The organism is Methylobacterium platani, from assembly GCF_001653715.1.
GTDB lineage: Bacteria > Pseudomonadota > Alphaproteobacteria > Rhizobiales > Beijerinckiaceae > Methylobacterium > Methylobacterium platani.
Genome location: NZ_LWHQ01000047.1, coordinates 224,079 through 276,932, shown reverse-complemented (window position 1 = coordinate 276,932; position 52,854 = coordinate 224,079). Strand labels below are relative to the sequence as shown.

Here is a 52,854-nt window from a genome sequence, read left to right as displayed (position 1 = left end):
CAGAGGGGGGAGGGGGAAAGCGCGCGCTCCCTACAGCACCTTGTCGAGCGTCACCGGCAGCTTGCGCACCCGCTTGCCCGTGGCGTGCCAGATCGCGTTGACGATCGCCCCGGCGCTTCCCGTGACGCCGATCTCGCCCACTCCCTTGATGCCGAGCGGGTTGACGTGCGGGTCCTCCTCCTCGACCAGGATCGCCTCGAGCGAAGGCACGTCGGCATTCACCGGGACGTGGTACTCGGCGAGGTTGGCGTTCATCGGCCGGCCGGAGCGCGGGTCCATCACCGCCTGCTCGTGCAGGGCGAAGGAGACGCCCCAGATCATCCCGCCGTAATACTGGCTGCGCACCAGCCGCGGGTTGATGATCCGCCCGGCCGCGAAGGCGCCGACGAGGCGCGTCGCCCGGATCTGGCCGAGATCGGGATCGACCGTCACCTCGGCGAAGACCGCGCCGTGGGCGTGCATGGCGTAAGTCTCCCGCGCCGCGTCGGGCCCGGCCGCGCCCTTGCCCTCGACCGATTCGCGACCCGCCCGGGCCAGGATGTCGGTGAAGGCCTCCGACCGGCTCTCGTCGTCGCGCCGCGCGAGGCGGCCGCCGCGGGCGATCACCCCGGCATTGCCGGCGCCGTAGAGCGGCGAGCGGGAATCCTGCGTCGCCAACGCCGCCAGTTGCGCGATCGCGTCGGCCGCCGCCCCCTTGATCGCCGTGCCGGCGGTGGCGGTATGGGCCGAGCCGCCGGCGATGCCGCCGTTCGGCAGGTCCGAGGTGCCGATGCGGAAGTCGATCGCGTCGACGGCGAGGCCGAGTTCTTCCGCGGCGATCTGGGCGAGCGCGGTCCAGGCCCCCTGCCCCATGTCGATGGCGCCGATTCCGACCGACGCCTCGCCGCTCGCCTTCAGCACAGCCCGCGCCTCGGCCTGGAACATCAGCGCCGGGAAGGTGGCGGTCCCCACGCCCCAGCCGACCAGCAGCCCGTCGGCGTTGCGCATCTGCCCCGGGGCCAGGGGGCGCCTGCTCCAGCCGAACGCCTCAGCGCCTTGCGCGTAGCACGCGCGCAGGGCCTTCGAGGAGAACGGCTTGCCGGAGGCCGGCTCGGTCTCGGCGTAGTTGCGCAGGCGGAACTCCAGCGGGTCCATCCCGCAGGCCTCGGCCATCTCGTCGATGGCGCATTCCAGCGCCGCGCTGCCCGAGGCCTCGCCGGGCGCGCGCATGAAGAGCGGCGTGCCGGTATCGAGCCGCACCGCCCGGTGCCGGGTGGCGAGCGCCGGCGCGGCGTAGAGCGTGTGCGAGACGCCGCCGCTCGGCTCGATGAAGTCGTCGAAGGTGCTGGTCGCCGTGAGCGTCTCGTGGTCGAGGGCGGTCAGCCCACCATCCTCAGTGGCGCCGAGGCGCAGGGTCTGGCGGGTCGGGGCGCGATGGCCGACGGGGCCGAACATCTGCGGCCGGCTCATGACGAGCTTCACCGGCCGGCCGACGAGGCGGGCCGCCATGATGCCGAGCACCTGGGGACCGGCGATCATGCCCTTCGAGCCGAAGCCGCCGCCGAGGAACGGGCTGCGGATGTGGATGTCGGAGGGGGCGATGCCGAACAGGCCGGCGATCCGCCCCTGCGCCATGGCGAGCCCCTGCGAGGGCATGTCGAGGTCGAGCCGGTCGCCGTCCCAGGTCGCGACGACGGCGTGGGGCTCCATCGCGTTGTGGTACTGGGCCGGGGTCTCGTAAGTCGCCGCGATCGTCTTCGCCGCCGCGGCGAGGCCGGCGTCGACGTCGCCCTTCGCCATGTCGGCCGGATCGCCGACGCCGATCGCCGGCGGGGTGAAGGGCTCGGGCCCGTCGAGCCCGACCGCCGGAATCTCCTCCTCGTAGCGGGGGTTCAGGAGGGCGGCGCCCTCGGTCGCGGCCTCCAGGGTCTCGGCGATCACCACGGCGACCGGCTGGTTGGCGTAGCGGACGCGGTCGTCCTGCAGCAGGTCGAGCCGGAAGGTGAAGCCGTCGGTCTTCTCGTCCGGGTGGCGGGCGAGCGCCGGCCTGTTGCCCGGCGTCATCACCGCGACGACGCCGGGATGGCCTTCCGCCGCCGCGACGTCGAGGCGGGCGACCCGGCCGCGGGCGATGCGGCTCACCGCCATCACAGCGAAGAGCATCCCGGGCGGGTGGTGGTCGGCGGCGTAAGGCGCGGCGCCGGTCACCTTCAGGATCCCGTCCCGGCGGGTGAGCGGCTGGCCGATATTGGAGCCGTGGCGGATCGGGCGGGGAGCGGCATCAGACATGGGCGGCCTCCGGGGCGGGGGCGAAGGCGGAACCCGGCAGGGCCGGCAGGCGCTCCGGCGTGCCGGCCGCGGCGCGGGCGAGCGCCCGCACCACGAGGCGCCGGGCGAGCTCGATCTTGAAGGCGTTGTCGCCGGAGGGCTCGGCCCCGGCGAGCGCGGCGTCGGCCGCGTCCCGGAAGGCGGCGGCGTCGGGCGCGCGGCCGGCGAGCAGGCCTTCCGCCTCGCGGGCCCGCCAGGGCTTGAGCGCGACGCCGCCGAGGGCCAGCCGCGCCGCGGCGATGCGCCCGCCGTCGAGCCGCAGGGCCACGGCGGCCGAGACCACCGCGAAGGCGTAGGACGTGCGGTCGCGGACCTTGAGGTAGCGGCTGTGGCCGGCGAACCCCGACGCCTCCGGCGGCAGCACCAGGGCGGTGATCAGCTCGCCGGGCTCCAGCACCGTCTCGCGCTCCGGCGCGTCGCCGGGCAGGCGGTGGAAGGCCTCGAGCGGCACGGTGCGGGTGCCGGCGGGACCGGCGATCTCGACGCCCGCGTCGAGCGCCACCAGCGGCACGCAGAAATCCGACGGGTGGGTGGCGATGCAGGCCTCGCTCCAGCCGAGGATCGCGTGCAGCCGGGTCTCGCCGCCGCGCGCGTCGCAGCCGCTGCCGGGCTCGCGCTTGTTGCAGGCGCTGCCAGGGTCGGTGAAGTAGGGGCAGCGGGTGCGCTGCATCACGTTGCCGGCGGCCGTGGCGGCGTTGCGCAATTGCGCCGAGGCGCCGGAGAGGAGCGCTTCCGCCACCGCCGGATAGGCCCTGGCGAAGGCGGGATCGTGCGCGAGGTCGCTGTTGCGGACGAGCGCCCCGATGCGCAAGCCGCCGTCGTCCCGCCGCTCGATCCCCGCGAGGCCGGGCAGGCGGGTGATGTCGACGAGGCGGGTCGGGCGGGCGACGCCGCCCTTCATCAGGTCGAGGAGGTTGGTGCCGGCGGCGAGATAGGCGGCGCCGGGCTCGGCCGCCGCCGCGACCGCGCCGGCGACGTCGGTCGCGCGGACGTACTCGAACGGGATCATGCCGCCTCTCCCTGCCGGTTCGCGGGTTGCTGGCTCATGGCCTGCTGGGCCTCCAGCACCGCCTCGGTGATGCCGGCATAGGCGCCGCAGCGGCACAGGTTGCCGCTCATCGCCTCGCGCACCCGCTCGGGATCGGCGCCGGCCTGGGCCTCGCGGATCAGCCCGACCGCGCTCATGATCTGGCCCGGGGTGCAGAAGCCGCACTGGAACCCGTCATGGGCGATGAAGGCCTCCTGCACCGGGTGCAGGCGGTCGCCCTCGGCGAGCCCCTCGATGGTCAGGATCTCGGCCCCGTCGAGGCTGATGGCCAAGGCGAGGCAGGCATTGATCCGGCGCCCGTCGACCAGCACCGTGCAGGCGCCGCACTGGCCGCGGTCGCAGCCCTTCTTGGCGCCGGTGAGGTGCAGGCCCTCGCGCAGCAGGTCGAGCAGGGTCGTGCGCGGGTCCGGAAGCGGGATCGTGCGCTTCGTGCCGTTCACCGTCAGGACGATGTCGACGCTCATGCGGTGTGCTCCAGGCTAGATCGTGTCCAAACTAGCCCGGCCCGTCCGACCGCCCAGGTGCGGCGGCGTGCGGCAGCGCACATGTCGCAGCGAACCTTTTGCCGGCCCGCCTGTTGACGCTGCGAAACCGCCCAGCGGTCCCCCTCGACTGACAGGTACTACGATGAAGACTCGTCTCGCCCTCGCCGCGGCCCTGCTGACCGTCGCCGCCGCTCCCGCCTTCGCCCAGGGCGGCTCGCCCTACAACCGCTCCGGCTCGCAGGCCGGCGGCCCGCTGGCCGGCATGGAGCGCGCCTACGGCGCCCCGGGCGGCGCCCCGGCCGTCGACAGCACCGGCAGCGTCGTCGTCTACCCGCGCGATTCGCGCGGCATGATGGTCCGCGAAGTGCCCCCGGGCTACGCCCCGGCCGCCCCGTACGTCTACGGCCGCTGATCGAGCGAGGGCCCCGTTCCGCCCCGTTCGGGACCCTGCTCTCGCGAGCCGGCGAAGCCCGTCCCTGCGCAAGCGGGGGCGGGCTTCCGTTCATGGACCTCCCGCTTGCGGCATGACGGCTTGCCTCGCGTGCGAGCCCCTTGCCTCGCAGGCGAGCCCGGTGTGAACTCCCGCGGCCCCGCTTCCGCCGGATCCCGAGCCGCCCGCCGATGACCGCCCCTGCCCTCTCCGGACCGATCGTCCTCGCCCACGCCGCCTACCGCCTCGGCGACGCCTACGCGGCGAAGGGCGCCCCTCAGCCCTTCGTCGAGGTGCGCGACCTCCCGGCGCTGGAGGAGGCGGTCGCGGAGGCCGAGGTGCTGGTGGTCTCGGGGCTGTGGCGCCATTCCCTGCTGGAGCGGGCACCGCGCCTGCGCTTCATCCAGTCGGTCAGCGCCGGTACCGACCAGTTCCCGAAGGACGCGCTGCGCGAGCGCGGCATCCGGCTCGCCAGCGCGCAGGGCGGCAACGAGCGCGCGGTGGCCGAGCACGCGCTCGCGCTGATGCTCGGCCTCACCCGCCACCTGCCCGAGGCCCTGCGCAACCAGGCCGCCGCGACCTGGCGGCCGATGATCGCCGACCCGGCCCTGCGCGAGCGCGAGCTCGGCGGCCGGACGCTGCTGGTGGTCGGGCTCGGGCGCATCGGCACCCGCATCGCCCGCCTGGCCCGGGCCTTCGACATGCGGGTGATCGGCCTGCGCCGCCGGCCGCTCGAGCCCGGCGATCCGGTCGAGGCGATCTTCTCCCCCGACCGGCTGCACGAGGCCCTGGGGGAGGCCGACGTGGTGGCGCTGTCGTGCCCGCTGACGCCGCAGACCGAGGGGCTGATCGACGGGGCCGCGCTCGCGGCGATGCGCCCGGACGCGCTCCTGATCAACGTCGCCCGCGGCCGGGTGGTCGACCAGGATGCCCTGGCGCGGGCGCTCACGGAGGGCCGGATCGCCGGCGCCGGCCTCGACTGCTTTCACGACGAGCCGCTGCCGGCCGAGGCGCCGTTCTGGCGCATGCCGAACGTGATCGTCACGCCCCACAGCGCCGGGGAAACGGACCTCTACGAGGGCCGGGTGATCGACCTGCTGGTCGAGAATCTCGGCCGGTTGCGGCGGGGGGAGGAAGTGGTGAACCCGGTGGTGTGAGGGTTCGATCGAGGAGCATCCGCCTCTGCGTTACGTCGGCGCATTGACCCCGAGACAGCGGATCGTGCGCATCCCTCCTCGCCCCGCGGGCGGCAGGGCTGTCCGGGGAAAGAAATGGCGCGAGTTTTCCCCTCTCCCCAACGGATCCCGGGCTTGCCCGGGATCCGCGAGTGACGGACGAAGTCGGGCTTGCCCGACTTCGTTGCGGGGAGAGGGCTGCGTCTCCGTTCAGGAGACGCAGCAAGCGGAGGCGAAGCCGGAGCGAGGGTGAGGGGGTCTCGACGAGCGAGGCTCATCCGGAAACACCCCCTCACCCCCGCCCTTCGGGCTCCCTGAGCCCCTTCGGAGCTCAGGCCTCTCCCCGCCCGCGGGGAGAGGGGGAGTCCGCGCCTCTTTCCGGACACCGAACGGATCAGATCACGCCCGACAACCTCACCGGTCCAGCACCGCCCGGTCGTTCTTCGCCACGAGCGCCCGGAAATACGGGGTCAGGTCGCTCTCCGACAGGCCGAAGGCCTGGGCGAACTGCATGATGAGCTGCTGCTCGCCGGCTTCCGCCTCGCCGTCGGCCATGGCGCTGTCGATCATGTTGAGGATGATGCAGAGCCGCTGGTCCGGGCGCAGGCGCGGCGCCGCCTCGGCCAGGAACTGCGCCGGCTGGGTCGCGCGGACGTAGCGGACGGCGGAATCGAGGTGCTGGCGCGTCGTGTTGCGGCCGAGCACCGACATCAGGTGGCCGATCTCCTCCGGGTCGATCTCGCCGTCGGCGCCCATGCAGTAGATCAGCGAGACCGCGAGGCAGGTCCGCGGCGTCAGGTCGAGCGAGGTCTGCGACTTGAACAGGTTGAACATCGTCGGGGGCCCCTGGCCAATGCTTCGGCGGAATGCTGAAGTGATGCGTCCGCGGAGCCGTCGATTACCGCAACGCTGCGGCGGTGTCGATCACCCGCAGACCGGTCGAGCGCGAGTATTTTTCTTCCATGACGTCTTCACGTCGGCGGCCGCCGCTCCCATATAAGCGCTGCATTATTTTATATACGTTCCGGAACAGGATTTAATCCCCGATCTCTGCTTGAAAAAGACGGAGAGCCGCGAGGCGCCGCCCGGGACCGGCGCCGTTGCCCGCGACCGTTCCGGCACGGCCGTCGCGCCGCGCCCGTGCCGAGGACGCCAGCATAGCCCTCGGCGCGCCAGTGATTTTTCTCGACGATCGATGGGAACGAAGCGACATTTTCTCTCGCGTTGCGCCATCATAGCAAGTTCAACTCCAACTGTACGCTCATTTAAAATCTCATTTCATTGACTGATCTCGGCGCCGGCCGCATCGTAGCAGCATCGAGCACGGGGTCGCGACGCCCCGGCGGTGCACGCCCTCCTCCTCACCCCCGGATCGGATTCCCATGACGCGACTGCGCCTCGTCGGCTTCTCCGCCAACATCCAGCGGCCCTCGAAGACCCGCACCCTGGTCGAGGCGATCGCCGCCGAGGCCGCCGTGCGGCTGCCGGTCGAGGTGCGGATCTTCGACCTCGTCGATGCCGGCCCCGGCCTCGGGGCTGCGCTCACCCGCGACCAGCTCTCCCTGCCGGCCCGGCGCATCGTCGAGGCGGTGGAGGAGGCCGACGCGATCGTGGTCGGCACCCCCGTCTACAAGGGCGCCTATACGGGCCTGTTCAAGCACCTGTTCGACCTCGTCTCGCCCGAGTCCCTCGCCGGCAAGCCGGTGGCGCTGGCGGCCACCGGCGGCGGGGCGCGCCACGCGCTGGTGGTCGAGCACTCTTTACGCCCGCTCTTCGGCTTCTTCACCGCGCTCACGGTGCCGACGGCCGTCTACGCCTCGGACCCCGACTTTCGCGACGGCGGCCTCGATTCCGCGGCGATCCGCCAGCGGGTGACGGAGGCCGGCACCCAGCTCGCCGGCCTCGCCGGCGCCCGGGCGGCGGCGGCCGCTCCCCTCGCCCGCGTCGCCGGAGGCGCCCGGTGATCGACCGCCGCACGCTCCTTCGCCGCGGCGCTGGCCGGCGCCGCCCTGCCGGCCCGGGCCGCGGGCGGCGACACGCTCCGCATCGGCTACCAGAAGAACGGCATCCTGGTCGTCGCCAAGCAGCAGGGCGCGATCGAGGCGAAGCTGAAGCCGCTCGGCGTCGGCGTCGCCTGGGTCGAGTTCTCGTTCGGCCCGCCGCTCCTCGAGGCGATCAGCTTAGGGGCCATCGATCTCGGCCAGACCGGCGACGCGCCGCCGGTCTTCGCGCAAGCCGCGGGCGGCCCGATCGCCTACGTGGCGGCGCAGGAGGCCGCGGGCTCGGGCGCGGCGATCCTGGTGCCCAAGGACTCGCCCATCCGCACCCTGGCGGACCTCAAGGGCAAGCGCGTCGCCTTCGCCAAGGCCTCGAGCTCGCACAACCTCACCATCGCGGCCCTGGAGAAGGCGGGGCTGACCTACCGCGACATCGCGCCCGTCACCCTGGCGCCGGCCGACGCCGCGGCGGCCTTCGCCCGCGGCAGCGTCGATGCCTGGACGATCTGGGACCCCTATTTCGCCATCGCCGAGATGCAGCCGACGACCCGTGTGCTGGCGCTCGCCACCGACATCGCCAAGCCCAACAACTTCTTCCTCGCCCACAAGGCCGTCGCCGCCGAGCGCGGTCCGGTGCTCGACGCGGCGCTCGACGCGCTCGGGGGCGTGGCGCGCTGGTGCGAGGCCAACCGGGGCGAGGTGGCGGCGCTGCTCTCCAAGGGCACCGGCGTGCCGCTTGCCGCCACCCGCCGGGCGGTCGACCGCACCGACTACCTCATCGGCCCGATGACACCGAGCGCCATCGCCGAGCAGCAGCGCGTCGCCGACCGCTTCCACGCCCTCGGGCTGATCCCGCGCCCGATCCGGATCGCCGACGCGCTCCGCACGCCCGTGTCCCAGAACGGCTGACCCGCGATGCCCTCTCTCGCCCTCCCCTCCCCCACCGCCGCGGCGCAGCGCCTCGCCCCGTGGCTGCTGCCGGCCGCGATCCTCGTCGGCTGGCAGATCGCCGCCTCGGCCGGGCTGGTCTCGACCCGGCTGATGCCCGCCCCCCTCGACGTCGCCGCCGCCGGCTGGCGCCTGGCCGAGACCGGCGAGCTCTGGACCAATCTCGGCGTCAGCTTCCTGCGGGCGGCGGGCGGCTTCCTGATCGGCGGCGTCATCGGCTTTTCCCTCGGCCTCGCCAACGGGCTGTCGCGCCTCTCCGACCGGCTCACCGACACCACCGTGCAGATGATCCGCAACATCCCGCACCTGTCGCTGATCCCGCTGGTGATCCTGTGGTTCGGCATCGGCGAGGAGGCCAAGCTGTTCCTGGTGGCGCTCGGTGTGTTCTTCCCGATCTACGCCAACACCCTGCACGGCATCCGCTCGGTCGATCCGCAGCTCGTCGAGATGGGCCGGATCTACGGCATGTCGAAGCCCGAGCTGTTCTGGCGCGTGGTGCTGCCGGGCGCCCTGCCGTCGATCTTCGTGGGCCTGCGCTACGCGCTCGGCATCATGTGGCTGACGCTCATCGTCGCCGAGACGATCTCGGCCTCTTCGGGGCTCGGCTACATGGCGATGCAGGCGCGCGAGTTCATGCTGGTCGACGTCGTGGTGCTGGCGATCGTGATCTACGCGCTGCTCGGCAAGGTCGCCGACCTCGCGACCCGCCGGCTGGAACGCGCCTGCCTCGCCTGGAACCCGGCCTACCGCTCGGCCTGATCCTTCGCTCCCGCTTCCAGGACTTGTCATCATGATCGCCAGCACGCTCCGCCGGTTCGAGGGCTTCGCCCCCGCCACCCCCACCCGCCTGCGCCGCGAGGTCATCGACCGGGAGATCGCCCGCGACCGGACCGCCACCGGCCTCGGCATCACGCTGCGCGGCCTGTCGAAGTCGTTCGACGGCGGCCGGCCGGTGATCGACGGGCTCGACCTGCACGTCCCGGCCGGCCAGTTCGTCGCCGTGGTCGGGCGCTCGGGCTGCGGCAAGTCCACCCTGCTGCGGCTGATCCTCGGCCTCGAGACGCCGAGCGCCGGCCGGGTCGCGGTCGAGGGGGCCGAGGCCCCGCGCCGGATCATGTTCCAGGAGCCGCGGCTCCTGCCCTGGGCGCGGGTCCTCGACAACGTCGCGGTGGGCTTGAGCCGCGACGGCCCGGCGGCGCAGCGGCGCGAGCGCGCGGCGGCGGCGCTTCACGAGGTCGGCCTCGCCGAGAAGGCGGGGCAGTGGCCCTCCACCCTCTCGGGCGGCCAGCGCCAGCGCGTCGCGCTCGCCCGCGCCCTCGTCAGCCGCCCGGGTCTGCTCGCCCTCGACGAGCCCCTTGGGGCGCTGGATGCGCTCACCCGCATCGACATGCAGGCGATGATCGAGCGGATCTGGCGCGCGCAAGGCTTCACCGCCCTCCTCGTCACCCACGACGTCGCGGAGGCGGTGGCGCTGGCCGACCGCATCCTCGTCGTCGAGGCCGGCCGCATCGCGCTGGACGTCCCCGTCACGGTGCCCCGCCCGCGCCGGCGCGGCGACCCGGATCTGGCCGCCCTGGAGGGGCGCATCCTCGATCATCTGCTGGATGGGCGGATGTAACTCGCCCGACGAAACCGTCACTATCCGCGTCATACCGCATTCATCTGCACAATCACAGGATGAAAATCAGATAAAACATCATTCTGATCTGCAATCATACCAGTCAATCGCGGGATCCCCTCTCCAGGCGATGCCGGGCTTGCCCGGTATCGCTGCAAGGTGTGGGAGAGGGGTAGGGGTGAGGGTGGAGACGGTGCAGCAAGAAGGCTGAACTGTTCCGCTGCCAGAACGACGTTCAGCGCTTTATACGGAAACGTGTCACCCTCACCCCCTACCCCTCTCCCACACGGGAGAGGGGAGATGTGCTCTATCTTCATTCACGCAGATCAGGCGGAATTCATAAAATTTCATGAAGCCGGTGCCATCTCGTCTTGCTCCCCCGAGCAGACCGGCGCCCACCCCCTCACCGGAGTTTCCCCCATGACCGGCCAGACCGACGTCCTCTGGTTCCTGCCCACCCACGGCGACGGCCGCTACCTCGGCGCGCAGGACGGCGCCCGGGCCGTCACCCTGCCCTACCTGCGCCAGATCGCGCAGGCGGCGGACGAGCTCGGCTATTACGGCGTGCTGCTGCCGACCGGGCGCTCCTGCGAGGATTCCTGGGTCGTCGCCTCGGCGCTGGTGCCGCTGACGCAGCGCCTGCGCTTCCTGGTGGCGGTGCGGCCGGGCCTGCAGCTGCCCTCCACCGCCGCCCGCATGGCCGCGACCCTCGACCGGATCTCGGACGGGCGGCTGCTCATCAACGTGGTCACCGGCGGCGATCCGGTGGAGCTGCGCGGCGACGGCGTGTTCCTCGCCCATGACGAGCGCTACGCGGTGACCGACGAGTTCCTGCGGGTCTGGCGCGGCCTCCTCGCCGGCGAGACCGTGACCTACGAGGGCGAGCACCTGCGCCTGGAGGACGGCCGGCTGATCTTCCCGCCGGTGCAGAAACCCTATCCGCCGCTCTATTTCGGCGGCTCGTCGCCGGCCGGGATCGAGGTCGCGGCCGAGCATTGCGACGTCTACCTGACCTGGGGCGAGCCCCCGGCCGGCGTGGCGGAGAAGATCGCCCGGGCCCGCGAGGCGGCCGACAAGCGCGGAAAAACCTTCTCGTACGGCATCCGCCTCCACGTCATCGTGCGCGAGACCGAATCCGCGGCCTGGGAGGCGGCCGAGTCGCTGATCTCGCGCCTCGACGACGCCACCATCGCCAAGGCGCAGGCGACCCTGGCGCGCCAGGATTCCGTCGGCCAGAGCCGGATGATGCAGCTCCACGGCGGCCGGCGCGACAAGCTCGTGGTCTCGCCGAACCTCTGGGCCGGCGTCGGCCTGGTGCGGGGCGGCGCCGGCACCGCCCTCGTCGGCTCCCCCGACCAGGTCGCCGACCGGATGAAGGAGTACATCGATCTCGGCATCGACCGCTTCATCCTCTCCGGCTACCCGCACCTGGAGGAGGCCTACCGCTTCGCCGAGCTGGTCTTCCCCAAGCTCCCCTTGCGCAAAACCACCGGCACCGCGGCGACGGGTGCCCGCAACGACGGCCCGTTCGGCGAGGTGATCGCCAACGACATCGTGCCGGCGCGGGGGGTGTCGGCGCATTGAGAGAGTAGATTTTCCCTGAACTGCCCCGCCCCCTTTCCCGGACGACTGGAACGAAGTGGAAGGAGATCCGGGATCCAGCACGAAAAGCCGCGAAGCGTCTGCTTAATTGCAACGTTGCAAGAGGCGGAGCCGCTTCGCGGCACTCCTCCTCTGGATTCCGGATCTCCTTCCGCTATCGCTTCAGTCGTCCGGAAAAGGGATCGCGCGCGCCTCAGCCTCGATGGACCGGCCGTTGCGCGCGGCACGCATACGCAACGATTCTTCGACATGAGTATCGAGATTGCGGATCGTGAGTGTGGCCATGGCCGATTCGCGTAAGGGCAGTTTGGTCGTGTAGCGCAAGTGTCTGAGAATAGGCCGTGCCGCCCCTCACCGGAAATCCCGGCTCCCCACCCGCAGCGGCCGCGCCGCGCCCCGCGCATCCGCGCCCCCGCGCCGCGCCTCGTCCCCCCGCCCGCCATCGACCGCCAGCGGCTCGCCCACATCCTCCGCCACCCGTCCCAAGAGGTCCGAGCGGTCGATCAGGTGCTCGGCGACGAGGTGGATCACCTCGCCCTCGCGCTGCACCCGGCCGCGGGCGGCCATCAGGCCGGCCTGGAGGATCAGGGTGCGCTGGCGGGTGAAGAGCGACGGCCAGATGACGAGGTTGGCGGTCTCGGTCTCGTCCTCGAGCGTGATGAACATCACGCCCTTGGCCGAGCCCGGCTTCTGGCGCACCAGCACCAGCCCCGCCACCGTCACCCGGGCGCCGTCGCGCAGGCGGCGAAGGACCGCGCAGGCCGAGACGCCGTCGCGGGACAGGTCCGCCCGCAGGAAGGCGAGCGGGTGTCGGCCGAGGCTGAGACCCGAGGCCCGGTAATCCGCCACCACGGCGGCCCCCTCCCCGAGCGGTGCCAGCCGCACCGGCGGCTCGTCGAGTTCGGGGAGGGGTGCCGCCTCGCGCCGGTCGGCGGCCGCGAAGAGCGGCAGCGGCTCGGGGGCGAGCCCCCGGATCGCCCACAGGGCCTCGCGGCGATCGAGCCCGAGGCACGCGAAGGCATCCGCGGCGGCGAGGCTGCGCAGGCCCTTCAGCGAGAGTCCGGCCCGGCGCCACAGATCCTCGACCGAGCGGAACAGGTCGGCCTCGCGCACGGTGGCGATCCGGGCGCCGTCCCGGTTGGGAAGGCCGCGCACCAGCCGTAGCCCCAGGCGCACCGCGAGGCGCCCGTCGCCCGACGGCTCCAGGGTGCAGTCCCAGCGCGAGGCGTTGATGCCGATCGGCCGCACCTCGACGCCGTGGGCACGGGCATCGCGCACGATCTGGGCCGGGGCGTAGAAGCCCATCGGCTGGGCGTTGAGGAGCGCGCAGCAGAACACATCGGGATGCCGGCACTTCAGCCAGGACGAGGCGTAGGCGACGAGGGCGAAGGAGGCGGCGTGGCTCTCCGGGAAGCCGTAGGAGCCGAAACCCTCGAGCTGGCGGAAGGTGCGGGCGGCGAAATCCGGGTCGTAGCCGTTGGCGACCATGCCGCCGATCAGCTTCTCCTCGTAGAGGCCGATCGTGCCGTCGCCCTTGAAGGTCCCCATGGCGCGGCGCAGGCCGTCGGCTTGCGCCGCGGTGAAGCCGGCGGCGACGATCGCGACCTGCATCGCCTGCTCCTGGAACAGCGGCACGCCGAGGGTGCGCCCGAGCACACCCCTCAGGGCCTCGGTCGGGAAGGTGACGGGGTCGATCCCGCGGCGCCGGCGCAGGTAGGGATGGACCATGTCGCCCTGGATCGGGCCCGGCCGCACGATCGCGACCTCGATGGTGAGGTCGTAGAGGTTCTTCGGCTGCATCCGCGGCAGCATCGCCATCTGGGCCCGGCTCTCGATCTGGAACACCCCGACCGTGTCGGCGCGCCGGATCATCGCGTAGGTCTCGTCGTCGTCCTGCGGGATGTCGGCGATCTCCCGCGGCGGGCTGGTCTCCGGCTTATGCTCGGCGAGCAGCGTGAAGGCCCGGCGCAGGCAGCCGAGCATGCCGAGGCCGAGCACGTCGACCTTCATGAAGCGCAGGACCTCGATGTCGTCCTTGTCCCACTCGATGATCTGGCGGTCCTCCATCCGGGCCGGGACCACCGGGCAGAGCAGGTCGAGCCGGTCGAGGGTCAGGACGAAGCCGCCCGGGTGCTGGCCGAAATGGCGCGGCGTGCCGATCAGCGCCCGGCCGATCTCCAGCGTCAGCCGCAGGGACCGCTCGGACAGGTCGAGGCCGAGCGCCGTGGCCTCGCGCTCGCCGACGCCGTCGCGCGACCAGCCCCAGACCAGGCGGGCGAGCGCCCCGGTGACGTCCTCGGGCACCCCCAGCACCTTGCCGACCTCCCGCACCGCGCCGCGGGCGCCGTAGCGGATCACCGTGGCGGTGAGGGCGGCGCGGTCGCGGCCGTAGGTGGCGTAGATCCACTGGATCACCTCCTCCCGGCGCTCGTGCTCGAAATCGACGTCGATGTCCGGCGGCTCGTCGCGGTTCTCGTTGATGAAGCGGGCAAAGAGCAGGCCCTGCGCCACCGGGTCGATGGCGGTGATGCCGAGGCACCAGCAGATCGCCGAGTTCGCCGCCGAGCCGCGGCCCTGGCACAGGATGCCCTGGCTCCTCGCGTAGCGGACGATCGCCTCGACGGTGAGGAAGTACGGCGCGTATTCCTTCCTGGCGACGAGGGCGAGCTCGTCCCCGAGCTGCCGGCGCACCGCCTCCGGCACGCCTTCCGGGTAGCGCCGCGCCGCCCCCTCCCAGGTCATCGCGGCCAGCCGCACCTGCGCCGGCCGGCCGTCCTCCCCGCCCTCGTCCGGGTAGGTGTAGGTCAGCTCGTCGAGGGAGAAGCGGCACGCCTCGGCGATCGCGGCGGCGCGGGCGAGCGCCTCCGGGTGGCGGGCGAACAGGCGCGCGGTCTCGTCCGGCTCGTGCAGGTGGCGCCCGGCATGGCGCTCGCGGGCGAACCCCGCCGCCGCGATGGTGGTCTTCAGGCGGATGCAGGTGACCACGTCCTGCACCATCCGGCGCTCGGGCACGTGGTAGAGCACGTCGCCCAGCGCGACGGTCGGCACCCGGGCGGCGCGGGCGAGCGTCGCGATGCCGTCCAGCCGCAGGTGGTCGTTGACGCCGAAGCGCCGCGACAGGCCGCAGGACAGGTCCCTCCCGAAGATCGCCTTCAGGGCGCGCAGGCGCTCGGGGAGCGCGTCGTCCGGCCGGTCGGCCGGCAGCACCGCGAGCAGGCCCCGGCTCCATTCGGCGACGTCGGCGATTGCCAGGTGGCAACCGCCGTGGGGCGCCCGCTCGCGCGAGCGGCCGATCGTGAGGAGCCGGCAGAGCCTGCCATAGGCCTCCCGGTCGGTGGGGTAGACGAGCAGGCTCCAGCCTTCCGTGAGGTCGAGCCGGCAGCCGACGATCAGGCGGCAGCCGGTGGTGCGCGCCGCCGCATGGGCCCGCACCATCCCGGCGAGCGAGTTGCGGTCGGTGACGGCGAGCGCCCGGATGCCCAGGAGCGCGGCGGCCGAGAAGAGCTCCTCCGGCGAGGAGGCGCCGCGCAGGAACGAGTAGTGGGTGGTGACCTGGAGCTCGACGGTCATGGGGAGACCCATGGGGCGAACCGGCCCATCACGCCTCCCCCAGACCGTGCAGCCACCAGCGCGCGCCCGCGGCCGTCAGGGAATCGCGAAACAGCCAGTAGCGGGCGCCGGTCTCGTCCTCGACCCGGTAATAGTCGCGGGAGGCCGCGACCTCGTCCTCGGCGAGCCACCATTCGCCGAAGATCCGCTCCGGCCCGTCGGCGCGGGCCACAAGGCGGCGGGTGCCGCGCCAGGTGAAGGCGGAGGGCGGCGCGTCGGGGAGCGCCGCCAGCACCGCGACCGGCTCCGGCACGGGCAGCAGCCGGCCGGGCCGCGGCAGGTCGGCGGGCCAGGTCACACCGGTGGCCGGGCTCAAGGGGGCGACCCGGCGCACCGCCCGCTCGGGCCACTCGCTCTCGACCGGGGCCCGGCGGAACACCCGGCCCGGCCCGAGGCGCAGCACCAGCCGGTCGACGAGCTCCGCCATCGCGTCCGGGTCCGGCTCCTCGCCGTTCGCGGCGAGCTGGCGCGCCTCCAGGCGCTCGACGGAGGGCGCGGCGAGGTGCGCCTCGTCGAGGCCGTGGCCGGGATCGATGGTCGCCAGACGCTCCGAGAGCAGGCGGGCGAGGTGGCGCGGATCGCGGCTCGGCCGGGCGGTGCCGACGCTGACCGACTGGTCGAGCCCGTCGACGCGGCGGAACACCAGGTCGAGCCGGCGCGCGCCGAGGCCGTGCCGGGTCAGGTCCTCGGCGAGCATCGCGGTCAGCCGTCCGGTCACCCGGGCGAGCGTCTCGGGCGCGCCGATCGGCTCCGCGAAGGCGAGGCGCACGGCGTGGGCCACCGGCGGCGCCAGGGTGGCGAGCGGTTCGGGGGCGTGGCCGAACGCCTGGTCGAGGCGGCGGGCGGGCGCCTCGCCGAAGCGCAGGCGCAAGGGGCCGCGGGGCTGGTCCGCGAGATGGGCGACCCGGGTGAGGCCGAGCTGACCCAAGGCCGAGACGGTCTCCCGGTCGAGGCGCAAGGCCCAGAGCGGCAGGTCGAGGAGGGCGGCGCGCTGGCCGCCCGGCGGCAGCACGGTCTCAGGCGACAGGCAGCGGGCGGCCGCCCAGGCGGCGCCGGGCGTGTCGGCGAGCGCCGCCCGGACCCGATAGCCGGCCCGGCCGAGGCGGCGGCGCAAGGCCGCCAGCAGGGCCGCCTCGCCGCCATGCAGGTGGGCCGCCCCCGCGACGTCGATCCAGATCCCGTCCGGCGGGTCGGCGGCGACGAGGGGAGCATAAGCCAGGCACCAGGCCGCGAGGCGCGACAGCGCCGCGGCGTCGCCCTCCGGGTCGGCGGCGATCAGGTGCAGGCCCGGCACCATCGCCTGCGCCTGCGTCAGCGCCAGGCCGGGGCGCAGGCGCCGGAGGCGGGCGGCGCGGTCGACGGCGCCGAGCACCCGGCGCGGGCCCTCCTGCGCCACGGCGACCAAGGGCTCATCCGGCGGCGGCCCGCCGTGCCGGCGCCGCCACAGGTCGGTCGGCCAGCTCGGCAGGAACACGCAGACGACCCTTCGCATCGGGAGCCTCGAGGAGCCAGGTGCGGGGCTCGGCGCCCCGGGCGCGCAGGAGCGCCACGGTCCACCGGGCCCGCGACAGGCCCGGCACGGGAAGAGCGGCGGAGGGCGCCGCGGTGACGCCCCAGCGGGTCGCGGCGGCGTTGGGCTCCGGGACCGTGTCGCGCAGGCGGCGGATCACCAGGGCGAGGCCCCCGCTGCCCTCGGCGGCGAGCTGGAGCCGGCGCGACGGGGTGAGCCCGAGCCGGGCGGTCTCGCCGACCACCGCCGCGAGGCCGCGATGGCGCAGGCCCTCCTCCATGGTGGGCAAGACCTCGGTCTCGCGCCGGGTCTCGGCGTAGAGCACCCGGTCGGGGTGGAGGCCGACCGCGGCGAGGCCGGGAGCGAACAGGTCGCGCCCGGGCAGGCACCACAGCACCGGCCCCGAGAGGCGGGCGAGGATCGCGGCGACGAACAGGGCCGCCAGCGCGCCCTCCCCGTCCACCGGCCCCGCCGCCAGGACCTCGTGCACCGCGCCGAGGCGCAGGCCCCCGCCCGGCAGATGCGCATCGAGGGGCGCGACGCCGAACGGCAGGACCGGACGGTCCGCCCCCTCGGGCGCCAGCCCGCCGATCCGCTCGCGCAACGCCGCGAGCTGCCGTTCCCGCTCGGCCTGCCGCATCTCATGCCCATCACCGAACCGCAACAACAACTCGTTCTTGTTTTGTTCGGTTTCACGGGAGTGTCAATCGGGGCTGTGGACGAGCGCACCGTCAGAGCCTGCCAAAACCGCCGGCCTGTTGACGGCAACGGGGACAGCCGGGCCGGCGCGGCCGGGAAAGCCCGCCGGTGCAAGGGGATCGGGCGGGGGCGCGGTGCGGGCCGCAGGCGGGCACAGCCGTTGGACAACCCGCGCGAAGCCGCCAGGAGCGTTGCTGAGCTGGATTCGAGGCCGGCCGGTGCCGTACAACAGTGTCGGGGCGGAACGGGCCTCCACGGGCCTCCTGGCGGAGAATCCGGGGTTTCCGGTTCGCGCCCCGCCTCACGGCCTCCGGGCCCGCGAATCCGGCGCCGTCCGGAGGGGGTGGTTCGGGCTCGCACGGCACGCCGACTTGCCTACGCGGCGCCATCCGCGATTCACACAGCTTTCCAAGCTGTTAATCGGGGGCCTGCGCCGAGTAACCTACGCCTCCACGCCGAGTCGCCTTCGCCGACCCCCCGATTCCGCGCAGACCTGCCTACGGACATGCGCCGAGTTGCCTACGCGACCGCGCAGACCTGCCTACGCGAACCGGACCTAAACCCTTGCAGCGTCTCGGAAAATCGCGACCCCATATAATACCCATATAGCTCTACGGATTCAGACTCGGAATCTAGATTCTGAATCTCTCATAAAAAGGCTTTTCGGGATCAGGAGTTAGGGGCCTTTCGGGGCAAACGGCGTGGCTACGGCCCCCTTTGCGGCCTTCGGCCGGGCCTCGAGCCCCCTCCCCTCCCGCTTCGTGAGGCTTGCCTCCCCCGCTCCGCGAGTCTCGGGCAGCCGACGCCCGAGTCGGAGACTCGCGGCGCCTGAGTCCTCGCCCGACAAAGCCCAGATCAGCCCTGGTCGTTTCCACGGGGAAGAGTCGAGGCGAGGCTTGAGTCGGGGGAACCGACTCGCCTGTACGCCGGCTGATGATTCGCCGTCCCGATGCGGGACTCTTCCTCGACTCTCCGGCCCCGATCGGCGCCCTTCAATACTTTGCGGTGACTCCCGGGCTCCGGCGCCCGAACGGTTACCGTCGGGCTGACCGGGCACGGCGAAGCGTAGGCAATTCGGCGTGGAGTCGGTCACGTCCCGTAGGCAGGTCTGCGTGGGAGTGAACTGGAAAAAACCGTGGAGTCTCAACGGCGAAGCGGGAGATTCGGGCGGGCGGGCGGGCAGCCGGCGGCGTAGGCGAGTCGGCGTGGCCGGGCGCGCTGCGGGCGGCCGGGGAGCGTAGGCAACTCGGCGTGGCTCGGTGGCGATGATGCGGGGCCGCGAACCGGTCGGACAGGACGTTCGGGGCGATCATCTCTGGATGAGGCGAGGGTTTACGGGCTTTGGATCCTCGATCGACCGACAGATCCAGTGATACAAGAAGTATTGTTAGAGAATTTTCACGTCATTTTATATGGAATTCAGCCGATTGACCGGCCAAATGGTTCTGTTGATCGCGAATAGACCATCTCCGTCATCCCGGGGCGGCGTAGCGGAAGCCGGGATCCCCCTCCGCTGCCGATACAGGGTGAGGCGGAAGCCTGATCGCCCATCCTGCGGGATCAGCGGTGATGGATCCGGGTTTCCAGCAACGGCGAACCCCGGGATGACGTGGCGTGTCGAAGAGAAGCGGTAACAGGAAAACCATATCGCGTGCAGGCGGACGGATACTTACGAAGATATTCGTGACGAACGGATCATGTCGATATATTGTAGATTTGTCAGAATGTGTTATTTTAAATCAAGCGACATTGAATCATCAGCCTGTCAAACAGGACATTGCCGGAAGCAGTATGAAATATCCCAACCGGCAACCTCATCCTGAGGTGAGATGATCGGATATCCCCGATCGTCAAAATCCTTCAGACAGGGAAAACCGCCCGAACAGGCTCGAGGTGCCAGCCGTTTTCAGGATGGGGCCGAGGATCGAAAAACATCGTCCATGGCCTTCACGGTCCGGAACGGACGGTCCGTGACCGGAGATGCAGCCGACGAAAAGAAAACAATCCTATATCCAGTCGTACCAAGCATGGCGGCGTCGCAGCCGCCCGCATGCGTTCCGCTGCCCGCCCCCTCCCCTCGTAGGGAAGTCGGCGGAATCAAGCCCTTGCCCGGGCTCGCTTATTCGCGAGCGCCGCCTTCGGGGGCACCAGCAGGTCCTTCGGATCGGAGGGGAGCAGCTGCATGCCGCCGTCGTCGAGGGTCAGGCGCAGGCGCGGAAACACCTCGGTGAGGTGGGCGACGTCCTTGCGGAATTCCTGGCGGAACGAGCGGATCGAGCCGTTCTCGCTGCCGAACTGCTTGTAGAGGTTGTCCCAGGTCAGGCGCAAAGGCCGCTCGAGCCGCGACAGCCGGTAGCCGACCCAGAACAGCAGGTCGAGCTTGCGCGCCGAGCCGGCGAAGGCGCGGGCGGCCCGGATGTCGACCGGCAGGGCGTGCTGGATCAGGTTGTCGTAGAACTCGCGGTGGAAGGTGATGGTCGAGGACCAGAGCAGGCCCTGGTCCGGGTGGTTGTGCAGCGGCAGCCACACGTCCATCTGCCGGAACGGCGGCACGTTGAGGGTCGAGGCGCGGGTGCCGTCCCACAGGCCGATCTGCATCGAGCAGGCGGCGAGGCGGTTGAGCTGCTCCTTGAACTGCTTGAGCGTGCCGCGCTCGCCGCCGGTGACCGGGAAGCCCATGTCGCGGATGAAGCCCGACATGCTCTGCGCCACCTCGACCTTGGGGCTGCGCTGGCGCACGGCCTCCGTGCAGAGATGCAGCAGGAGGAGCCGCGCCTTCGGGCCGTAGGGCAGCCCCTGCATCTCCATCTCGCCGGTCGACGGGTTGATGAGCCGGCCGGCATTGATCGCGAGGGTGTTGCGGCCGTATTCGCGCGAGACGTTGGTGACGCCCTTCGGCTCGCGATACGGCAGGCCGCAGAGCGCCAGCACCGAGTGGATGTGCTGGATGTTCTCGGGGGCCGCCGGTTCGTTCTCGATCACCTCGCGGACCATGTCGCGGCGCCGCGCGTTGCGCGGCAGCCGGGCGCGCTCGGCCTCGGCCTCGGCCTTGAGCACCACCAGCTTCTCGCGCGCCTCGATCTCGGCGTCGCGCTTGGCCTGGCTGGCGCGTACGAAGGCGAGCGTCGCCTTGTAGGCGACGCTGCCCCGCGCCTTCTCGACGATCTCGACGAGGTCGTCGTCGCGCACGCCCTCGACCGGCTCGAGGGTGGGTTGCGGCGGGTTCGTCATCTCCACCAAAGGGCTCCGCACGGGGACGCGGGCCGGCCCGGCGCGCGTCGTGACTCTGTTTGGTGGAGTCCTAACGCGCGAAACCCGAATCGGCAGAGTCGAGTCCGGTCGATTCCCGAAGCAGAGTGCCAGATTCCTGTGAATCTGTGTGTCTAACCGGCGAGTCTTCGTCCCGCCGGCCCAGGTAGGGACCGAACCTTAATCGGTCTCGTCGCGGGTCTTCGACTCGGCGAACGCGGCGTAGAGCTGTGGAAGACTCTGGATAAGATAGGCGGCGAAGTCCGGTTCGAGCCGGTCGTCGATGGTGAGCTGGGTCCGCTGCGGGTCGCGCTCGATCCGCACCACCGGCCGTCCGCCGAGATTGGTCCAGACGGCCGGCGCAGGGGCCGGCCGCGGCGCCGGCGCGGTCAGGCCGGAGAGCAGCCGGGCGAAGCGGTCGTCGGAGGATAGCTGCGAGAAGTCGGGTGCCGCCAGGATGCGGGTTGCCGCCTCCCCTGCCCCGTCCCGGCCCAGCGCCTCGACGAGCGCGGTCCAGCGCGGCCGCCCGGCCTTGGGCGCCGGGCCGATCGCCGCCACGATGGCGTCCGGCACCGCCCGGCCGATGCCGATCAGGCGCGACAGCTGGGTCTTCTCCACCGCGAGCGCCGCCATGATGGTGGCGCGGTCGAAGCCGCGATCCTCCAGCGCGATCGCGAACAGCGCCCGCTCGATGTAGCTGAGATCGGCCCGGGCCGAGTTCTCCTGGCCCTGCGCCACGACGAGGTCCTCGTCGGTCAGCGTCTTGACCACCGCCCGCACCGGCCGGCCGAGCTCGGCCACGGCGCGCAGGCGGCGATGGCCGTATGCGACCTGGTAGCGGCCCGGTTCGGTCGGGTGCGGCCGCACCAGGATCGGCACCTGCTGGCCGCGCTCGCGGATCAGCGCCACGAAGGCGGCGTGCTCCTGCGGATCGCCCGACAGCCGGTCCTTGACGAAGGAACCGTCGATCAGCGCCGGCTCGATCTCCACCACCCGGTCGCCGGAGGCGACCATGGCGCGGGCCTCCGCCGCCGCGCTGGCGATGCGCCCGAGGCTGCGCCCCATCGCGCCGACGGCGCCGGAGCGCACCAGCGGACGCGGCGCCTCGGGGAGAGCGTCCGCCGGTTCGACCGGGTTGCCAGCTGGCAACTCGGGGGGCGGCTCGTGCGAGCGGGCGCCGAGCGCGGCGCGGAGGGCGTCCTTGCGCTTCATGCCGGCACGCGCCCCCAGGCGCGGTGCATCAGGGCCTCGATCTCGCCGTTCACCCCGTCGAGCGCCTCGATCGCCCGGTCGTAGGTGGCGCGGGTGAAGCTCTCGCGGCCGATCTCGTACAGGGTCTGCTTCGACAGCCCGGCATCGGAGACGGCAGTGGATTTCAGCATCAGGTGGGTCAGCACCCGCTCGCGGAACAGCGAGCGCATAAAGCCGACCATCTGGGTCTGCGGCGCGTCGGAGGGCTCGTAGCGGGTCACGACGTAGCGCAGGAAGTCGTAATCGAGGTCGGCGCCCGCCTCCTGCACGACCCCGAGCAGGTCGGAGGCCATCAGCAGGAACTGGCACATCGACATCACGTCGAGCATCTGCGGATGCACCGTCACCAGCATGGCGGTGGCAGCGCAGAGCGCGCCGAGCGTCAGGAAGCCGAGCTGCGGCGGGCAGTCGAGGATCATCACGTCGTAATCGTCGGCGACGCTGCCGAGCGCCGTGGCGATGCGGCCGAAGAACGGCTCGGCGTTGCGGTCGGCGAGCACGCGCGGGGTATCGTGCTCGAACTCCATCAGCTCGAGGTTGCCGGGCACGAGGTCGAGGCCCGGGAAGTAGGTCTTGCGCACCACCTCGGCGAGGGGCTTCTGCTCGTCGTCGTGGCGGATCGCGGCGTAGAGGGTCTGGTTGGGGCCGACGTCGAATTCCGGCTGGTAGCCGTGCAGCGCGGTCAGCGAGGCTTGCGGGTCGAGGTCGACGGCGAGCACCCGGTAGCCGCGCAAGGCCAGGTACTGGGCGAGGTGGGCCGCCGTGGTGGTCTTGCCCGACCCGCCCTTGAAGTTGACGACGGCGAGCACCTGGCAATGCTCAGTCCCGGTGCGATGCGGGACGTAGCCCTTCGCCTTCGGGCCGTCGTCGAGCAGGTGGCGCAACTCGTTGATCTGCCCGAGCGTGTAGGAGCGCCGGCCGCCCGGGCCGATCTCCGGCTGCGGGCCCTTGCTGGCCAGCGAGAGCTGGCGCAGGTAGCCGTCCGCCACCCCGATCAGCTTCGCCGCCTCGCCAGAGGAGAACGAGCGCAGCAGCTTGTGCGAGGCCGGCGGGAAGAGCGTGCGGCGGAGCGCGTTCAGCTCGTTCGACAGGGCGCCGCCGTCATCGGCGATGATCCGGGTGATCGAGGGTCGGGCGGAGGCTGCGGCTCTCGCCTGCTCCTGCGGCTGATCGGGCATTTACGGCTCTTGAGCGCATCACGGATAAATTCCGTAAGACGATGCCAGCGTGGCCGTCGGGAGGCAAACGGTTTTTGGTTAACGACGATTAACCATCGGGTCCCGGGCTCGGCGTTGCCAGCTGGCAACCGTCACGCTCGCGTTCGGCGAAGCCACCGGGACGGACCGCTCCGCCGGATCCGGGCGGACGGGTTCCGGGCAGCAGGTTGCCAGGTGGCAACAGGATCCGAAGGAGCGCCCTCCGCGCGGCCGCCCCGCGCCGATGCACGATCTTCGCGATGGTCCCCGCCGCACCGATCGCCTAGGAATCCGGTCAACCGGCAGCGGAGACGACGCGATGGCAATCCTGGAGACGGTCGCGGACCTGGAGCGCGTCTACGGCGCGTTCGGGGCGGTCGGCGAAGCCTCGACCGCGAAGGTGACCGACCACATCACGCCGCATTACCGGCGCTTCATCGACGCCGCGCCCTTCGCGGCCCTGGCGACGAGCGGCCCGGAGGGGCTCGATTGCTCGCCGCGCGGCGACCGCCCGGGCTTCGTGCGCGTCGCCGATCCGCGCACGCTGCTCCTGCCCGACCGCCGCGGCAACAACCGGATCGACAGCCTGCGCAACGTCGTGCGCGATCCGCGGGTCGGGCTGATGTTCCTGATCCCCGGCATCGGCAACGCGCTGCGGGTCAACGGTCGCGCGGCGATCGAGGACGATGCGGACCTGTGCGCCTCCTTCGCGGTCGAGGGCAAGGCGCCCCGCACCGTGATGGTGATCCGGGTCGGCGAGGTCTACTTCCAATGCGCCCGCGCACTGATCCGCTCCGGCCTGTGGCGGGCCGAGGCCCAGGTCGACCCGGGGACGCTGCCGACCCCCGGGCAGATCCTGGCCGAACTCAGCGACGGCCGCGTCGGCGGCGAGACCTACGACGGCACCTGGGCCGAGCGGGCGCGGCAGACGATGTGGTGACGGATCACGCCGCGAGGCAGGCCGCGCCGGCGGCGATCGCCAGGCAGGCGGCGGCCCGGTGCGGGCTGAGCCGCTCCTTGAGGAAGACCCGGCCGATGAGCGCGGCGTAGACCACGCTGGTCTCGCGCAACGCCGAGACCACGCCCATCGCGCCGGAGCGCATCGCCCAGATGACGATGCCGTAGGCCAGGATCGAGACCACGCCGCCGGCGAGCGCCATCGCGGTCTCGCGGCCGGTATAGGCGGGCGGCCGTCCGCGCAGCACGAGGAAGAGCGGCGGCATCGTCACGCTCCACAGCAGGAACATGGCGTTGGCATAAGCGAGGCTGTCGCCCGCGAGCCGGACGCCGATCCCGTCCACCACCGTGTAGGCGCCGATCAGGACGCCGGTGGTCAGCGCCGCCGGCAGGGTGCCGGCCCGCAGCGCCCGGCCCTGGAAGGCCAGCGACACGATCCCGCCCGAGACCAGCGCGATCCCGAACGCGGAGACGGGGGTGACCGCCTCGTGCGCGAAGGCCATCGCGCCGAGGGAGACGAGGACCGGCGAGGAGCCGCGGGAGATCGGGTAGGTCTGGCCGAGATCGCCGGTGCGGTAGGTTCGCACCAGGGACAGGTTGTAGCCGGCATGGATCAGCGCCGAGGCGATCACGTAGGGGAGGCTCGCCGCGTTCGGCCAGGGCAGGACCAAGGCCGCCGCCCCGGTGACGAGGGCCACCGCGATCATCATCAGGGTCATCGACCACAGCCGGTCGCTGCCGCCACGCAGGACCGCGTTCCAGCCGGCATGGAGGATCGCCGCCCCGGTCACGGCGGCGAAGAGAAGGGGGGTCATGCGGGCGTCCCGGACGGGGAGGGGGCATCACGGACCGCCTCGCGGCCCGTCTCGATCCCGGGTCAGGGTGCCTCTTGCGATCCGCCCCGACAAACCATTTGTTCAGGATGAATCCGGCAGGAAAACTCACCTGACCGCGAGGTCCCCCCGCATGCGGCGCGCCCTGCCTCCCCTGAACGCCCTGCGCGCCTTCGAGGCGGCGGCCCGCCTCGGCAGCTTCAAGGCGGCGGCCGACGAGCTCGGGGTGACGCACGGCGCCGTCAGCCAGCAGGTACGCCTGCTCGAGGAGTGGCTGCGGGTGAAGGCGTTCGAGCGCCACAACCGGCGCGTCGTCCTCACGCCCGCCGCCCGCGCCTACCTCGCCGAGATCGGCCCGGCCCTCGACCGGATCGCCGCCGCGACGGCGCAGTACGGCCACGATGCGGGGAGCGTGCTGCGGGTCAACGCGCCCGCGACCTTCGCCCTGCGCTGGCTGGTGCCGCGGCTGGCACGCTTCCACGCCGCCCATCCCGCGCTCCGGGTCCGGCTCGAGACCTCGAACCAGCCCCTCGAAGCCCTGGCCTCGCCCGGCGACGTCGTCATCCGGGGCGGGCCGGATTCCTTCTACGGCACCACGGTACGGCCGTTCCTGTCCGAGGAGCGGCTGCCGGTCTGCAGCCCCGGCCTCCGCGACCGGCTCCCGCTGCGGGACCCGGACGACCTGCGGCACCACACGCTGCTGCACACGGCGAGCCTGCCGCGGCTGTGGGACGACTGGCTCGCCGCGGCGGGCGCGGCCGGGCTCGAACCCGCCGCGGGCCTGACCCTCGACCATTTCTACCTGACGCTCCAGGCCGCCCTCGACGGGATCGGGCTGGCCATGGGACCGACGGCGCTGATCGCCGACGACCTCGCCCGGGGCCGCCTCGTCGCGCCGTTCGCGGGGCCGCGCCTGCCGGCCCGGCGCTACTGCGCCTACGTGCGCGAGGGGCGGGAGACGGAGGAGCCGGTCGCGGCGTTCCTGTCCTGGATCGCCGGGGAGGGGGCCGGGTGAGGGCGGTGCGAGGACGGGGAATCGACCGCGACCGGTCGCCGGGGCGTCGCCCATCCCCGGCCCGCGACCACGCACCGCCCGGGGACCCGGTGGCCGGACCGAAGGCGTTGCCGCTACACTCCTGCGGATGCAGAAGACCTTCACCGCCGAGCGCGAGGACCGCCCTGGCCCGGACTGGCTCGCGCGCTTCCGGGAGGGGCGGGAGGAGGCCGCGCGGTGGTATCTCGGGGACGGGGCGCCCACTCTGCCCTCCGCCGCCGAGTGCCGCGCCGCCCTCCTGCGCCACATGCCCGAGCTCGTCCCGCATTACGACGCGGCCTGCGGGATGGTCGGGGACGACGACCTCGCGCACCGCATCCTCAGCCACTACCGCCCGGCCGCGCACCGGCAGGGCTGCAGCCAGGCGGTCTGGCTGGGCGAGGACGGCCCGGCGCTGGTGCGCAACTACGATTTTCCGCTCCACGTCATCACCGGTCGCATCGAGCTCACGGCGTGGTCGGGCCGGCGGGTGATCGGCATGGGGCAGCGGCCCTGGGGCGGCTGCCTCGACGGGATGAACGACGACGGGCTGGTGGCCAGCTGCACGCTCGGCGGCATCGCCCGGCGGGGCGAGGGCTTCGCCATCATCATGATGCTGCGCTACGTGCTGGAGACCTGCGGCTCGGTCGCCGAGGCGGTCGAGGCGTTGCGCGGCCTGCCGCCGGTGCAGCTCCACAACGTCACGCTCCTCGACCGGACCGGCGCGCACGCCACGGTCTTCCTCGGCCCGCGGCGCGAGGCGGCGGTGACCTCGAACAGGACCTGCACCAACCACCAGGAGCGGGCCTCGCCCGCCTCCGGCTCGGCCTTGCGCCAGCGCGTGCTCGACGACGCCCTGGACGATCCGTCGACCACCCTGGACACACTGACGGCGCGGTTCTTCGCGCCGCCGCTCCATTCGCGCAAGGCCGCCTTCACCACGGCCTACACGGCGGTGTACCGGCCGGCGGCGGGCCGGGTCGACTACCTCTGGCCCGGCCGGCGCTGGAGCCAGAGCTTCGCGCGGTTCGCGGCCGGCACCTACACCCACGATTACGGTGCACTCGAACCGTCCGCCTGAAGCCCGTCAGCCCGGCTCCCCGTTCCGCGCCACCTGCGGCAGCACCTGCCCGGGCGGGCCCGAGGCGACGATCCGGCCGCCCTCCAGCACGTGCACGGTGTCGGCCCCCGCGAGGCTGCTGAGGCGGTGGGCGATCATGATCAGCGTGCGGGTGCCGGCCAGCCCCTGCACCGCCCGCATCACCACGCCCTCGGTCTCGTCGTCGAGGGCGGAGGTCGCCTCGTCGAACACGATCACGTCGGGGTCGTGGTAGAGCGCCCGGGCGATGCCGATGCGCTGGCGCTGGCCGCCCGAGAGCCGGGCGCCGCGCTCGCCGACGCGGGTGGCGTAGCCCTCCGGCAGGCCGGCGACGAAGTCGTGCGCGCCGGCGAGTCGCGCCGCCCGCTCCACGGCTGCGTCGTCGATCGCGTCGAGCCCGAAGGCGACGTTCTCGGCGACGGTGCCGTCGATCAGGAAGATGTCCTGCGGCACGTAGCCGATGCGGTTCTGCCAGGCCGGCAGGGTGGCGGGATCGAGGGCGACGCCGTCGACCGCGATGCGGCCGGTTGTGGGCTGGAGGAAGCCGAGGATCAGGCCGATCAGGGTCGACTTGCCCGAGCCGGTGCGGCCGACGAGGCCGACCGTGGCGTGGGCGGGGATCGCCAGGGTGATGCCCTCGAGCGCCGGGCGGCCGGGCTCGTAGTCGAACCCGACGCCGTCGAGGCGGATGGCGTCCCGGAACGGCAGCCGCCCGGGGCCGCGGGGGGGGAGGGGACGCTCGCCGTCGAGGCCGTCGACCACGAGCCGCACCGCCGGCAGGTAGAAGCGCAGCAGGGACAGCGCGTTGAACACGTTCTGGAACGCCGGCAGCATCCGGTAGCCCGCGAAGGCGAACAGGCCGAGCAGCGGCAGGATGCCGGCGGTGTCGAGCCCCTGCGAGAGGGCGAACAGCACCACCACGATGACGCCGCCGAAGGCCAGCGCCTCGATGACGAAGCGCGGCAGCTGCCCGGTGAGCAGGCTCTCGGCGCTGGCCTGCGCGTAGGCGCGGGCCGGCGCCTCGAACCGGCTCGCGAAGCGGTCCGCCCGGCCGTAGAGCTTCAGCTCGGTCAGGCCGCCGAGGGTCTCGTGCACCACCCGGAAGCGGGCCTCGTTGCCGGCCACGGCCCGCGCGCCGATGCGGGCGAGCCGCGCCCGCACCAGCAGGAAGATGCCGACATAGAGCCCGCCGAAGCCGGCGCCGAGGATCAGCGCCAGGCGCGGCGAAACGACGAGCAGGAACGCGATGACGGCGAGCGCCGAGGTCGCCCGCGAGGCGATGACGGTGGCCGGCGTCAGCACCCCGACGACGAGGCGGTCGGTCTCGCTCAGGATCGTCTTGGCGAGCTCGGCGCTGTTGGCGGTGGCGAAGAACAGCCGCTCGCGGTCGATGGTGCGGAACAGGAGGCGGCGGGCGAAGCCGTAGCCGACGGCGTGGCTGAAGCGCAGCTGGACGTAGGTGAGCCCGGCATTGACGCAGGAGGTGACGAGGATCGCCGTGAGCGCGCCGAGCCCGACGACGATCAGGAAGGAGCGGTCGTCGGCGAGGCTGAGCCCGTCGCGGATCGCGGCCAGCGCCGGGATCCGCGCCGCCGCTCCCGGATCGCCGACCAGCGTCAGGAACGGCACCACCGAGGCGACGCCGATCACCTCGAGCAGCGCCGCGAGCGCGAGCCCGGCCCCGATCAGCCCGGCGCGGCGGCGCTCGCGCGGGGTCATGGCGCGGAGGAGGTCGATCAGGGCGCGCATGGCGTCGGGCTCGTGGGCATGGGCTTACGGGGGAGGGGAGGGGGCATGCGGTCCTGTCCCGCGCCATCCGGCCCGCGAATCGGCCGGCCCGCGATCCCGGCGCGCCCCGCCTCAGAACATCCGCGCGGTCGCGAGCGGCACCACCACGAGGTCGAGGGCCGCCACCGCGGTACCGACGAGGAGGGCCCAGCGCAACCCGGTCGCCGCTTCGGGGCGCGACGAGGCGTCGGGCCGCGGCGCGACGGCGAGGACGAGCATCGGGACCAGGGGGAGGAAGTAGCGCCCCTGCGGGCCGTCGATCCGGGCCTCGCCGACCCCGGTCCACGACAGGTACTGCGACAGGGCGACGAGCCAGGCGGTGACGAGCGCCGCGGTGCCGAGCAGCGCGAGGTCGGCCCGGCGCAGCCGCAGGCTCCGCCCGCAGAGCAGGACGAGCCCGACCAGCCCGGCGCCCCAGGCGGCGTAGACCGCGGCCGGCAGCGGCCTGTCGATCCAGCCGAAGATGCCGATCGCCCCGGCGGCGAGCGTCAGGGCGCGCTTGGCGGCGAACAGGCACTGCGCCGGCAGGGTGAGAAGAAGGGCGGGCCGGTCGAGGAGGATCCGGGCCTGCGCCAGCGTGTCGGTGCCGAGGAACTGCGCCGGGCGCGGGCCGGTCCAGAGCGGGCCGGCCTCGTAGGCGAGGCGCGGCACCGGCGTGGCGATCCGGGTCGTCACGTAGAGGATCCAGACGACGCCCGGCAGCACCGCCAGCACGGCGACCGCGACGCGGCGCCAGAACACCGCGTTCGTCCAGAAGCGCGGCGGCAGCGGCACCAGCAGCATCGCGGCGATCGCCGCATAGGGGGGCTTGGCCAGCACCACCAGGGCGACGAGGAGCGCGGCGAGGCGCCGGCGCCACCGCTCCTCGCCGGTGAGGAGCGCGGCGGCGAGCGCGCAGGTGGCGATCATCAGGCCGTCCTGGTTGAACGACGCGGCGAGCGACAGGCTCATCGGCAGCACCAGGACCCCGAACAGCAGCGCCCGGCCGCGCCGCGCCAGCGCCAGGGCGGCGAGGCCGAGCGCGCCGTAGGCCGCCACGTCGGCGAGCCGCCCGAGGAGCGCGGCCTCGGCGTGGCCCAGGCCCAGGGCCCGCGCGGCACCGAGACCGAGGGCGGCCGGGACGTAGAAGCCCGGGAAGTAGGTGCCGATGGTGTAGAGCGGCAGGAAGGCCGTGCGGCCGGGCGCCGGCATCGGATCCGGCACCGGAACCTTGTCGGGTGCCGGCGGCCGGCCGCGGCCCACCGCCTCCCAGGCCGGATCGACGGTGACGCCGGCGGCCGGCCGGGCGACGCCGTCGGAATAGGTCACGGTCTCGCGGTGGCCGACCGCCTGGCCGTCGAGGAGGGCCACCGCCCGCAGCAGGTGGGCGGATTCGTCCGCCACCTGGCCGAGGGGCACGAGGACGGCCAGGATCAGGCAGAGCGGCAGGCCGAGGAGCGCGAAGGCCGCGAGCCAGGGGCCCGGCCCGGCCCGGTCGAGGCGGCCGGTCACGACTCGCCCCGGAGCGCGCCCTGCGCCGGCAGCGCCGTCTCGGGGGCGGCGGCGGCGGCGAGGCGCTTCAGCTTGCGCAGCAGCAGCAGGGTGGCGCCGAGCCCCAGGACGAGGACGCCGCCGCGCAGCCACTCGGCCTCGCCCGCGAGCGCCGTGCGCCCGAGCGCGCCGAGCATCACGTAGGCGAGGAGCGCCGGCAGGGCCGCGAGCGTGCCGAGGCAGTAATCGACGAGGCGCACGCTGCTGAGGCTGAGCGCGTAGCTCGTCGGGGCGAAGGGCATCACCGGCGAGAGCCGCATCAGGCAGACGAGGCGCCAGCCCTCCGCCGTCACCGAGCGGTCGAGGGCGGCGAAGCGCCTGCCCGACAGGAAGCCGGGCCGGCGCCCGCGCAGCAGCGCCCGCCCGATTCCGAAGCTCAGGAGCGCCCCCGCCATCGTGCCGGCGGCGGCGGCCGCGAAGCCCGGGCCGGTGCCGAGCAGCGTGCCGGCGGCGATGCCGAGCAGCGAGGCCGGCAGCACGCCGCTCGCCGCGATCAGCGCCTGGGCCGCGACCAGCACGGCCGGCCCGGCGGCGCCCTGGCGCTCGCACAGGGCCGACAGCCAGGCGACGACCTGCCCCGGCGTGCCGGGCGACAGGAGGCCGAGCCCGAAGGGCAGGGCCGCCAGGAGCGCGAGACCGGCCGCGAGGCCGGCGAGGAGGGCGCGGCGGCGCATCACGGCCGCACCCGCACGGCGCCCGGGGCCTCCGGGCCGAACAGCGGGTCGGCCCTGAGGCCCCAGCGGTGCAGCCGGTAGGCGAGCGAGGTCTTCAGCACGCCGAGGCCGTAGACGACGCTGCGGCGGAAGTTGATCGAGGAGGCCTCGGGGAAGTAGCGCGTCGGGCAGGAGATCTCGCCGATGCGGTAATCGGCGTCCATCGCCTGGGCCAGCATCTGGTTGTCGAACACGAAGTCGTCCGAGCAGCGGTCGAGGGGCAAGCCCTCCAGCACCGTGCGGCTCCAGGCGCGGTAGCCGCTGTGGTACTCCGACAGCTTCTGGCCCATCAGCAGGTTCTGCACGAAGGTGAGGCCGCGATTGGCGACGTACTTGTAGAGCGGCATGCCGCCGACGAGCGCGCCCTTGCCGAGGATGCGCGAGGCCAGCACCGCGTCGTACTCGCCCGAGACGATCATCGAGGCCATCGCGGTGACGAGGCGCGGGGCGTACTGGTAGTCGGGGTGGAGCATCACCACGATGTCGGCGCCGCGGGCGAGCGCGGTGCGGTAGCACGTCTTCTGGTTGCCGCCGTAGCCGCAATTGCGGGCGTGCCGGATCGTCGTCAGGCCGAGCTCGTCGGCCACCGCCACGGTGTCGTCGCGGCTGGCATCGTCGACCAGGATCACGTCGTCGACGACGTCGAGCGGGATCTCGGCATAGGTGCGCCGCAGGGTGGCGGCGGCGTTGTAGGCCGGCAGGACGACGGCGATCTTCTTCCCGTGCAGCATGGAGAGTCCGAGATGTTTTCTTCGTCTAGGCAGGCATGCGCCGGGGGGCCAGTGCGGGGACTGGCCCCCCGTGCGTTTATCCGCGGGATGTGGCCTGAAAACCGGAGGGGAGGGCGGTCATCGCGGCACCGGCGCCCCGATCGCCCGCACGAGGCCGGGCAGCGCCCGGGCGAGCAGGCCCGCCCCGCGCAGGACCTCGCCGGCCTCGCGGCCCGAGCGCCGCGCCAGCGCCTGGGCGAGCCGCAACGGCACCTGCGCGCCGAAGGCGGTCGCCACCAGGGCGAGCGCCGTCGCCCGGCCGTGATGCTTGGCGGCGTAGCGGATCTGGCTCTCGAGGAAGCAGGCCAGCCGGTGCGCCCTGGCCGCCCGCGTCGTGCCCTGGCCCTCGTGCAGCACGCTGATGCCGGCGAGGTGGCGCACCGAGAAGCCCGCGTCGCGGGCGCGCGCGCACAGGTCGACATCCTCGTAATAGACGAAGAAGCGCTCGTCGAAGCCGCCGAGATCGGTGAACAGCGACCGGCGGATCATCAGGAAGGCGCCCATCACCTGGTCGACCGCCCGGTCCTCGGCGTGGTCCCACTCGGTCATGAAGTGGGTCGGCACCAGCCGCGCCCGGTCGAGGAGCAGCGCCTGGCCGAGGAGCGAGCGGGCGGTCGGCCGCCGGGCGCAGGAGCGCTGCACCGCCCCCGCCTCGTCGAGGAGCTGCGCCCCGACGATGCCGGTGCCGGGATCCGCCGTCAGGGCCGCGACGGCGCCGGCGAGGCTCTCGGGCGTCACCCGCGCATCGGGGTTGAGGAACAGGATCGCGGGGGCAAGGCCCCGCGCCGCCCCGGCATTGCAGGCCCGGCCGAAGCCCCGGTTGTCCGGGTTGGCGATCGTCTCCGGTCCGTGGCGCAGGCGCGGCAGGTCGCGCAGCGAGCCGTCGGTCGAGGCGTTGTCGACCACGACGACCCGGAGCGGCAGGGCGTCGCCGAGGACGCCTTCCGCCGCCGCCAGGCTGGCGAGGCAGGCCCGCAGCAGCGCGCCGCCGTTCCAGTTGACGATCACCACGTCGAGGGCGGGAGTCGGATCGGCGGTCGTCGTCATTCGCTCGGCAATCCCTTCGGCCGCCCGAGCCGGCCGCGCAGGCCGTCGAGCACGGCGCCGGCGAGAAGCGCCAGCACGCGGGGGCGATAGCCCGAATCGGCCCAGTAGAGCAGGGCCTGGAGCGGCAGGTAGGCGGCCTGGCGCCGGCGCCAGCGCCCGGGCACGTGCGGCAGCCGCCAGGCATAGACGCTGTTGCGCAGGTACGCCGTCATCCGGAACAGCGGCTGGCGCGGCATCGCGATTCCCAAAAGTCGCGAGCGGATCGTCCCGGCCCCGACCCGGTGGGGGAGGGCGGTCCGCGTCTCCATCCAGCAGCCGTAGCCCCGGGCCCAGGCGCGAAACCCCCATTCGAGGTCGACGCCGTCGATGAAGAAGTCGCTCCGGAACGGGCCGATCCGGGCATAGGCCGCGAGGTCGAGGAGCGAGCCGGAGGTGGCCAGGAACTCGACCGGCACGAGGGAGCCGTAATCCGGGATCTCCGGCCGGCGCGGATAGGCCGGGGCCTTGGCGCCCGGCGCGGCCTCCGGCCGGGGGCCGACCAGAGCCGGCGGCAGGCTCAAGGTCGTCAGGCGCGCCAGCGCCGCCTCCAGCTCCGAGACCTGCGCGGGGGTGAACGCCGCGTCCTGGTCGAGGAGCAGCACCTGCGCGGCCCCGGCCCCGGACGCCGCCCGGGCGATCGCGTCGAGGGCGCCGCCGATCCCGATGTTGCGCCCCGCCGACAGGACTAGGGCGCCGCGCGCGGCGAGGTGGGCCGCGTCCTCCGCCGGCAGGCCGCCATTGTCGAACACGATCGTCAGGCGCGGCTCCGCCTCGACCCGGGCGCGCAGGGACGCGACCTGCCCGGGCGTCGGCCGGAACACCGTGATGCCGACGGCGACCGGCGAGGGGCGGGCGGAGGAGGCCGGCAGGATCGCCTCGGCGGGAGGCTGGCGCACGCCATCGTCCTGCGCGGCGTCGGGGTGGGTCACGAGGGGCCTCGTCGCCGGTGGGCTGTGGGGTCGGGCGGGTCCATGGCCCAGCCGGACAGCGAAATTGCGGCGGGACCGTCCGCCGCACGCCGTCCGACCTATGTGGGACGATTGCCCACGTCAAGCCGGCGATCCTGGTCGCCGACCCTGCCTGTGGGTGGATGACGGGTCCGGTATCGCCCAAGACAAACCGCGGTTTCCTTGGACGTGAAATACCGTATCGTGCCGCCGCAATGGCTTACGATCTCGACGCGCTCCACCTGCCCGCCGCGTGGCGGCGCCTCGCCGACCCCCTGGAGACCGCCACCGACGGGCTGGTGCGCCTCGACGAGCGTCTCGCCCGGGCCGACCCGGTGCTCGCCGACGGCGCCCGGGCGCGGGCCCACCTGTTCGACGCCCAGGCCGCCCTGCATCTCGACGGCGAGCTCGTCGCCCTGGAGGACCTGGTGCTGCACGAGGCGGCGATGGACGTGCGCCGGCCGACCCTGGCGCTCGGCCGCGCCGTCGCCGTGCTCGCCGACCGCCGCCGCCTCGCCGCCGCGTCCCCGGGCTGGGCCTTCTCCGCCGCCGGCTGGACCCTGCTCGCCGGGCCCGAGCCGACCGGCCTTGAGGCGGAGGAGGACGAGGACGAGCGCGACGACGACGATGTCCTGGTGGGAGCGTCGGGAGAGGCGGCCGACCCGGCCTTCGCCGCCATCGACCGGCTGCTCGCCCGCACCCGCCGCACCCTCGCCGGCTACGAGGCGGGCACGCCGATCCGGCGGGGCGATCCCGGCGGCGATCCGGCCGCCGCCTGGCGGCGCGTCATCGACGACGCCCGCGACCTGCCGGCTCTGCTGGCTGCCGCCGTCGCGCTCGATGCCTGGCTGGTGCTCGATCCGGCCCCGCGCCAGGGCCATCGCGGGCCGCTGGCGGCGGCCGCCCTGCTGCGGGCCCGGGGCAAGGCCGGATCCCACCTGCCGGCCCTGTCGCTGGGCCTGCGCGAGAGCCGGGCGCGCTGGTCGCGGGCGCTGCCGCTGGCCGAGCGCCTGACCGGGCTCCTCGGAGCGATCGAGGCCTCCGCCCGCACCCTCGGGCGCGACCTCGACCGGCTCACGCTCGCCCGCGAGGTAATGCTGCGCGCCTGCGCCGGCCGGCGCCGGACCTCCCGGCTGCCGCAGCTCGTCGACCTGTTCGTCGGCGCCCCCCTCGTCACCGTGGCGAGCGCCGCCCGGGCGCTCGCGGTCACCCCGCAGGCGGTGGAGGGGATGCTGGCGGAACTGGGCCCCGCCCGGCCGCGGGAACTGACGGAGCGGCGGCGGTATCGGGCGTGGGGGATCGTGTGAGGGGATCGCGCCCGCGCTCGCGGCCGCTTCACAAGTGGCGATCGGCATCCATTCGCTGATGCAGGATGCGCACGATCTCGATCACGTCGCCGGCACGGTTTCGGTGGAGGACGACGTGTGAACCGATCACGACCTTGAAACAGCCGGGACGGATATCGTCGGCGCTGCAGCCTTTCGCCGTGCCGCCGGCCAAGCGGTCAAAGCCGTCCGCGATGGTCCGAACATCGCGGTCGGCCTGCGCGCCGCCCCGCACCATCCACACCACCCCGATTGCGCCCGCCCCCGCTTGCCCCGACAATGCCCGCCCCCGCAGCCTTCGCGGGCAAGAAGCGCCCCCGCGGGCAAGAACAAGGCATGCGCGTCGTGATCGACCAGGTTTCCCAGCGCCAGCAGGACATCCTCGCCCTCGCCCGCCTGCACGGGCGGGTCAGCGTCGAGGAGCTGGCGGCGCGGTTCGAGGTGACGCCGCAGACGATCCGCAAGGACCTGAACGAGCTGTGCGACAGCCGGCTCCTGTCGCGCATCCACGGCGGCGCCGTGGTGGCCTCGGGCGTCGAGAACGTCTCCTACGAGGCGCGCCGCCTCGTCGCCCACGGCGAGAAGCGGGCGATCGGCGAGGCGGCAGCCAGGCTGATCCCCAACAGCGCGTCCCTGTTCATCAACATCGGCACCACCACCGAGGAGGTGGCGCGCGCGCTCGGCGACCACGAGGACCTTCTGGTCATCACCAACAACCTCAACGTCGCGACCCTGCTCTACCGCCATCCGAAGATGAGCCTGATCGTCGCCGGCGGGCCGGTGCGGCGGGCCGACGGGGCGGTGATCGGCTCGGCGGCGGTCGATTTCATCAACCAGTTCAAGGTCGATTACGCGGTGATCGGCGCCTCGGCGATCGACGAGGACGGCACGCTGCTCGATTTCGACTACCGCGAGGTCAGGGTCGCCCGCGCCATCATCGAGAATGCCCGCCGGGTGATCCTGGTCGCCGACAAGCTGAAGCTCGAGCGCTCGGCGCCGATCCGGGTCGGCCACCTGCGCGAGCTCGACTACTTCGTCACCGACGCGCTGCCCTCCGGCGCCCTGCGCGAGATGTGCGCCGAGCACCGCGTCGATCTGGTCGAGGCCGGGGCGGAGCCGAGCGCGCACGAGACCCCCGACGCCGCGGCGTAGCCGAAACCGAAAATCCCAGACTTTCGTTCGCGCCTCGTCGTTTTCGGTTTCGCTTGCGTCAGCGGTTCGCCGCGGCTAGATTCGCGGCAGGATGCAAACGAAAGAGCCGAAAGGCTCCGACAGGGAGGTGGCCTTGGGCCCCAGGCGTCAGCAGCCCGGCGACGAGCGCGGGGTGTTCGACCTCGCGGTGATCGGCGGCGGCATCAACGGCTGCGGCATCGCCCGCGACGCGGTCGGCCGCGGCGCCTCGGTGGTGCTGTTCGAGCAGAACGACCTCGCCAGCGGCACCTCCTCGACCTCGACCAAGCTGATCCACGGCGGCCTGCGCTACCTGGAGCATTACGAGTTCCGCCTCGTCCGCGAAGCCCTGATGGAGCGCGAGGTGCTGTGGGGCATGGCGCCCCACATCGTCTGGCCCCTGCGCTTCGTGCTGCCGCACCATGCGGGCCTCAGGCCCGGCTGGCTCCTGCGCCTCGGCCTCCTGCTCTACGACAACCTCGGCGGCCGCAAGCGCCTGCCCGGCACCCGCACCCTCGACCTCACCCGCGATCCCGCCGGCGAGCCGCTGAAACCCGGCTTTCGCCGGGCTTTCGAATATTCGGATTGCTGGGTCGAGGATTCGCGCCTCGTCGTGCTGAACGCCCGCGACGCCGCCGAACGCGGCGCGATGATCCGCACCCGCACCCGGGTCGTCACCGTCGCCCGCGCCGACGGGCTGTGGGAGATCACCGCCGAGGACCGCGCGACCGGCGCCCGCGATACGGTGCGGGCCCGCACTCTCGTCAACGCCGCCGGTCCCTGGGTGGCGAACGTGCTCACCGGCGTGGCGCGGGCGAATTCCACCGAGGGCGTGCGCCTCGTCCAGGGCAGCCACATCGTGGTGAAGCGCCTGTTCCAGCACGACCGCGCCTACATCTTCCAGAACGCCGACCAGCGCATCATCTTCGCGATCCCCTACGAGCGCGACTTCACCCTGATCGGCACCACCGACCGCGACTACACCGGCGACCCCGCCGACGTGAAGGCGAGCGAGGAGGAGATCGCCTATCTCTGCGCCGCCGCGAGCGAGTATTTTCGCGATCCGGTCACCCGCGACGAGGTGGTGTGGACCTATTCCGGCGTGCGCCCGCTCTACGACGACGGCGCCTCGAAGGCGCAGGAAGCCACCCGCGACTACGTGCTGACCCTCGACGCGCCGGAAGGCCAGCCGGCGATGCTCTCGGTGTTCGGCGGCAAGATCACCACCTATCGGCGCCTCGCCGAATCGGCGCTCGAGCGCCTGAAGGACCACCTGCCGGCGGCGGCCAAAGCGCCCTGGACGTCAGGCGCGGTGCTGCCGGGCGGCAACTTCCCGAAGGAGAGCTACGACGAGGTCGTGGCCGGGCTCGCGCGCAAGCATCCGGGCGTGCCGGAGGCGCTGGTCGCCCGGCTGGTGCGGGCCTACGGCACCGATGCCCGCGAGATCCTGAGCGGCGCCCGCTCCATGGCCGATCTCGGTCGGGTGTTCGGGGCCGACCTGACCGAGCGCGAGGTGACCCACCTGATGCGCCGGGAATGGGCGGTCACCGCCGACGACGTGCTCTGGCGCCGCTCGAAGCTCGGCCTTAGGGTCACCCCCGCCGAGGCCGCCGCCCTCGACGACCACATGCGCCGCGCCGCCGCCGCCTCCACCGCGGCCTGACCCTCTAGAGAGCTTCACGATCGCGTTGCAATCGCGAAGCTCTCTAGGTTTTCGATTTTGACGCATTTTCTGCGACGAACCGGTATCCACTTCGTCGGAAAATGCTCTGGAAGAGACGGGAGGGCGCCATGACCCTGATCCTGGAGAACGTCACCAAGCGGGTCGGCCCCGAGACGCATATCCGCGACGTCAGCCTCGCCCTGCCGAAGGGCTCGCTCAACGTGCTGCTCGGCCAGACGCTCGCCGGCAAGACCACCTTGATGCGCCTGATGGCCGGGCTCGAGGCGCCGAGCGAGGGCCGGATCGTCGCCGACGGCCGGGACGTGACCGGGCTGCCGGTGCAGCGCCGCAACGTCGCGATGGTCTACCAGCAGTTCATCAACTACCCCTCGCTCTCGGTCTACGAGAACATCGCCTCGCCGATGCGGGTCGCCGGTGTCGCGAAGGGTGAGATCGAGGCGCGGGTGCAGGAGGCGGCGGGGCTTCTCCGGCTCACCCCCTACCTGAAGCGCAAGCCCCTCGAACTCTCGGGCGGCCAGCAGCAGCGCACCGCCATCGCCCGGGCGCTCTGCAAGCGCGCCGACCTCGTGCTGATGGACGAGCCGCTGGCGAACCTCGACTACAAGCTGCGCGAGGAACTGCGCGAGGAACTGCCGCGCATCTTCGCCGCCACCGGCGCGATCTTCGTCTACGCCACCACCGAGCCGGCGGAAGCCTTGATGCTCGGCGGGCGCACCGCCACCCTGCACCAGGGCCGCGTCACGCAGGTCGGCCCGACGCCGGACGTCTATCGCCGGCCCCAGGATCTCATCACCGCCAAGGTCTTCTCCGACCCGCCGCTCAACACCCTCGGCGTCGTCAAGGCCGGCGGCCGGATCACCTTGCCGACCGGCGGCCAGGTCCGGGCGACCGGGACGCTGGCGACCGTGCCGGACGGGGCCTACACGATCGGCTTTCGCGCCCACCACCTCGCCCTCGATCCCCTGCCGGGCGAGGCGATCGCGCTGCCCGCCACCGTCTCGGTCGCCGAGATCACCGGCTCGGAGAGCTACGTTCACGTCGATGCCGGCGAGAGCCGCCTGATCGCGCTGGTGGCCGGCGTCCGTCGCCTGGAGCCCGGCACGGCGGTGACCGCCTATCTCGACCCCCGCCACGCCCTGGTGTTCGACGAAAGCGGCCGCACCGCCGCCCTCGACCTGCCGGCGGCGGCCTGAAGAGGAGAGGGGATCCATGGCCCGCATCACCCTCGACCATCTCGCCCACGCCTACGGCCCGGACCCGAAGGGCCCGCAGGATTACGCGCTGAAGGAAATCGACCACGTCTGGCGCCAGGGCGGCGCCTACGCGCTGCTCGGGCCGTCGGGCTGCGGCAAGTCCACGCTGCTCAACATCATCTCGGGGCTCGTGGTCCCGACCCGCGGCCGCATCCTGTTCGACGACCGCGACGTCACCACGGTGCCGACCGAGGGGCGCAACATCGCCCAGGTGTTCCAGTTCCCGGTCGTCTACGACACCATGACGGTGCGGGAGAACCTGGCCTTCCCGTTGAAGAACCGGCGCGTGGCGCCGGCCACCATCCGGTCGCGGGTCGAGGAGATCGCCGGCCTCCTCGACCTCACCCGGGTGCTCGACCGCCGCGCCAACAACCTGACGGCGGACATGAAGCAGAAGATCTCGCTCGGCCGGGGCCTCGTGCGCCCGGACGTGGCCGCGATCCTGTTCGACGAGCCGCTCACCGTCATCGATCCGCACCTGAAATGGCAGCTGCGCTCGACCTTGAAGGAGCTTCACCGCAAGCTCGACCTGACGATGATCTACGTCACCCACGACCAGACCGAGGCGCTGACCTTCGCCGACACCGTGGTGGTGATGCATGACGGCGCGGTGGTGCAGACCGGCACGCCGGACGAATTGTTCGAGCGCCCGGCCCACACCTTCGTCGGCCACTTCATCGGCTCGCCGGGCATGAACCTGCTCCCCGCCGACGTGCAGGGCGCGACCGCGACCATCGAGGGCCACGCCATCCCGCTCACCCGCCACTACCGGGACCTGCCGAGGGGGAAGCGGATCGAGTTGGGGGTGCGGCCGGAATACGTCCACCTCGCGCCGAAGGGCCTCGGCCTCCCCGTCCAGGTGAAGCGCATCGACGATATCGGCCGCCAGCGCCTCGCCCGGGTCGAACTGGGGGGCCGCCCCCTCGTCGCCACGGTGGCGGAGGGCCAGAGCCTCGACGGCACCGAGGCGGCGCTGACCCTCGATCCGCGCCAGATCCACATCTACGCCGACGGCGCCCTGGTGCCCGGAGAGGCCGCATGACCAAGACCGTCAACCAGAAGGCCTGGCTCCTCGTCCTGCCGGTCTTCGCCGTCGTCGCCTTCTCGGCGGTGCTGCCGCTGATGACGGTGGTCAACTACTCGTTCCAGGACACGTTCGGCAACAACCAGTTCTTCTGGAACGGCCTCGGCTGGTTCCAGGAACTGCTCGACCCGTCGACCCAGTTCGGCGAGCGCTTCTTCGATTCGCTGTGGCGCAACCTGCTGTTCTCGGGCGTCATCCTGGCGATCGAGGTGCCGCTCGGCATCGCGGTAGCGCTGTCGATGCCGCGGGAGGGCCGCTCGGTCGCCTTCTGCCTCGTGCTGATGGCCCTGCCGCTCCTGATCCCGTGGAACGTCGTCGGCACGATCTGGCAGGTCTTCGCCCGCACCGATATCGGCCTGCTCGGCGCGTTCCTGAACAATCTCGGCATCGACTACAACTACGCCGGCTCCGCGCTCGCCGCCTGGGTCACGATCGTGACCATGGACGTCTGGCACTGGACCAGCCTCGTCGCGCTGCTGTGCTACGCGGGTCTCAAGTCGATCCCCGACGCCTATTACCAGGCCGCCCGCATCGACGGGGCGAGCCAGTGGGCGATCTTCCGCACCATCCAGCTGCCGAAGATGCGCCGGGTCCTGCTGATCGCCGTGCTGCTGCGCTTCATGGACTCGTTCATGATCTACACCGAGCCCTTCGTGCTCACCGGCGGCGGGCCCGGCAACGCCACGACCTTCCTGTCGATCGACCTCGTCAAGCTGGCGCTGGGACAGTTCGACCTCGGCCGCGCGGCGGCGATGTCGCTGGTCTACAACCTGATCATCCTCAGCGTCTGCTGGGTGTTCTACACCGTGATGACCAACGTCGACGCCGGCAACCGCACGGTGCTGGCCGACACCGACCCGGCCGACGCGCATGCCGCCGGCAGCCTGCCCGCCGCCACCACCATCCCGCTCGACCGGAGGGCCGCCTGATGCGCCCGCGCCACGTCGTGATGACGCTCTACCTCCTGTTCCTGATGGTTCCGATCTACTGGCTCGTGAACATGAGCCTGAAGACCAACCAGGAAATCAACACCAGCATGACGCTCTGGCCGCATGCCATCACGTTCGACAACTACATCCGGATCTTCACCGATCCGAGCTGGTACGGCGGCTACCTGAACTCGCTGTCCTACGTGGCGATCAACACGGTCCTGTCGATCGGTCTCGCGCTCCCGGCGGCCTACGCCTTCTCGCGCTACAGCTTCATCGGCGACAAGCACCTGTTCTTCTGGCTGCTCTCGAACCGGATGGCGCCGCCGGCGGTGTTCGCGCTGCCGTTCTTCAACCTGTACTCGGCGGTCGGCCTGTTCGACACGCCCTGGGCGGTGGCGCTGGCCCACTGCCTGTTCAACGTGCCGCTGGCGGTGTGGATTCTCGAAGGCTTCATGTCGGGCGTGCCGCGCGAGATCGACGAGACCGCGGCGATCGACGGCTATTCCTTCCCGCGCTTCTTCGTGAAGATCTTCATGCCGCTGATCGCGTCGGGCATCGGCGTCGCCGCCTTCTTCTGCTTCATGTTCTCGTGGGTCGAGCTGCTTCTGGCGCGTACGCTCACCTCGGTCGACGCCAAGCCCATCGCCGCCACCATGACCCGCACGGTCTCGGCCGCCGGCATGGATTGGGGCCTCTTGGCTGCGGCCGGCGTCCTTACCATCGTGCCGGGCGCCCTCGTGATCTGGTTCGTGCGCAACTACATCGCCAAGGGCTTCGCCCTCGGCCGGGTGTGATCGGGGAGCTTGTCCGATGCTCGATTTCGCCTGGATGGCCTGGACCTGGCAGACCGCGACCTTCTTCGCGGTCATCGCCGGCCTGCTCGCCCTGATGACCGCGCTCGCCGTGTGGCGCCCGGAGACCGAGCAGGTCGGGATCCTGCGGATCCCCACCACCCGGGGCGACCGGCTGTTCCTGACGCTGGTCGGCGCCGCCTTCATCAATCTCGCTTGGCTCGGCCTCGTCGGCCCGAACCTCGAATGGGCGCTCGCGCTCTCGCTCGTTTACGGGGCGGTCATGTTCCGCTTCGCTTAACCGGTCTGCCGCTACGTCCGGCATGAGCCGGCATCAGGCGGGCCGATCACCACCAGAGGGAGGACCACCAGGATGAAACGCCACGGATTGCTGAAAACCGCGAGCGCGCTGGCCCTGTGCCTCGCCGCCAGCCAGGCGTTTGCCGGCATGGAAGAGGCCAAGCGCTGGGTCGACACCGAGTTCCAGCCCTCGACCCTGTCGAAGGAGGACCAGCTCAAGGAGATGCAGTGGTTCGTCGATGCGGCGAAGCCCTTCGCCGGCATGGAGATCAACTTCGTCTCCGAGACGCTGACCACGCACGAATACGAGGCCCGCACGCTGGCGAAGGCCTTCACCGAGATCACCGGGATCAAGGTGCGCCACGACCTCCTGCAGGAGGGCGACGTGGTCGAGAAGATCCAGACCCAGATGCAGTCGGGCAAGAACATCTACGACGGCTGGATCAACGATTCCGACCTCGTCGGCACCCATTTCCGCTACGGCCAGACCGTGGCCCTGTCGGATTTCATGACCGGCGAGGGCAAGGACGTCACCTCGCCGACCCTCGATCTCGAGGACTTCATCGGCAAGTCGTTCGGCACCGGCCCGGACAACAAGCTCTACCAGCTGCCCGACCAGCAGTTCGCCAACCTGTACTGGTTCCGCTACGACTGGTTCACCCGTCCCGATCTGAAGGCGAAGTTCAAGGCCAAGTACGGCTACGAGCTCGGCGTGCCGGTCAACTGGTCGGCCTACGAGGACATCGCCGACTTCTTTACCAATGACGTGAAGGAGGTCGACGGCGTCAAGGTCTATGGCCACATGGACTACGGCAAGAAGGACCCCAGCTTGGGCTGGCGCTTCACCGATGCGTGGCTGTCGATGGCCGGCAACGGCGACAAGGGCATCCCGAACGGCAAGCCGGTCGACGAGTGGGGCATCCGCATCGAGGGCTGCCGTCCGGTCGGCTCCTCGATCGAGCGCGGCGGCGACACCAACGGCCCGGCCGCGGTCTACGCCGTCACCAAGTACGTCGACTGGCTGAAGAAGTTCGCCCCGCCCCAGGCCGCCGGCATGACGTTCTCGGAGTCGGGCCCGGTGCCGTCCCAGGGCAACGTCGCCCAGCAGATCTTCTGGTACACCGCCTTCACGGCCGACATGGTCAAGCCCGGCCTCCCGGTGATGAACCAGGACGGCACGCCGAAGTGGCGCATGGCGCCCTCGCCGCACGGGCCGTACTGGAAGGAGGGCATGAAGCTCGGCTACCAGGATGCCGGCTCGCTCACCCTGCTGAAGTCCACGCCGCTCGAGCGCCGCAAGGCGGCCTGGCTCTACCAGCAGTTCATCGTCTCGAAGTCGGTCAGCCTGAAGAAGAGCCATGTCGGCCTCACCTTCATCCGTGAGAGCGACATCTGGGACAAGTCCTTCACCGAGCGGGCGCCGAAGCTCGGCGGGCTGGTCGAGTTCTACCGCTCGCCGGCCCGCACCCAGTGGACCCCGACCGGCGTGAACGTGCCGGACTATCCCAAGCTCGCCCAGCTGTGGTGGCAGAACATCGGCGACGCCTCCTCGGGCGCCAAGACCCCGCAGGCGGCGATGGACGCGCTCGCCAACGCCCAGGACGACGTGATGGCGCGCCTGGAGCGCTCCAAGGTCCAGGGCGAGTGCGGCCCGAAGCTCAACCCCAAGACCTCGGCCGAGCACTGGTACGAGCAGGCCAAGAAGGACGGCACGCTGGCCCCCCAGCGCAAGCTCGCCGACGAGAAGCCGAAGGGTGAGACGATCGACTACGACACGCTGATCAAGAGCTGGCCGGCCTCGCCCCCGAAGCGCGGTTGATCGGAGCGGGAGCGGGGCCTGAACGCCCCGCTCCCCCCTCAGAACCATCCGGGTCGAAGAAGAGGCGCGGGATCCCCCCTCTCCCGTGTGGGAGAGGGGTAGGGGGTGAGGGTGACACGCTTCAGTGTGAAGCGCTGAGCGTCGTGCTGGCAGCGGGACGTTCGGAGCCAGACTTATGACCGTAGCACCCTCACCCCTACCCCTCTCCCACTCGGGAGAGGGGATCCCGCGCCATTGTCCCTTTCCCAAAAGTTTGTTTGCGTATCCCCGCTTTTCGCAGGACTCCCGGTTCCGCTACCCTGACGACCGACGCTGCAGGAGATCGTCATGGCCTACTACACGTTGGAAGACGCGACGGCTCACTTCCCCGAACTTCTCGCCAGGGCGTGCGCGGGCGAGGAAATCATCATCACCCGCCTCGGTGAGGACCCGATCCAGCTTAAGCCGGTCGAGTCCCGTTCGGTGACGAAGGAGGAGATCGAGCGCCTGCGCGCCAACCGGGTGAAGCCCCTCAAGCCGTTCGACTCGACAAGCCTGATCCGGCGAATGCGGGACGAGGGGCTGTGAGCGCGGTCTATTGCGATACGAGCATCCTGATGCCTGTCTTCGTCGATGGGGCACAGAGCGCCCGGGTCGAAGCCTGGATCGGAGCACCGCGCGTCGATCCGATCGTATCCGATCTCGTCATCCTGGACTTCTCCGCCGCACTCTCGCGCTTGGTGAGCGAGCGCGTGCTCGACGATGCGCAGGCCCGCACGGTCAACGGCGTGTTCGATGCCTGGTGTGATCGCCGCCTTCGTCCGCTCACGACCACCAGCGAGATTCTTGCCTCCGCCCGCACCATCGTCCAGGACGCCGCCCTCGGCGTGCGCGGCCCCGACGCCCTGCATCTCGCACTGCTCCAGGTCACCGGCCTGCCCTTCGCCACCTTCGATGCCCGTCTCCGCCGGGCGGCCGACACGCTCGGCCTCGCCACGCTGGAACCGCCACCCCTCTAACGCGCCGCGCGAAAGAGCCTTACGATGTCCTCCCTCATCCTCGCCATCGACCAGGGCACCACCTCTTCGCGCGCCCTGCTGTTCCGGCCCGACACCTCGATCGCGGGCCTCGCCCAGGCCGAGTTCCCGCAGCACTTCCCCGCCTCGGGCTGGGTCGAGCACGAGCCGGAGGATCTCTGGCGCACGACGCTCGAGACCTGCCGGGCGGCGATGAAACAGGCCGGGGTGACGGCCCGGGACGTGGCGGCGATCGGCATCACCAACCAGCGCGAGACGACGCTGGTCTGGGACAGGCGCACCGGCGAGGCGGTGCACCGCGCCATCGTCTGGCAGGACCGGCGCTCGGCCGGGATCTGCGCCCGCCTGAAGGACGAGGGCCACGAGCCGGCGGTCACGGCGAAGACCGGCCTGATCCTCGATCCCTACTTCTCCGGCACCAAGATCGCCTGGATCCTCGACAACGTGCCCGGCGCCCGCGCCCGGGCCGAGGCCGGGGAGCTCGCCTTCGGCACCGTCGATTCGTATCTCCTGTGGCGCCTCACCGGCGGCCGGCTGCACGTCACCGACGCCACCAACGCCTCGCGCACGCTGCTCTTCGACATCCATCGCGGCGCCTGGGACGACGAGCTGATGGCGCTGCTGGGCGTGCCGGCCTCGATGCTGCCGGAGGTGCGCGATTCCTCCGGCGATTTCGGCGAGACCGACCCGGAGCTGTTCGGCGCGTCGATCCCGATCCGGGGCGTCGCCGGCGACCAGCAGGCCGCGGTGGTGGGCCAGGCCTGCTTCCGGCCCGGAATGGTCAAGTCGACCTACGGCACCGGCTGCTTCGCCCTCCTCAACACCGGCGACCAGCCGGTCGCCTCGAAGAACAAGCTCCTCACCACCATCGCCTACCAGCTCGACGGCCGGCGCACCTACGCGCTCGAAGGCTCGATCTTCGTCGCCGGTGCGGCGGTGCAGTGGCTGCGCGACGGGCTCGGGGTGATCGGATCGGCGGCCGAGACCGGGGCGCTCGCCGAGCGGGCCGACCCGGCGCAGGACGTCTACCTGGTGCCGGCCTTCGTCGGCCTCGGCGCGCCCCATTGGGAGCCGGATGCCCGCGGCGCCCTGTTCGGCCTCACCCGCGGCACCGGCCCGGCCGAGCTCGCCCGGGCGGCGCTCGAGAGCGTGTGCTACCAGACCGCCGATCTGCTGGCCGCGATGCGGGCCGACTGGCCGGACGGGGAGGGAAGCGCCACGGTGCTGCGGGTCGACGGCGGCATGGTCGCCTCCGACTGGACGATGCAGCGCCTCGCCGACCTCCTCGCCGCCCCCGTCGACCGGCCCGCGGTGAAGGAGACGACGGCGCTGGGCGCGGCCTACCTCGCCGGCCTCGCCTGCGGCCTCTACCCCGAGCCCGAACACTTCGCCGACCATTGGCGCCTGGAGCGCCGCTTCACCCCGGCGATGGAGCCGGTGGTGCGCGAGCGCCGGCTCGCCGGCTGGCGCAAGGCGGTGAGTTGTCTGGTGGGGAAGTAGGGGCCTGACTGACCGGCGCTGACTGAAAACCAGATGGCGCGGGATCCCCTCTCCCACACCTTGTAGCGATACCGGGCAAGCCCGGCATCGCCAGGAGAGGGGAGGGAGTTTCGTCTTGCCATCGAGAGTGCGGGATCGACCGCGCCCTCACTTCTCCAGCCGGGCGATCAGGCTCGACGTGTCCCAGCGCCCGCCGCCCAGGCTCTGCACCTCGGCGTAGAACTGGTCGACGAGGGCCGTCACCGGCAGCTTGGCCTTGTTGCGGCGGGCTTCCGACAGGACGATCGACAGGTCCTTGCGCATCCAGTCGACGGCGAAGCCGAAATCGAACTTGCCCTCGTTCATGGTCTTGCCGCGGTTCTCCATCTGCCAGGAGCCGGCGGCGCCCTTGGAGATCACGTCGAGCACCGCCTCGATGTCGAGCCCGGCCTGCTTGCCGAAATGCACCGCCTCCGACAGGCCCTGGACGAGACCCGCGATGCAGATCTGGTTCATCATCTTGGCGAGCTGGCCGGCACCGACGGGCCCCAGCAGCCGGCAGGCGCGGGCGTAAGCCGCGATCACCGGTTCGACCCGGGCGAAGGTCTCGGCGTCGCCGCCGCACATCACCGTCAGCACGCCGTTCTCGGCGCCGGCCTGGCCGCCGGAGACCGGCGCGTCGACGAAGCCGAAGCCGGCCTTGCCGGCCGCCTCGGACAGCTCGCGCGCCACCTCCGCCGAGGCGGTGGTGTGGTCGACGAAGACCGTGCCCTTGCCCATCGCCGCGAAGGCGCCGTCCGGGCCGGTCGTGACCTGGCGCAGGTCGTCGTCGTTGCCGACGCAGGCGAAGACGATCTCCTGGCCTTCCGCCGCCTCGCGCGGCGTCGCCGCGGCCTTGCCGCCGTGAGCGCTCACCCAGGCGTCGGCCTTGGCCTTGGTGCGGTTGTAGACCGTGACGTCGTGGCCCTTGGCGGCGAGGTGGCGGGCCATCGGCCCTCCCATCACGCCGAGACCCAGAAACGCGACCCGTGCCATGCGCTCGCTCCTCCCACGCCGGTGTTCCGGCGGTCGGCCTCCGGTGTAGTGAGCCGGCCCCGGGCCCGTCAAACGAGCGTGCCCTCCCTCCACGGTCGATCGCGGTCGTGGAGGGCGGGCGTCACTTCGTGTCGAACGGGATGTATTTCGCCCGGATGCGGTCGTAGCGCCCGTCGGCGATCAGTGCGGCGAGCGCCCGCTCGAACGCCGCGCGCAAGGCACCGTCGCCCTTGCGCAGGCCGATGCCGACGCCCTCGCCGAGCAGCGGCTCGCCCGGGGCGACGTCGCCGACGAGGCGGCAGCAGGCCTCGCCCTCGGGCCGCGCCAGGAAGTTCGCGAGGTCGAGCTTGTCGCCCAGCACGAGGTCGACCCGGCCGGCCCGCAGGTCGAGGGTCGCGTCGGCGAGAGTGTCGAAGGTGCGGATCTCGGCGCCGGGCACCCGCTGCTCCAGGTAGGCGACCTGCGGCCCGTGCGCCGCCACGCCGATCGCCCGCCCCCGCAGGGTGGCCGGCGAGGGATTCGGCAGCGAGGTCTCGCGCCGCGCCACGTAGGCGAACGGGATCCGCAGGTACGGCGTGCTGAAGGCGATGCGGGCGGCCCGCTTCGGGGTGATCGCCATCGTGGCCATGACGGCGTCGTACTCGCCGGCCTCCAGCCCCTTGATGATGCCGTCCCACTGGTGGAGCACGAGGGTGCAGGCGAGCCGGGCCTCCGCGCACAGGGCCTGGGCCAGCTCGACCTCGAACCCGGCCGGCTTGCCGTCCTCGACGTAGTTGAACGGCGGGCGGCCGCCCTCGGTGGCGATGCGCACCGGGGAGGGCAGAGGGGCGGGGGAACTCGGAGTCGCGGGGGAATGCGAAGGGGCGGGGGGCTTCGGAGGGGCGGCTTCCTCGGCGAGGGCGGGCCCGGCGGCCAGCAGCGACAGGAGCAGGAGGCGGGAGAGCAGGCGGCTCATCCGGCGGTGATCTCTCATGGTACGGGACGATGATCTCGATCGGTGGCCGGACCCTGCCACGGCCGCGCCTGCCGGCGCAACTCGTCCCTCACGGTGCGGAACCCGGCACCCGGCGCCGCGGTAACCCAGCGTCAGGGTTAACCGGCTTTTAAGTGCGGCGCGCTCTCATCCCGCCATGCGCCTGAGCTTTCGCCCGTCCTCCCCGAATCGCGACCGCGCCGACGCGGTCGAGATCCTGCCGCCGCTTCCCGTCGCAGGCCCGGCGGCCGAGGGGCCGGACCGCGACGCGGGGCGAGCCGGGCGCGACGCCGTCGACCGGGTCGAGGCGGAACTGGTGCGGGCCGCCCGCGCCGTCGGGGTCGCCGCCCGGGACGGCTGCGCCGAGACCGCGGCCGCCGCGGCGGATGCCGCCGCCCTCGCCCGCAGCCTCGAGGCGCTCGGCGCCCGGGCCGGCGAGGCGGGCGGGCAGGGCCGCGCCCTCGGCATCTCCGCCGAGACGCTGGCGACCGAATCCGAGGGGCTCGCCGGCGTGCTGGTCCAGGCCGGCCGCCACCTCGCGCGCACCGACGCGCAGAGCCGGATGCTGGAGGCCGAGATGGCTGCGGCCGCGCAGGACGCCGCCCGCGTCGTCGAGGCGGCGGCGACCCTGGCGCGGCAGGCGAACCGCCTCGCCCTCAACGCCACCGTCGAGGCGGCCCGCGCCGGCACGGCCGGCGGGCCGCTCTGGCAGATGGCGGAGGAGATCAAGCTCCTGTCGGGCGATGCCGCCCGGGCGGTGGAGGAGGTGCGGGCCCTGAGCCGCCGCCTCTCCGGCCCCGGCGCGGTGGCGATGGGCAGCGTCGCGACCTCGCTCGCCTGCCTGCGCCCGGCCTTCGCGACCACCGGCACGGCGGCCGGCGCCCAGGCCGACGCCGCCCGGCGCCTCGCCGGCGAGGCGCAAGCCCTCGCCGACGCCGCCGACGATCTCGGCCACGACGCCGCCGCCGCGGCGACGGCCGCCGGCGAGGCGGCCCGGCGCATGCAGGCCGCCGAATCCGTCGGGGCCGGCGTCGCGGGCCTCGCCGGCGGGCTTGCCGGGCGCACCGTCGCGTCCCTGCGCCAGGCCGAGATCGGCGACCGGCGGGTGCACGACCGCTATCCCGTCGACCTCTCGGCCCGGGTCGGCAACTGGGGCCTCGGGCGGGTGCTCGATCTCAGCCGCGGCGGGCTGCTCCTGACGCCGCCGGAGGGCTGCGGTGCGGCCACCGGCGCGCGGCTCTCCCTCGACCTGCGCGGCATCGGCCGGATCCAGGTTCAGGTCGTCGGCACGAGCCCGCGCGGCCTGCACTGCACCTTCGATCCGGCCTCCGAGGCGCGGATGCGCGACGCGCTCGTGGCGATCGAGGAGGAGAACCGGCCGCTGATCGCGGGCGTGCAGGGCGGCGCCGAGGCCGTCGGCGGGGCGCTGGAACAGGCCCTGGCCGCCGGCCGGCTCGCCCACCACGCCCTGTTCGACACCCGTTACCGCCCGGTCGCCGGAATCGAGCCGCCGCACTACCTGACGGCCGCCGTACCGGCCCTGGAGGACATCCTGCCGCCGATCCTCGAGCCGCTGCTGCTCGCCGATCCGCGCACCGCCTTCTGCATCGCGGTCGACCGCAACGGCTACGCCCCGGTCCACAACCGCGCCCAGGCCCAGGCGCCGCGGACCGGCGATCCGGCCTGGAACGCACTGCACGCCCGCCAGCGCCGGCTCTACGACGACCGGATCGGGCTCTCCGCCGCCCGCTCGACCCGGGCCTTCCTGGTCCAGGCCTGCCCGCAGGACGAGGCCGGCCGCCAGCCCCTGCGCGAGGTGGCGGCGCCGGTCCGGGTGCATGGCCGGCACTGGGGGGCGTTGCGGATGGGCTTCAGGATCTGAGGGGCGTCACCCCCCCGTCGTGCTCATGTGCCGCGGCACCGCGGGCTTCGCCGCCCGCGCGATGACGAAGTCGTGGCCCTTCGGCTTGCGGGTGATCGCCTCCCGGATCGCCTCGGCCACCACGGCATCGTCGGGGGAGGCGCGCAGCGCCGCCCGCAGGTCGGCGGCGTCCTCCTGGCCGAGGCACAGGTAGAGTTGGCCGGTGCAGGTCAGGCGGACCCGGTTGCAGCTCTCGCAGAAATTATGGGTGAGCGGGGTGATGAAGCCGAGCCGCCCGCCGGTCTCCTCCACCCGCACGTAGCGGGCGGGACCGCCGGTGCGGTCGGGAAGCGGGGTGAGGGTGAGGCGCTCGGACAGGCGCTCGCGCACCACCGAGAGCGGCAGGAACTGGTCGACGCGGTCGGGCTCGATGTCGCCGAGCGGCATCACCTCGATCAGCGTCATCTCCATGCCGAGCCCGTGGGCCCAGGCGAGCATGGCGGGGATCTCGTCCTCGTTGACGCCCTTCAGCGCCACCGCGTTGATCTTGACCTTCAGGCCCGCCTCGCGCGCCGCCGCGATGCCGTCGAGCACCGTGTCGAGGTCGCCGCGCCGGGTGATCGCCCGGAATTTCGCCGGGTCGAGGGTGTCGAGCGAGACGTTGATCCGGCGCATGCCGAGAGCGGCGAGCTCGGCGGCGTGCTGGCGCAGGCGCGTGCCGTTGGTGGTCAGCGTCATCTCCTCCAGCGCCCCGGATTCGAGGTGGCGCGAGAGGTTGCGGAACAGCCGCATGATGTCCCGCCGCACCAGCGGCTCGCCGCCGGTGATGCGCAGCTTCCTCACGCCGCGGGCGACGAAGACCGAGCAGACCCGGTCCAGTTCCTCCAGCGTGAGCAGGTCGCGCTTGGGCAGGAACGCCATGTCCTCGGACATGCAGTAGACGCAACGCAGGTCGCAGCGATCGGTGACCGAGACGCGCAGGTAGGTGATCGCCCGCTGGAACGGATCGATCAGCGGCGCCGGCCGCGCCGGCACGGACGCCGCCGGCATCGGATCGTCGGTACGGGGACCCCACATGCGAACACTATCCTCGCGACGCGGCTCTGGCGGCCGGATGCCAGCCTGCATATGAGCGCTCGCGGGACCACGGGCAAGTTGTGCCTGATGTGCAGGGAGACGCACCCATGACCGACGAGCAGGCCGACTGGCCGACCGAGATCCGGCTGTCGCGCGACAAGCGCACCCTCCACGTCGCGTATGCCAGCGGCGCGGCCTACGCCCTGCCGGCGGAGTACCTGCGGGTCGAGAGCCCCTCGGCCGAGGTCCAGGGCCACGCCCCCTCGGAGCGGAAATGGATTCCGGGCAAGCGCGAGGTCGAGATCCTGGCGGTGGCGCCCATCGGCAACTACGCCGTCAAGCTCACCTTCGACGACATGCACGATACCGGAATCTACGCCTTCGACTTCCTGCGCCGCCTCGGCGAGGAGCAGGCGACGCGGTTCTCCCGCTACGAGGAGGAGCTGGCGGCCCGGAACCTGAGCCGGGAGCCGGCGCGGCGGCGCTGACGGATCAGCCCGCCGCGGGCGCCGGCCGCGACGCCGCCGCGAGGGCGAGCGCCGCGACCGCCACGGCGAGCGGCCCGAACGACACCCACAGCACCACGTCCCAGCCGTAATGCGCCAGCAGGCCGCCGGAGGAGAACGAGCCGACCGCCATCGTGCCGAACACCACGAAGTCGTTGAGCGACTGCACCCGGGTCCGCTCCTCCGGCCGGTGGCACTCGAGCACCATCGCGGAGGCGCCGACGAAGCCGAAGTTCCAGCCGAGGCCGAGCAGGACCAGGAAGGCCCAGAAATGGGCCAGATCCAGGCCCGACAGCCCGACGATCGCCGCCGTCGCGGTGAGCGCCAGCCCCGCCGCGACGACGGAGGGCGCACCGAACCGGGCGATCAGCCGCCCGGTGACGAAGCTCGGGGCGTACATCGCGATCACGTGCCATTGCAGGCCGAGATTGGCGTCGGCCTGCGTGAAGCCGCACAGGTGCATCGCCAGGGGGGCCGCGGTCATCAGGAAGTTCATCAGGAGGTAGGACACCACCCCGCACAGCACCGCGGTGACGAAGCGGGGCTGGCGGGCAATCGTGCCGAGCGGGCGGCCGCCGGAGATCTCGGCCCGGGTCGGCCCCGGCAGCCGCACGCCCATCAGCACGACCGCCGACAGCACCGCCACCGCGGCCTGGGCGAGGAACGTCG

Annotated in this window: 47 protein-coding genes (1 of these 47 cut by a window edge); 24 read left to right on the top strand and 23 right to left on the bottom strand. The window is 72.2% G+C overall.

What is annotated here, in order from left to right:
* Positions 1–30: 30 nt before the first annotated feature.
* From A5481_RS23900 to A5481_RS23890, 3 genes are read right to left on the bottom strand one after another with little or no spacing between them, the layout of a single operon-like run.
* Positions 31–2,268, bottom strand: a complete 2,238-nt coding sequence (locus A5481_RS23900; protein ID WP_048434915.1) for a xanthine dehydrogenase family protein molybdopterin-binding subunit — start codon at positions 2,266–2,268, stop codon at positions 31–33.
* Positions 2,261–3,316: an FAD binding domain-containing protein gene (locus A5481_RS23895; protein ID WP_048434916.1), complete on the bottom strand. Its 1,056-nt coding sequence runs from the start codon at positions 3,314–3,316 to the stop codon at positions 2,261–2,263. The genes A5481_RS23900 and A5481_RS23895 overlap by 8 nt, the downstream gene beginning before the upstream one ends.
* Complete coding sequence (locus A5481_RS23890) at positions 3,313–3,819, bottom strand: (2Fe-2S)-binding protein (RefSeq protein ID WP_048434917.1); 507 nt, start codon at positions 3,817–3,819, stop codon at positions 3,313–3,315. The genes A5481_RS23895 and A5481_RS23890 overlap by 4 nt, the downstream gene beginning before the upstream one ends.
* 163 nt (positions 3,820–3,982) lie before the next feature.
* Between A5481_RS23890 and A5481_RS23885 the strand changes: the two genes are divergently transcribed.
* Both A5481_RS23885 and A5481_RS23880 read left to right on the top strand, forming a co-directional pair.
* Positions 3,983–4,252, top strand: coding sequence for a hypothetical protein (locus A5481_RS23885; protein ID WP_048434918.1), 270 nt, complete (start codon positions 3,983–3,985; stop codon positions 4,250–4,252).
* Between the two features lie 209 nt (positions 4,253–4,461).
* Positions 4,462–5,427 carry a D-2-hydroxyacid dehydrogenase gene (locus A5481_RS23880; RefSeq protein ID WP_048434919.1) on the top strand — a complete coding sequence of 322 codons (966 nt, stop codon included), beginning with the start codon at positions 4,462–4,464 and terminating at the stop codon, positions 5,425–5,427.
* Between the two features lie 432 nt (positions 5,428–5,859).
* Here the strand turns inward: A5481_RS23880 and A5481_RS23875 are convergent, their stop codons facing one another.
* Entirely contained in the window at positions 5,860–6,279 is a 420-nt protein-coding gene (locus A5481_RS23875; RefSeq protein WP_048436730.1) for a tellurite resistance TerB family protein, read from the bottom strand.
* Between the two features lie 548 nt (positions 6,280–6,827).
* Between A5481_RS23875 and msuE the strand changes: the two genes are divergently transcribed.
* The 5 genes from msuE (at position 6,828) to ssuD (ending at position 11,592) form a co-directional block, all read left to right on the top strand.
* Positions 6,828–7,409 (top strand): FMN reductase, encoded by a 582-nt coding sequence (gene msuE / locus A5481_RS23870; protein ID WP_048436729.1) that lies wholly within the window; start codon positions 6,828–6,830, stop codon positions 7,407–7,409.
* A gap of 30 nt (positions 7,410–7,439) precedes the next feature.
* A complete protein-coding gene (locus A5481_RS23865; RefSeq protein WP_048436728.1) occupies positions 7,440–8,351 on the top strand; it encodes an aliphatic sulfonate ABC transporter substrate-binding protein in 912 nt (303 codons plus the stop codon).
* A gap of 6 nt (positions 8,352–8,357) precedes the next feature.
* Positions 8,358–9,149, top strand: coding sequence for an aliphatic sulfonate ABC transporter permease SsuC (ssuC, locus tag A5481_RS23860; protein ID WP_048436727.1), 792 nt, complete (start codon positions 8,358–8,360; stop codon positions 9,147–9,149).
* A 31-nt stretch (positions 9,150–9,180) separates the two neighbouring features.
* Positions 9,181–10,008 (top strand): ATP-binding cassette domain-containing protein, encoded by an 828-nt coding sequence (locus A5481_RS23855; protein WP_048436726.1) that lies wholly within the window; start codon positions 9,181–9,183, stop codon positions 10,006–10,008.
* A 420-nt stretch (positions 10,009–10,428) separates the two neighbouring features.
* Positions 10,429–11,592, top strand: a complete 1,164-nt coding sequence (gene ssuD, locus A5481_RS23850; protein ID WP_048436725.1) for an FMNH2-dependent alkanesulfonate monooxygenase — start codon at positions 10,429–10,431, stop codon at positions 11,590–11,592.
* A 180-nt stretch (positions 11,593–11,772) separates the two neighbouring features.
* On the opposite strand, the gene A5481_RS35395 is transcribed toward ssuD, so the two are convergent.
* The 7 genes from A5481_RS35395 to repA all read right to left on the bottom strand — a co-directional run bounded on the left by A5481_RS35395 (position 11,773) and on the right by repA (position 23,106).
* On the bottom strand, positions 11,773–11,895 hold the full coding sequence (locus A5481_RS35395) for a FitA-like ribbon-helix-helix domain-containing protein (RefSeq protein WP_425350204.1): 123 nt from the start codon (positions 11,893–11,895) through the stop codon (positions 11,773–11,775).
* 66 nt (positions 11,896–11,961) lie between these two features.
* A complete protein-coding gene (locus A5481_RS23845) occupies positions 11,962–15,180 on the bottom strand; it encodes an error-prone DNA polymerase (protein ID WP_064504349.1) in 3,219 nt (1,072 codons plus the stop codon).
* A gap of 28 nt (positions 15,181–15,208) precedes the next feature.
* Positions 15,209–16,711 carry a DUF6504 family protein gene (locus A5481_RS23840; protein WP_082173646.1) on the bottom strand — a complete coding sequence of 501 codons (1,503 nt, stop codon included), beginning with the start codon at positions 16,709–16,711 and terminating at the stop codon, positions 15,209–15,211.
* Positions 16,629–17,369 carry an ImuA family protein gene (locus tag A5481_RS23835; protein ID WP_048437655.1) on the bottom strand — a complete coding sequence of 247 codons (741 nt, stop codon included), beginning with the start codon at positions 17,367–17,369 and terminating at the stop codon, positions 16,629–16,631. The genes A5481_RS23840 and A5481_RS23835 overlap by 83 nt, the downstream gene beginning before the upstream one ends.
* A 2,156-nt stretch (positions 17,370–19,525) precedes the next feature.
* The gene (locus A5481_RS23830) at positions 19,526–20,659 is read right to left on the bottom strand and encodes a replication protein RepA (RefSeq protein ID WP_048435476.1); all 1,134 of its coding nucleotides are present in this window, start codon (positions 20,657–20,659) and stop codon (positions 19,526–19,528) included.
* Between the two features lie 198 nt (positions 20,660–20,857).
* A complete protein-coding gene (repB, locus tag A5481_RS23825; RefSeq protein WP_048435466.1) occupies positions 20,858–21,889 on the bottom strand; it encodes a plasmid partitioning protein RepB in 1,032 nt (343 codons plus the stop codon).
* Positions 21,886–23,106, bottom strand: a complete 1,221-nt coding sequence (gene repA, locus A5481_RS23820) for a plasmid partitioning protein RepA (RefSeq protein WP_048435467.1) — start codon at positions 23,104–23,106, stop codon at positions 21,886–21,888. Before repA ends, repB begins: the two co-directional genes overlap by 4 nt.
* A gap of 337 nt (positions 23,107–23,443) precedes the next feature.
* Here repA and A5481_RS23815 point away from each other — a divergent pair, with 337 nt between their 5' ends.
* Complete coding sequence (locus A5481_RS23815) at positions 23,444–24,064, top strand: pyridoxamine 5'-phosphate oxidase family protein (protein ID WP_048435468.1); 621 nt, start codon at positions 23,444–23,446, stop codon at positions 24,062–24,064.
* Between the two features lie 4 nt (positions 24,065–24,068).
* On the opposite strand, the gene A5481_RS23810 is transcribed toward A5481_RS23815, so the two are convergent.
* Positions 24,069–24,896 carry an EamA family transporter gene (locus A5481_RS23810; protein WP_048435469.1) on the bottom strand — a complete coding sequence of 276 codons (828 nt, stop codon included), beginning with the start codon at positions 24,894–24,896 and terminating at the stop codon, positions 24,069–24,071.
* A gap of 151 nt (positions 24,897–25,047) precedes the next feature.
* On the opposite strand from A5481_RS23810, the gene gcvA reads away from it, so the two are divergent.
* Both gcvA and A5481_RS23800 read left to right on the top strand, forming a co-directional pair.
* Positions 25,048–25,929, top strand: a complete 882-nt coding sequence (gcvA, locus tag A5481_RS23805) for a transcriptional regulator GcvA (protein WP_048435470.1) — start codon at positions 25,048–25,050, stop codon at positions 25,927–25,929.
* Between the two features lie 127 nt (positions 25,930–26,056).
* Entirely contained in the window at positions 26,057–27,028 is a 972-nt protein-coding gene (locus A5481_RS23800; protein ID WP_048435471.1) for a C45 family autoproteolytic acyltransferase/hydrolase, read from the top strand.
* 6 nt (positions 27,029–27,034) lie between these two features.
* On the opposite strand, the gene A5481_RS23795 is transcribed toward A5481_RS23800, so the two are convergent.
* The 6 genes from A5481_RS23795 to A5481_RS23770 all read right to left on the bottom strand — a co-directional run bounded on the left by A5481_RS23795 (position 27,035) and on the right by A5481_RS23770 (position 33,862).
* A complete protein-coding gene (locus tag A5481_RS23795) occupies positions 27,035–28,795 on the bottom strand; it encodes an ABC transporter ATP-binding protein (protein ID WP_048435472.1) in 1,761 nt (586 codons plus the stop codon).
* Positions 28,796–28,906: 111 nt separating this feature from the next.
* The gene (locus A5481_RS23790) at positions 28,907–30,325 is read right to left on the bottom strand and encodes a DUF2142 domain-containing protein (protein ID WP_053082474.1); all 1,419 of its coding nucleotides are present in this window, start codon (positions 30,323–30,325) and stop codon (positions 28,907–28,909) included.
* Positions 30,322–31,038, bottom strand: a complete 717-nt coding sequence (locus A5481_RS23785) for a TVP38/TMEM64 family protein (RefSeq protein ID WP_053082475.1) — start codon at positions 31,036–31,038, stop codon at positions 30,322–30,324. The genes A5481_RS23790 and A5481_RS23785 overlap by 4 nt, the downstream gene beginning before the upstream one ends.
* Positions 31,038–31,808, bottom strand: a complete 771-nt coding sequence (locus A5481_RS23780) for a glycosyltransferase family 2 protein (protein ID WP_048435473.1) — start codon at positions 31,806–31,808, stop codon at positions 31,038–31,040. The genes A5481_RS23785 and A5481_RS23780 overlap by 1 nt, the downstream gene beginning before the upstream one ends.
* A gap of 117 nt (positions 31,809–31,925) precedes the next feature.
* Positions 31,926–32,894 (bottom strand): glycosyltransferase family 2 protein, encoded by a 969-nt coding sequence (locus tag A5481_RS23775; protein WP_048435474.1) that lies wholly within the window; start codon positions 32,892–32,894, stop codon positions 31,926–31,928.
* On the bottom strand, positions 32,891–33,862 hold the full coding sequence (locus A5481_RS23770) for a glycosyltransferase family protein (RefSeq protein ID WP_342447351.1): 972 nt from the start codon (positions 33,860–33,862) through the stop codon (positions 32,891–32,893). The genes A5481_RS23775 and A5481_RS23770 overlap by 4 nt, the downstream gene beginning before the upstream one ends.
* A gap of 233 nt (positions 33,863–34,095) precedes the next feature.
* Between A5481_RS23770 and A5481_RS23765 the strand changes: the two genes are divergently transcribed.
* The gene (locus tag A5481_RS23765) at positions 34,096–35,187 is read left to right on the top strand and encodes an RHE_PE00001 family protein (RefSeq protein ID WP_064504348.1); all 1,092 of its coding nucleotides are present in this window, start codon (positions 34,096–34,098) and stop codon (positions 35,185–35,187) included.
* 28 nt (positions 35,188–35,215) lie between these two features.
* On the opposite strand, the gene A5481_RS23760 is transcribed toward A5481_RS23765, so the two are convergent.
* The gene (locus A5481_RS23760; protein WP_064504360.1) at positions 35,216–35,443 is read right to left on the bottom strand and encodes a type II toxin-antitoxin system RelE/ParE family toxin; all 228 of its coding nucleotides are present in this window, start codon (positions 35,441–35,443) and stop codon (positions 35,216–35,218) included.
* A gap of 98 nt (positions 35,444–35,541) precedes the next feature.
* On the opposite strand from A5481_RS23760, the gene A5481_RS23755 reads away from it, so the two are divergent.
* The 11 genes from A5481_RS23755 (at position 35,542) to glpK (ending at position 46,754) form a co-directional block, all read left to right on the top strand.
* Entirely contained in the window at positions 35,542–36,357 is an 816-nt protein-coding gene (locus A5481_RS23755) for a DeoR/GlpR family DNA-binding transcription regulator (protein ID WP_064504347.1), read from the top strand.
* Between the two features lie 133 nt (positions 36,358–36,490).
* A complete protein-coding gene (gene glpD, locus A5481_RS23750; RefSeq protein ID WP_048433530.1) occupies positions 36,491–38,038 on the top strand; it encodes a glycerol-3-phosphate dehydrogenase in 1,548 nt (515 codons plus the stop codon).
* Positions 38,039–38,166: 128 nt separating this feature from the next.
* Positions 38,167–39,252: an ABC transporter ATP-binding protein gene (locus tag A5481_RS23745; RefSeq protein ID WP_048433529.1), complete on the top strand. Its 1,086-nt coding sequence runs from the start codon at positions 38,167–38,169 to the stop codon at positions 39,250–39,252.
* Between the two features lie 16 nt (positions 39,253–39,268).
* Positions 39,269–40,354, top strand: a complete 1,086-nt coding sequence (locus A5481_RS23740) for an ABC transporter ATP-binding protein (protein WP_048433528.1) — start codon at positions 39,269–39,271, stop codon at positions 40,352–40,354.
* Positions 40,351–41,325, top strand: a complete 975-nt coding sequence (locus A5481_RS23735) for a carbohydrate ABC transporter permease (RefSeq protein ID WP_048433527.1) — start codon at positions 40,351–40,353, stop codon at positions 41,323–41,325. Before A5481_RS23740 ends, A5481_RS23735 begins: the two co-directional genes overlap by 4 nt.
* Positions 41,325–42,122, top strand: coding sequence for a carbohydrate ABC transporter permease (locus tag A5481_RS23730; RefSeq protein ID WP_048433526.1), 798 nt, complete (start codon positions 41,325–41,327; stop codon positions 42,120–42,122). Before A5481_RS23735 ends, A5481_RS23730 begins: the two co-directional genes overlap by 1 nt.
* Positions 42,123–42,138: 16 nt before the next feature.
* A complete protein-coding gene (locus A5481_RS23725; RefSeq protein ID WP_048433525.1) occupies positions 42,139–42,420 on the top strand; it encodes a DUF2160 domain-containing protein in 282 nt (93 codons plus the stop codon).
* A gap of 72 nt (positions 42,421–42,492) precedes the next feature.
* Complete coding sequence (locus A5481_RS23720; RefSeq protein ID WP_048433524.1) at positions 42,493–44,238, top strand: ABC transporter substrate-binding protein; 1,746 nt, start codon at positions 42,493–42,495, stop codon at positions 44,236–44,238.
* A gap of 327 nt (positions 44,239–44,565) precedes the next feature.
* Positions 44,566–44,805, top strand: a complete 240-nt coding sequence (locus A5481_RS23715; RefSeq protein WP_048433523.1) for a type II toxin-antitoxin system Phd/YefM family antitoxin — start codon at positions 44,566–44,568, stop codon at positions 44,803–44,805.
* On the top strand, positions 44,802–45,236 hold the full coding sequence (locus tag A5481_RS23710; protein ID WP_048433522.1) for a type II toxin-antitoxin system VapC family toxin: 435 nt from the start codon (positions 44,802–44,804) through the stop codon (positions 45,234–45,236). Before A5481_RS23715 ends, A5481_RS23710 begins: the two co-directional genes overlap by 4 nt.
* Positions 45,237–45,260: 24 nt before the next feature.
* Positions 45,261–46,754 carry a glycerol kinase GlpK gene (gene glpK / locus A5481_RS23705; RefSeq protein WP_048433521.1) on the top strand — a complete coding sequence of 498 codons (1,494 nt, stop codon included), beginning with the start codon at positions 45,261–45,263 and terminating at the stop codon, positions 46,752–46,754.
* A 147-nt stretch (positions 46,755–46,901) separates the two neighbouring features.
* Here glpK and A5481_RS23700 read toward each other — a convergent pair whose 3' ends face one another.
* Together A5481_RS23700 and A5481_RS23695 are read right to left on the bottom strand one after the other, a co-directional pair.
* A complete protein-coding gene (locus A5481_RS23700; protein ID WP_048433520.1) occupies positions 46,902–47,768 on the bottom strand; it encodes an NAD(P)-dependent oxidoreductase in 867 nt (288 codons plus the stop codon).
* A 121-nt stretch (positions 47,769–47,889) separates the two neighbouring features.
* On the bottom strand, positions 47,890–48,723 hold the full coding sequence (locus A5481_RS23695; protein WP_064504346.1) for an ABC transporter substrate-binding protein: 834 nt from the start codon (positions 48,721–48,723) through the stop codon (positions 47,890–47,892).
* A gap of 175 nt (positions 48,724–48,898) precedes the next feature.
* On the opposite strand from A5481_RS23695, the gene A5481_RS23690 reads away from it, so the two are divergent.
* Positions 48,899–50,623: a methyl-accepting chemotaxis protein gene (locus A5481_RS23690; RefSeq protein ID WP_048437678.1), complete on the top strand. Its 1,725-nt coding sequence runs from the start codon at positions 48,899–48,901 to the stop codon at positions 50,621–50,623.
* 6 nt (positions 50,624–50,629) lie between these two features.
* Here A5481_RS23690 and moaA read toward each other — a convergent pair whose 3' ends face one another.
* Positions 50,630–51,679, bottom strand: coding sequence for a GTP 3',8-cyclase MoaA (gene moaA, locus A5481_RS23685; protein ID WP_048437677.1), 1,050 nt, complete (start codon positions 51,677–51,679; stop codon positions 50,630–50,632).
* Positions 51,680–51,786: 107 nt separating this feature from the next.
* Here moaA and A5481_RS23680 point away from each other — a divergent pair, with 107 nt between their 5' ends.
* On the top strand, positions 51,787–52,167 hold the full coding sequence (locus tag A5481_RS23680; protein WP_048437676.1) for a gamma-butyrobetaine hydroxylase family protein: 381 nt from the start codon (positions 51,787–51,789) through the stop codon (positions 52,165–52,167).
* A 4-nt stretch (positions 52,168–52,171) separates the two neighbouring features.
* On the opposite strand, the gene A5481_RS23675 is transcribed toward A5481_RS23680, so the two are convergent.
* A protein-coding gene (locus A5481_RS23675) for an MFS transporter (RefSeq protein WP_048437675.1) crosses the window boundary here: on the bottom strand, positions 52,172–52,854 show its 3' portion. 538 nt of this gene lie beyond the right edge of the window; only the last 683 of its 1,221 coding nucleotides appear in the window; its start codon lies off the right edge, out of view; the stop codon is at positions 52,172–52,174.

Bases quoted from the DNA above. Each gene is read 5' to 3' on its own strand.
- A5481_RS23765 (WP_064504348.1), top strand. From the start codon at position 34,096: ATGGCTTACGATCTCGACGCGCTCCACCTGCCCGCCGCGTGGCGGCGC.
- A5481_RS23775 (WP_048435474.1), bottom strand. From the start codon at position 32,894: ATGACGACGACCGCCGATCCGACTCCCGCCCTCGACGTGGTGATCGTC.
- A5481_RS23700 (WP_048433520.1), bottom strand. From the start codon at position 47,768: ATGGCACGGGTCGCGTTTCTGGGTCTCGGCGTGATGGGAGGGCCGATG.
- A5481_RS23815 (WP_048435468.1), top strand. From the start codon at position 23,444: ATGGCAATCCTGGAGACGGTCGCGGACCTGGAGCGCGTCTACGGCGCG.
- A5481_RS23845 (WP_064504349.1), bottom strand. From the start codon at position 15,180: ATGACCGTCGAGCTCCAGGTCACCACCCACTACTCGTTCCTGCGCGGC.
- A5481_RS23755 (WP_064504347.1), top strand. From the start codon at position 35,542: ATGCGCGTCGTGATCGACCAGGTTTCCCAGCGCCAGCAGGACATCCTC.
- A5481_RS23810 (WP_048435469.1), bottom strand. From the start codon at position 24,896: ATGACCCCCCTTCTCTTCGCCGCCGTGACCGGGGCGGCGATCCTCCAT.
- ssuC (WP_048436727.1), top strand. From the start codon at position 8,358: ATGCCCTCTCTCGCCCTCCCCTCCCCCACCGCCGCGGCGCAGCGCCTC.
- A5481_RS23740 (WP_048433528.1), top strand. From the start codon at position 39,269: ATGGCCCGCATCACCCTCGACCATCTCGCCCACGCCTACGGCCCGGAC.
- A5481_RS23840 (WP_082173646.1), bottom strand. From the start codon at position 16,711: ATGCGAAGGGTCGTCTGCGTGTTCCTGCCGAGCTGGCCGACCGACCTG.
- A5481_RS23680 (WP_048437676.1), top strand. From the start codon at position 51,787: ATGACCGACGAGCAGGCCGACTGGCCGACCGAGATCCGGCTGTCGCGC.
- A5481_RS23785 (WP_053082475.1), bottom strand. From the start codon at position 31,038: ATGCGCCGCCGCGCCCTCCTCGCCGGCCTCGCGGCCGGTCTCGCGCTC.
- A5481_RS23885 (WP_048434918.1), top strand. From the start codon at position 3,983: ATGAAGACTCGTCTCGCCCTCGCCGCGGCCCTGCTGACCGTCGCCGCC.
- glpK (WP_048433521.1), top strand. From the start codon at position 45,261: ATGTCCTCCCTCATCCTCGCCATCGACCAGGGCACCACCTCTTCGCGC.
- A5481_RS23720 (WP_048433524.1), top strand. From the start codon at position 42,493: ATGAAACGCCACGGATTGCTGAAAACCGCGAGCGCGCTGGCCCTGTGC.
- A5481_RS23855 (WP_048436726.1), top strand. From the start codon at position 9,181: ATGATCGCCAGCACGCTCCGCCGGTTCGAGGGCTTCGCCCCCGCCACC.
- A5481_RS23735 (WP_048433527.1), top strand. From the start codon at position 40,351: ATGACCAAGACCGTCAACCAGAAGGCCTGGCTCCTCGTCCTGCCGGTC.
- A5481_RS23695 (WP_064504346.1), bottom strand. From the start codon at position 48,723: ATGAGCCGCCTGCTCTCCCGCCTCCTGCTCCTGTCGCTGCTGGCCGCC.
- A5481_RS23780 (WP_048435473.1), bottom strand. From the start codon at position 31,808: ATGCTGCACGGGAAGAAGATCGCCGTCGTCCTGCCGGCCTACAACGCC.
- msuE (WP_048436729.1), top strand. From the start codon at position 6,828: ATGACGCGACTGCGCCTCGTCGGCTTCTCCGCCAACATCCAGCGGCCC.
- A5481_RS23890 (WP_048434917.1), bottom strand. From the start codon at position 3,819: ATGAGCGTCGACATCGTCCTGACGGTGAACGGCACGAAGCGCACGATC.
- A5481_RS23875 (WP_048436730.1), bottom strand. From the start codon at position 6,279: ATGTTCAACCTGTTCAAGTCGCAGACCTCGCTCGACCTGACGCCGCGG.
- A5481_RS23895 (WP_048434916.1), bottom strand. From the start codon at position 3,316: ATGATCCCGTTCGAGTACGTCCGCGCGACCGACGTCGCCGGCGCGGTC.
- ssuD (WP_048436725.1), top strand. From the start codon at position 10,429: ATGACCGGCCAGACCGACGTCCTCTGGTTCCTGCCCACCCACGGCGAC.
- A5481_RS23725 (WP_048433525.1), top strand. From the start codon at position 42,139: ATGCTCGATTTCGCCTGGATGGCCTGGACCTGGCAGACCGCGACCTTC.
- A5481_RS23715 (WP_048433523.1), top strand. From the start codon at position 44,566: ATGGCCTACTACACGTTGGAAGACGCGACGGCTCACTTCCCCGAACTT.
- A5481_RS23900 (WP_048434915.1), bottom strand. From the start codon at position 2,268: ATGTCTGATGCCGCTCCCCGCCCGATCCGCCACGGCTCCAATATCGGC.
- A5481_RS23745 (WP_048433529.1), top strand. From the start codon at position 38,167: ATGACCCTGATCCTGGAGAACGTCACCAAGCGGGTCGGCCCCGAGACG.
- gcvA (WP_048435470.1), top strand. From the start codon at position 25,048: ATGCGGCGCGCCCTGCCTCCCCTGAACGCCCTGCGCGCCTTCGAGGCG.
- A5481_RS23800 (WP_048435471.1), top strand. From the start codon at position 26,057: ATGCAGAAGACCTTCACCGCCGAGCGCGAGGACCGCCCTGGCCCGGAC.
- repB (WP_048435466.1), bottom strand. From the start codon at position 21,889: ATGAAGCGCAAGGACGCCCTCCGCGCCGCGCTCGGCGCCCGCTCGCAC.
- A5481_RS23830 (WP_048435476.1), bottom strand. From the start codon at position 20,659: ATGACGAACCCGCCGCAACCCACCCTCGAGCCGGTCGAGGGCGTGCGC.
- A5481_RS23795 (WP_048435472.1), bottom strand. From the start codon at position 28,795: ATGCGCGCCCTGATCGACCTCCTCCGCGCCATGACCCCGCGCGAGCGC.
- A5481_RS23730 (WP_048433526.1), top strand. From the start codon at position 41,325: ATGCGCCCGCGCCACGTCGTGATGACGCTCTACCTCCTGTTCCTGATG.
- repA (WP_048435467.1), bottom strand. From the start codon at position 23,106: ATGCCCGATCAGCCGCAGGAGCAGGCGAGAGCCGCAGCCTCCGCCCGA.
- A5481_RS23760 (WP_064504360.1), bottom strand. From the start codon at position 35,443: ATGGTGCGGGGCGGCGCGCAGGCCGACCGCGATGTTCGGACCATCGCG.
- A5481_RS23880 (WP_048434919.1), top strand. From the start codon at position 4,462: ATGACCGCCCCTGCCCTCTCCGGACCGATCGTCCTCGCCCACGCCGCC.
- A5481_RS23690 (WP_048437678.1), top strand. From the start codon at position 48,899: ATGCGCCTGAGCTTTCGCCCGTCCTCCCCGAATCGCGACCGCGCCGAC.
- A5481_RS35395 (WP_425350204.1), bottom strand. From the start codon at position 11,895: ATGGCCACACTCACGATCCGCAATCTCGATACTCATGTCGAAGAATCG.
- moaA (WP_048437677.1), bottom strand. From the start codon at position 51,679: ATGTGGGGTCCCCGTACCGACGATCCGATGCCGGCGGCGTCCGTGCCG.
- A5481_RS23835 (WP_048437655.1), bottom strand. From the start codon at position 17,369: ATGCGGCAGGCCGAGCGGGAACGGCAGCTCGCGGCGTTGCGCGAGCGG.